Origin of the sequence: Ralstonia sp. UNC404CL21Col (genome assembly GCF_000620465.1) — a bacterium.
Classification (GTDB): domain Bacteria; phylum Pseudomonadota; class Gammaproteobacteria; order Burkholderiales; family Burkholderiaceae; genus Ralstonia; species Ralstonia flatus.
In genome coordinates this window covers 1,645,826-1,701,068 of record NZ_JIBE01000003.1, presented here as the reverse complement: position 1 = coordinate 1,701,068, position 55,243 = coordinate 1,645,826, and the positions used below count along the sequence as shown (strand labels likewise).

Below are 55,243 nucleotides of genomic sequence, written 5' to 3'. Positions count from 1 at the left end.
CGGCCAACGCAGCGTAAGGCAGGCGGGCTGCCGTGGTGGCAGCGTCGAGGGTCTCCAGCATCGGGCTCCCGCAGCGGAAGAAACGTCGGACGGACTTATGCAGCGGCGCGGCGCGGCGGTGGTGTGCGGCGCGTGAGCAATCCCGCGCTGATGAGCAGCTGCGCAGCGGCGTAGCTCCACCAGATCGCCAGCTCGTGGTCGGTGAACGGAAAGACGAACACGCTGATGCCGATCATCGCGTCGGAAGCCGCGAAGGCGAGTGCGCCCCACGCCGTCAGCGGCCCCGGCAGGCGCGCCAGCAATGCCGCGCACACCATCGCCGACAGCACGACCATGTAGGCGATCACCGGCCCCTTCAGTTCGCCCAGGCCCGGCCAGTACCACAGCAGCATGCCGATGGCCACGCCGATCATCACGCCGACACCGATCATGCGGATGGCCGACGACACGCCGCGCAGCCCCACCAGCACCCGCAGATAGCACAGATGCGCCAGCAGGAAACAGCCCAGCCCGGCCATGAACGAGAACGCGAACCCCGGCAGAGCGAGCCACAGATCCCCGAACGCGGAAAACACCATGGCGCCGATCAGCCAACGCCGCTCACGTGGAATTTCGTGCAGCGAGGCCGCGCGCGCCAGCAGCAACGCCATCAGCATTTTCCACAGCGGCTGCGCGACGATGCGACCGACCAGCGGCGTGCCCGGCGGGACTTCCACGGCCACCATGGTCAGCATGCCGCCGTAGGTGACGCCCGCCACGGCAGCAGCCACCCACCACGCGCGAACCCGTGCCGGCATGCCGTAGCCGCCTGACAGATGCGCCGACGCGTGCGCCGGATGCGTGGTGTGTCCTTCAACCATCGTGGTCTCCCGCCAAACAGAGGCGATTCATATCAGCAAAGTGATGTCGGCTTGCAGCGTGACACGCCGCGCACCCTGGCGCAAGGCGCGCATCTACCCACCAAGGTGGGATAGCGGCAACGCGCCATCCCGCTTCAAGGCCGTCAATACGATATTGGAACGGACATTGTCCACGCCCGGCACACGCATCAGCTTGCGCATGACGAATTCCGACAGCGCGGGCAGATCGGGCACCACCACGCGCAGCATGTAGTCGGCATCACCCGCCACGGAATAGCACTCCTGCACCGCGTCGAGCAGGCTGATCTCTTCGCGAAAGCGTTCGACGATGGCGTCGCCGTGGTGCGCCAGCTTGACGCTCGCGAACACCGTCACGCCCAGCCCCAGCCCGGTCGGCGAGAGCACCACGCGGTAGCCCTCGATCACGCCTTCCGATTCAAGCCGCGCCAGCCGCCGCCCGACCTGGCTGGCAGACAGGTGGACTTGCTCCGAGAGCTGCTGATGCGTCGCGCGGCCATCGCGCTGAAGGGCCGCGAGCAGGGCCAGATCGAAGGTATCAAGCGAAATCATGCACATCTCCTGCGTTCACAGGCAGCATTCTGCATGATTTCCGCAAACGAGGCGCAATGGACCACCGTTTTGCGGCCAACCCGCGTGGCCCCGCCCCTACACTGGCGGGACTCTGATTGCACGAGATCGACATTACCAATGGACATCGCAACCACCGCCCCCGACGCAGCGCAAAACGCCGCTCCGGCTGGCTTCAACGGCACACTGACCGACAAGCTGCGCGAGCAATTCGCCGAAGGCCTGGACGGCCAGACGCTGCGCGCCGACTTCACCATGCAGCAGCCGGTGCACCGCTACACCGCCGCCGACCATGCCACGTGGCGCACGCTGTACGACCGCCAGGAAGCGCTGTTACCGGGCCGCGTGTGCGATGAATTCCTGCAAGGCCTGTCGACGCTGGGCATGAGCCGCGACGCCGTGCCGTCTTTCGACGAACTCAACGAAACCCTGATGCGCGCCACCGGCTGGCAGATCGTCGCCGTGCCGGGCCTGGTGCCCGACGAAGTGTTCTTCGATCACCTCGCCAACCGCCGCTTTCCCGCAAGCTGGTGGATGCGTCGCCCCGACCAGCTCGATTACCTCCAAGAGCCGGATTGCTTCCACGACATCTTTGGCCACGTGCCGCTGCTGATTAACCCGATCTTTGCCGACTACATGGAAGCCTACGGCAAGGGGGGCCTGAAGGCCGCTCGCCTGGGCCAGCTCGACATGCTTGCGCGCCTGTACTGGTACACGGTGGAATTCGGCCTGATCCGCACGCCGGCCGGCCTGCGCATCTACGGCGCGGGCATCGTGTCGAGCAAGAGTGAATCGGTGTACGCGCTGGATTCGGCCAGCCCGAACCGCATCGGCTTCGACGTGCGCCGCATCATGCGCACGCGCTACCGCATCGACACGTTCCAGAAGACCTACTTCACGATCGACAGCTTCGAGCAGCTGTTCGACGCCACGCGTCCGGATTTCACGCCGCTGTATGAAGAACTCGCCGCGCTGCCGACCATCGGTGCGGGCGACGTGGTGGATGGCGATCTGGTATTGAACGTGGGCAACCGCGAAGGTTGGGCAGACACGGCGGACATCTGAGCGCAGAGCGTGGCGCGCTGACTATACTGCGCGCATTCAAGACAGAACTTCGCCCCCATCATGATGCCGACCCTGAACGACGACCAACGCAAGGCCCTCTTTGCCGAAGTGCCCGGCTGGACGCTGCAGAGCGACCGCGACGCCATCCAGAAAACTTTCACCTTTGCCGACTTCAACGCCGCGTTCGGCTTCATGACGCGCGTGGCGATCAAAGCCGAGCAGATGAATCACCACCCCGAGTGGTTCAACGTGTGGAATCGCGTGGACATTACGTTGTCCACACACGATGCGAATGGGCTCACGCACCGTGACGCCGATCTCGCGCGCTTTATCGAGCAGGCCGCGAAAAGCGCAGGCGCCACCGGCGCGAAGTAATCACCGCAATGCTGGCGCTCAGCCCTGTGTGGCTGCGCGCCACGCCTCATACGCCGCCCGCGCCTTGTCGCCCAATTGCTCAGGGGCGATGCGGGTGGCGCCTTGTACAATCATCAGCGCATACGGCTTGGCCAGCGCCGACGCCTCGGCACACAGCCGCAGTTCCTCGCCTTCGGCGGGCGAACGGGCACGCCAGAAGTTGATGGCGGCCTCCAGATCGGTGATGGTGAGCAGGGCATCGGTCATCCGCGCATTGTAGCGCTGCCCAATCTCGCCGATTGTCCCTTTTTGCCCCTTTCCGCCCGCACTCTGGATCGAGTCAATGCGCATCCTGCTGATTGAAGACGACCGTGCCATCGCCAGCGGCATCCATGCCGGACTCACGCAAGCCGGGCATCGCGTGCATGTTGTTCACGACGGTGTCTTCGCCACTGAACAGCTCACCCGGCAGACCCACGATCTGGTGATCCTCGATCTCGGGCTGCCCGGTATCGACGGCATGACGCTGCTGTCGCAGTTTCGGGCGCGCGATCGCGTCACGCCCGTGCTGATCCTCACTGCGCGCGACGGCCTGCTCGACAAGGTGAACGGCCTGAACGCCGGCGCCGATGATTACCTGCTCAAGCCGTTCGAGATGCTCGAACTCGTGGCGCGCGTGGGCGCACTGCTGCGCCGTCGCAATGATTCGACCGAACCCGCCGCGCGGCCTGACATCCTTGTTGGACGACTGCGCATGAGCGGCGTGGAGCGGCGCATCTTTGTCGACGCTGCCCCGCTGGAACTGTCGCCGCGCGAATTTGCCGTGCTGGAGTTGCTGATGCTCCGCCAGGGCCGCGTCGTCAGCAAGGTGCAGTTGCAGGATCACCTTGCAAGCTTCGGCCACGCCATCGGTGAAGCCAGCCACGACGTGGTGGGCGACACGGCCATCGAAGTCTATGTGCACCGCGTGCGCCGCAAGATCGAACATTCCGAGGCGGAGATCGTCACGGTGCGCGGCTTCGGCTATCTTTTGCAGGCACGCGCCGCGGCGTAGTTCTCGCCATGTTCAAACGCCATCGTCCCGCCTCGTCGTCGGCTTCAGCAGCACCGGCCAAGGGCGGCAACGGTGCGATCAGCCTGCGCCTGCATCTGTTGCGTGCGCTGGCGACACCGCTGTTTGGTTTGATTGTGGGAACCGGCGCGCTGTCGTACTGGCTGGCGGCGCACTACACCGCACAGGTGTTCGATCGCGCATTGGTGGGTGTGGCGAACACGCTGGCGGAGCAACTGCGCATCGCTGGTCCGCATGTGCCGGCGGCCAAGCTCTACGACATTGCCCTCACTGCCCAGACGCTCGTTCAGAACAGCGGTGAAGACCGCATTTACTGGCGCATTTCCGGGCCCACGGGCACGCTCGTCGGGCGCGACACGCCACTGGGCTACGGCTCGGGCCAGGTCCGCATTGGCGATGCGCGCGTGTTCTACAGCTGGATCGACGGCAAACAGGTGCGCGCGGTGCATTTGCTCGTGCCGGGCGTGAGTGCGGAGGTGCCCAAGCCGCGCTCGCCGCGCCAGCCCGTGCAGCCCGATCCCGAAGACGACGTCACGCGCCCCGCGCTGGCGCCCACGCAGTCGCAGACGGCACCCGCGTTCAACCCATCCAACCCACCCGATGCCATGCAGGCCGAAGGCGGCATCGTCGTGGAAGTGGCGGAGCTGCTGGACCATCGCGATACGGCCGCCAAGGAAGTGCTGCTGTCGGTGTCGATTCCGTTGATCGTGCTGCTGGCCATCGGCGGGCTGATCCTCTCGCTGGTGCTCAAGGAAGAGCTGCAGCCGTTGCAGACGCTGGCCGACACGCTCAACAAGCAGAGCGCACGTTCGGTGACGCCGCTGCCGGCGGAATCTGCGGAACGCGTGCCTGCCGAACTGCAACCGCTCATCAACGCGATGAACGCGCTGCTGGCCCGGTTGCGCGACGCACTCGAAGCCCAGCGCACCTTCATCGCAGACGCTGCACATCAGCTGCGCACGCCGCTCACGGCGTTGAAGCTGCATGCCGATCGCGCCGTCGATGCCAAGACGTTGGACGATGCCCGGCCCGCACTGCTGGAGCTGCAATCGGGTGCCAACCGCGCGGTGCGCCTTTCCAACCAGTTGCTGACGCTGGCGCGTGCCGAGCCCGGCATGACGCTCGATCAGCTGGGCCCGCCGATGCGGGTTGATCTCGTTTCGCTGGCGTTCGATACCGGTGCTGAGTGGGTACCGCGTGCGCTCGCGCGCGGGCTGGATCTCGGCTTCGAGGCATGGCCGCAGGAGGCAGCATCGCCGGGTTCGTTGCAGGCGCCGGTGCTGGCCAACGTGGTGCTGCTGCGCGAGGCCGTCAACAACCTCCTCGACAACGCCATCAAATACGTGCCGGCCGGCGGACGCGTGACCTTGCGCGCCGGCATGGAGGCCGACGCGGCATCCCGATGGTGGGGTGTGGTGAGTGTGGAAGACAACGGCCCGGGCATTCCGCCCGAGCGGCGCGGCGAAGTCTTCCAGCGCTTCTTCCGTGGGGACGCGGACCACCGCCCGGGACAGCCGCAAGGCAGCGGCCTGGGCCTGGCTATCGTGCACGACATCGTGCGCCTGCACGGCGGCACCGTCGCCATCGATGATGCGACCGCGCGCGATGGCAGCCGCGTGATGCGCTTCGTGTTGCGCCTGCCGCTGGCAAGCGAATCCGTCTAGACGACGGACCTTTGGCTTACTTTTTCTTGCCCTTCTCCGGCGGTGCCAGCATGGTGCCGCGGCACTTCTTCGCGCCGCAGCGGCACGCAAACTGTTCCTTCAATGCCTTGGTCTGACGACCTTCGATGACGAGACCGTAGTCGTAGAACAGTTCTTCGCCAGGTTCGATGTCGCGCAGCGCGTGAATGAACACGCGGCCATCCGCTTCGCGCGCCTCGCAGTTCGGCTTGCAGGCGTGGTTGATCCAGCGCGCGCGGTTGCCGCCGTACTTGGCGTCGATCACGCTGCCGTCTTCCAGGCTGAAATAGAACGTGTGATTCGGGTCCGACGGGTCGTGCGGATGGCGGCGCAGCGCCTCCTTCCACGTGATGTGCTCGCCCTTGTATTCGATGATCTTCTTGCCGCGTGCGATGGCGACCACGGCATACACGCCGCGTCCGTGCACGCCCGATTCGCGCACCTCGATGCGATCGCGGCGGCGCAGTTTGGCCGGCGCTTCCGTCGCGGGCGAGGACCCAGCCAGAGCCGGCGTGGCATCAGGGGACGTGCGTGTCATGGGAAATGGCGCAGTAAAGCGAAACAAAAAACGTCGATCAACGAAGCCGTGAGCCTACACCAAAAGCATGGCATCTCGACACGTGCCGCAACCCCATGCCGCCCGGTCAATGTGGATAACCTGGCCTGCAGCTGTGGATAACTACCGGCAAAGGCTGTTGGCTGTCTGTGGCTGCCCTGTCGACGGTGTGGGCACAAGTGACGGGGTTGCCCGCCGGGCGATCGGAAAGAACAGCAAGCTATCCACCTGAGGGCACACGCGGTACCCCCTGTTTTGCTTGCGACAAGTGCTTGAACATAAAGCGGTTTTTGTACTTATCCACAGAAACTATCCACCGTTATCTACTACTACTATCTGTATACATAAGAAAAAAGGTAAACCCGTCAATCGACTTGCGTCGAACCGATCAGAGAACCAACAAGCCAACCGCAAACCAGAACACCACGCGTCAATATCGATGTGATGGGATCGCCTCGCAACGTAGGCCCCATGCGGGTTTACGGAACCCACATGCCACGCGCCGTTACAAAGCTCACGTGCCGACGCTGTTCGCATGCCGGTATCATGTCGCCCTTGGAGCCATCCCCGGACGCTCTGTTGTGTGTTTTATCTACTCTTGAAGGGAGTCAAGCAATGACGAAAACCGAACTGATCGACGCCATCGCCAGCGGCGTAGACGGTCTGACCAAGGCCAAAGCCGAGCAGGCACTGAACGTGACGCTGCAAGCCATCATGGAATCCGTTGGCAAGGGCGATGCGGTCAGCCTCATCGGCTTTGGTACCTTCAGCCAAGGTGAGCGTGCCGAGCGTATGGCCCGCAATCCGCGCACCGGCGAAGAAATCAAGGTCGAAGCAGCCAAGACGGTCAAGTTCAAGGCCGGCCAGAAGTTCAAGGACGCTGTCAACGCCTGATGCAATGACAGCCCTCGGCGCAGCCAGCCCGTCTGGTGAGCGCCAACGACGTGGCATGCCATTGCATGCGTGAATCGACCGCAGCATTGGCGTACCACGTCGGAAGGCCTGTCTCCCCGTCAGGCCATCCGTTTCCCCCTCTTCCATGTCCCGCCCTCTTCTGCGCAATTCGCTCGTTCTGCGTATTGCCCTGCCGATCGTCCTGATCGCACCGGTCCTTTGGTTTGCCGGTTGCGCGACGCCGCCTGCGCGCCCGCAAGCCGAACCGCTGCCCGACAACGAAGTCGTGCAGACGCGCCCAGGCGCGACACCGCGCGAAAAGATGATCGAGATTGCCCTGACCGAATGGGACCGATGGGGGCGCCAGGTGGTGCGTGTGGGGCGTGACGATACGTATTGCGTGGCCGGCGGTGGTTTTCCTGACCAGCCGCAAGGCCGCTGGCTGACACCCGACGACCCGACGCCCGCCCCCTCTGATGAAGAAAGCGGTACCGACATGCCGCTGCCCAAAGCGATTGCCACGCCTGCTGTACCAGCCTCGGCACCTTGCCTGCGCTATCCGGACGGTACGGGGGGTGAAGCCACTGCGCGCGGCTGCATGCTGGCCAAGCGCTATTGGGGCATCGTCGGCAAGACACCGACCTGCCAGCAGTTGACCACCGGCGGCTGGGCGTGGTCTGCGGTGTTCATCTCGTGGATCATGCGCAAGGCCGGCTTGCAGAACGATCAATTCCTGACGGGCGCCACGCATGCGGAATACGTCACCGACGCGCGCGATCATCTGCTCAAGCACCCCGCCTTCGTGCTCGAACGCACGCCGGCCGTGCCGCGCCCGGGCGACCTCATCTGTACCGCACGCGGCGCCGATCGCTTCATGACGGATCCGGCCGAGATCCAGGCCGGCAGAACGCCCATGCACTGCGACCTCGTCGTCGAGGTGGACCCGGTGCGCCATGAAGTGAAATCGATCGGCGGCAACGTGCAACAATCCGCGTCGATGAGCATCACCGAGTTGAACGACGCCAACCAGCTTGATCCGTACACGAACTCGGTCATGCAGTGGTTGGTAGTCCTGCGCAACCAATTGCCCTAGCAAACGGCAGATGTAACGTTGTTTGACGCCCGGCGCAAATTCATTAACATGTGAATCACTTAAGCGCCGGCAACCCGACCGGCGCATGGCCCCTGCGATCAGGAGACAGGTCATGACGGTGCTTTCGCTTTCACCCGACGCCGGATCGAGCATCCAGGCCCATCGCCCGGATTGGTGCGGCCCACATGAATGGGCAGCGCGCGTGAAGCTGGCGGCGTGCTATCGCATCTTTGCGCATCTGGGCTGGACGGAACTCATCTACAACCACATCACGTTGCGCCTGCCACCTGAAGATGGCGCGCAACAGGATGGCGGCCCGCATTTCCTCATCAACCCGTTTGGTCTCACCTATACGGAAGTCTGCGCGTCAAACCTCGTAAAGATCGACCTGCAGGGCGCGGTGCAGCGTGCGCAGGGTCAGCCGGACTGGCCCGTCAATCCGGCTGGCTTCACCGTGCATGCTGCCATTCATGCGGGCATCCCGGGGGCGCACTGCGTGATGCACACGCACACGACCGCCGGCATGGCGGTGGCGTGTGCGCGCGATGGCTTGTCGATCAGCAATTTCTACGCGGCGCAACTGCACGGCAAGGTCGCGTATCACGACTTCGAGGGCATTACCGTGCATGCCGACGAAGGACCGCGCCTGGTGAAGAACATCGGCGACAAGCCGGCCGTCATCCTGCGCAACCACGGGCTGCTGGCGTGGGGTGATTCGATTGCGCGGGCGTTTGCGGTGCTGTGGCTGCTGAACCGCGCATGCGAGATCCAGCTGGCATCGACGTCGATGGGCCCGGTGCTGGAAATTCCCGATGCAGTGGCGCGCAACTGCACGCGCGATTCGCTGCAGTTCAATCCGAATTTCGGTGCGGGTGAGGACGTGTTCGCGGCGCTCACGCGCACCATCGACCGCATCGACTCTTCCTACCGTTCCTGATTCTCTTTTCGACGATATGACACGCATCTGCATCGTGGGCGCCGGCGCGGTCGGCGGCTATCTTGGCGCGAAGCTCGCACTGGCAGATCAACCGGTCAACGTGCTGGCACGTGGGGCCACGCTTCAGGCGTTGCGCGCAGAAGGCCTGCGCCTGAGCGAAGAGGATGCAACGCATGTAGCCCAGGTGAACGCAAGCAACGACGCGCATGCGCTGGGTGTGCAGGATGTCGTGATCGTCGCCGTGAAAGCCCCCGCCATGGAAAGCGTGGCGCAAAGCATCGCCCCGCTCATCGGCCCTCAGACCTGCGTGGTGGTGGCAATGAATGGCGTGCCCTGGTGGTTCTTTGATCGGCCGGGCCCGCTGCAGGGATTGCGCTTGCAGTCGGTTGACCCGCACGGCCAGATTGCCGAGGCCATTCCGACTCGCAACGTGCTCGGCTGCGTGGTGCATCTGACGTGTTCGACGTCTGCGCCAGGGCACGTGCGCCATGGTTTCGGCAAGCGATTGATTCTCGGCGAACCGGCTGGCGGCACGTCGCCTCGCCTGGATGCCGTTGGAGCGCTCCTTGAACGCGCCGGTCTGCAGATCGAGCGCAGTGAAGCCATCCAGCGCGACATCTGGTTCAAGCTGTGGGGCAACATGACCATGAACCCGGTGTCGGTGCTGACGGGTGCAACGTGCGACCGCATCCTCGATGACCCGCAGGTCAGTGCGTTCTGTCTGGCCATCATGGAAGAAGCGAAGGCCATCGGCGCGCGCATCGGCTGCCCGATCGCGCAGAGCGGTGAAGAGCGCAGCGCGGTGACGCGCCAGCTCGGTGCGTTCAAGACATCGATGCTGCAGGACGCCGAGGCCGGGCGTGGTCCGCTGGAGATCGACGCGCTGGTGGCGTCTGTGCGGGAGATCGGTCAGCACGTCGGTGTGCCGACGCCGTATATCGATGCCCTGCTGGGTCTGGTGCGATTGCACGCGCAGACCCGCGGCCTGTACTGAGCAGGCGAGGTGCGTTTGTGTTCGCCCCTTGCGTCTATTGGTAGGTCACCGTGAATGTAGCGGCGGCGTTTGCCACGCCAGGGGTCACGCTCGCATCGGTCTGCAGGTAGCGTGCCTTCAGCGGGATGGCGTAGTTGCCGTCGGCGCTGGTGGTCTGCCATTTGACGCGAGAGCTCAGCACGAGGGGTTGATCGTCGTAGAGCACCTGCAACGCCACGCCCCGTGCGGCAGACGCGTCTGCGGACAGGTTCAGCAGGCCGCGCGTTGCGTCCTTCGCGTTGCCGTCAATCTGAAAGTTGACTGAAACCCCGCTCGGGCACTGCAGCGGAATGCTGAAGGCGCGAGTGTAGCTGTCAGCGGGCGATGTACCGGGCCCGCCGAATGCCCGCATGTTGATATCGCCCATGTTCACGGAGATGGACTTGCTGCCGAGCGTGCACGACACCGTGTTGACCGCGAACGAACCAATGTTGATGCGCGATTCGGGCGAGAACCACGTGGTCTTTTCGTTCTTCAGAATGAACGAGCCCACGTTGAGCGACATCACCTGGCCGGTTCCTGTCACCTCGGCCGTCTTGTAGAAGGTGACGAAGAACTTGGCATACATGGGCTGAGCCGACCAAATCCCGTTGATGGAGCACATCCGCTCATTGTTCGGGTTCTCAGTGTCGTTTCCCGTGACCCAATAGATTTTTGGGGCGCATGTCGGGAACTGGCCCGCCACCGCATAGCCGATGCCTGCGATATTCGTGCTGTAGATGCGCCGGCCGTCGAACGTTCCGACATATGTGCCATAGCCTTTAAGCCCGAAGTCCTGCCATGTAAGCCGGGGGCTGGTGTTCACACACCGATAGGCAGGCACGAGGTCTGTGGCGATGGCCGTACCAATTTCTGATCCGACGGGCAGATCGCGCTGCACGACCAGGTTGGGAGGCTGGATGGTGCTGAGGCTTGTAACGACCTGACACTGGTAGGCGAATGCGCCCTTCGCGCCGGCGAATACCAGGCCGATGGCCACCCTCATCAAAACTGTGCGCATCTTGTTCTCCGCTGAAAAAGTGCACGGAGCAGACCCGCGTATTGGCAAGGCACATCGACTTCCCGAAAAAAAAGAACAGGGTCACGCCGCCGAATCGGCGCTGCGTGATGTGGATGCAGGGAGGTCGATGAACGGGCCGGAGCGCTGTCCGTGGCCTACGTTGCATAGGCCCGGCGATTCTTCCATGTGCATGCGGCGCTGCGGAATAGGAACACTCCTATATTCCCGGCCCAGCAGAATTGGCCGCCATGACGTTTTTGTGCGTCAAGGCGGCCAGGGAGAAAGGTGGCAGGCGCGATACGCCCGATTATTGATAGCTGATGGTGAACGTGGCGGCGGCGTTCGCCACGCCAGGGGTCACGCTTGCATCGGTCTGCACGTAGCGCGCCTTAAACGGAATTGCGTAGTTGCCGTCAGAACCGATGGTGTGCCACACGACTCGAGAACCGAGCTTGACCGGTTGGTTGTCGTAGAGCACCTGCAACGCTATACCTTTTGCTGCAGCGGCGTCTGCAGACAGGTTCAGCAGGCCACGCGCCGCGTCCTTCACGCTGCCATCGATCTGAAAGCTGACAGTGAGCCAAGCGGCGCACCGCAGCGAAACGCTGAAGGCCTTGGTGTTGCTGTCAGTCGGCCAACGGCCGGGTCCGCCGAACGCCTGTCTGCTGATGTCACCCATGTTGACGTTGATCACCTTGTTGCCCAGCGTGCAGGATGGCCCATTGACCTTGAACGCATTGACGCTGAGGTAAGAGACGGGGGATGCCCAATAGACCCCGTTGTTTCTCAGAAGGAACCCAGCCATGTCGCGTGCCAATACCACCCCCGGCTCGGTTTTCTGGGCTGTCTTGAAAAACTGGATATAGACGTACCCAAGCATGGAGCCGAACATCCCCCGGACGTAACACATCAGTTCACGGTCCGGGTTCTCAGTGTTTTTTCCCGTGACCCAATAGACATTGTTGGAAGGACATCCCGAGAACGTGGCCCCCACGGCATAGCCGATCCCTTTCACGTTCGTGTTGTAGATGCGCCGGCCGTTGAAGGTTGCGACATGCGTGCCATAACCCTGGACCCACATTTCCTGCTTGTCGAGTTTGGGATCGCTGTTCAGACACTTATAGGGTGGCAAGTAGTTAACGACGGCCTGGCCGATCTCCGAACCGACAGGCAGATCGTCCGGGACAGTTATGGGTGGAACGTTGGTGATCAAATGGGCTAAGTTGGTCTGACAGCTGTAAGCGAATGCAGCTTTCGCGCCGGCGAATATCAGGCCGATGGCCCCTCTCATCAAAACTGCGCGCATCTATATCTCCGCTGAAAAAGTGCACGGAGCAGACGTGTCTGATGGCGGGACAACCGATCCTCGCAAAGACCGCCTCCCTGCGGCCAAGCCGGCATGGAACGGTGTGGATGCCAGGGAGTGTGATGTTGTCCGGAGCGCTGTCCGTGGCCTACGTTGCATAGGCCACGCAATTGTTTCAGCGGCACACCGCCGAACGAATAGGACGGCTCTTACTTTTTTTCTGGAGTGATGCGGCCAGCGCGGCGCCCCAGGCGTGAGTGCGGCGCGTGCGTGAGGACGGCCGGAGCGGACCGGCCGTCAGGCGTTCAAGGTGCCAGCGCCGGGTGCTTCAACGCATGCGCCGTTTCGATCCACTGCTGGTGATACGCCGCATCGTCGCGCTTGAGACCCAGCTCGCCGTTCTGATATGCCATCGCCAAGGCTTGCACGGCCTCTGGCAATTCGTGCTCGGCGGCGTCCTGGTACAACGCCAGCGCGCGGGCCTCATCGCGCGGCACACCATCGCCTTCACGGTACGCGTTGGCCAGCATGAACATCGCTGCCGGAATCTCGTGACGGGCAGCACGATCAAACCAGTGTGCCGCCTGTACGGTGTCGATGGCCGTGCCGTAGCCGCTGCGATACATCACGCCCAGGTAATACGCGGCCGCCGCGTCGCCCTTGTCAGCGGATTGACGCAGCAGACGCAGCGCGCGCGGATAGTCGCGCTCCACCCCGCCGGTGCCGAGCAGCAGCGCCTTTCCCAGCGACAACTGCGCACGCGCATCGCTCGATGCAGCGGTTTCGAGCCAGCGCATCCCTTCGTTTCGCAAGGTACCGTCGTGCGCACTGAGCAAGGCTTCGCCCAACGCGGATTGCGCCGGCACCAAACCACTGCGTGCGCGCTGACGCAGTTGCTGCAGCGCCTCGGGCTCCATCGCTTGCACAACCATCGCGCGCCACGATTCCAGTTGCGTGGCATCCACGGCGGGTGCCTGGCGCGCATGCGACAGCCAACCGCCGGCCGCCACGATGATCGCCAGGGCCGCGGCCACGGTCAGCATCGGCACCGACTGGCGCGGAGATTCCAAGGCTGGCGCGCCAACCCATGCGGAACGAAGAGAAGGCATGGCGTGTTCCTCTTACTGCGTCAGATCGATCTGGTACAGCGACAGCCCCTTGTTGGTGCCGTCATCGGCCTGATACAGCGTGACGTTGTTGATGCCCGCGGCCCCGGCCGCCGTCAGCTTGCCCGCCGCCGACGGGAACACCACCGTGGCTACCGACGTCGCCAGCTTCGTAAAGCGCCAGCTGCGCTGCGAACCGTTGGTCGCACGCTTCACGCTGCCGATCTTCTTGATGTAGCTGATCAGCACATCGCGGTTGGCATCGGGCGACGCATAGATCGTCTTGCTGCCATCCAGGCCCGGGAAGTTGCCGCCGCCGCTTGCACGGTAGTTGTTGGTCGCCACGATGAACTGCGCCGCCGGGTCGATCGCCGCGCCCTTGTATTGCAGGTTCTTGATGCGGCTGCCCACCGGCTGCGTCACGTCAATCTCATACGTGAGGTCCGGCGTGGTGAACATGTCGAAGTTATAGCCCGGGAACGTGCTTACCAGCTTCTGCACCGTCGCTTGCGTCGGGTCGATGGTGTTGAAGCGCTTGGCCGCCGTCTCCAGCCAGTTCTTGATGTCGGAACCCGCCACCTTCACGGCATAGACCGTGTTCGGATACAGGTACAGGTCGGCCGCGTTGTTGATCGCCAGCGGGCCAGCCGCCACATCGGTGAAATCCGTACCGCCGCCAAAGCCGCTCTTGAACGGCGCGCTCACCGACAGCACCGGCAGCGACGCGTACTGCGGCAGGTTCGCCTGGATATACGCCGACACGTAATCGGCCTGCGCCTGGTTCACGATCTCGATCGCGCCCGGGTCGCCCACGTCGGCAAAGTACGTGCTCATGTTGAAGTCGGTGTTGCCCACCGGCGTCTTCACGTAGTTGATCGTCGCCTGGTGTTCGGTGGCGATGGCGGCCGAGACCGTCGGATCAGCAGCGACGTAGGTCTTGTCTGCGTTCTGGATCGAGCGCGCTTCCACCGTGGTCTGCGTCTTGTCCACAGCCCAGTTCGTGCCGTTGAACGTCAAGCCGAGCTTGATCACACCGAGGTGCTTGCCCCAGTAGTTCGCCATCACGGTCGGCACGCCGTTCACGGTGCCCTTGACCTTGTCCACACCCGGCAGGTTGAACTGATACACCGTGCTGTTCGCATCCGGGAAAAGCTGGTGCGAGTGGCCGATCAACATGGCATCAATGCCCGGCACGGTGGACAGCCACCAGCTGCCGTTCTCCATCGTCGGCGAATACGTCGAGTTATCCAGCCCGCCGTGGGAAATCGCCACCACCAGGTCGGCGCCCTTCGCGCGCATTTCCGGGATGTACTTGGCCGCCGTTTCCTTGATGCCGACGGTGTAGACCTTGCCGTCGAGCCAGCGCTTGTCCCAGCTCGTGATGGTGGGCGGGGTAAAGCTGATGATGCCGACCTTGACCGGCGCGCTGATCGTGCTGCCGTCCGGCGCCGTGGCCGTCACCGTCTTGGTGATGATCGTGTATGGCTGGAACAGCGGCGCGTTGGTCTTCGCGCTCATCACGTTGGCCAGCACCTGCGGGAAGGCCGGGCCCGCGCATTTCTTCTGCGTGGCCGGATCGGGCAGGCCATCGACGTTGAACGTATTGCCCGTGACCTGCGACAGGTACGGCAGGCCGTAGTTGAACTCGTGGTTGCCGATGCCGCCGCCGTCGTACTTGGCCGCGTTCATCACCTTGTAGATCGCCAGCGTCTGGTCGCACGTGACCGGGCTCACCATGGCCTGGTAGTCCGACAGCGCGGTGCCCTGGATGGTGTCGCCGTTATCCAGCAGCAGCGTGTTCGGGAATTGCGCACGCGCCTGGTTGATGAGCGTCGCTACGCGCTCGAAGCCGAGCGAGTTGTCGGCTGCGAGCTTGAAGTAGTCGTACGACAGCACGTTCGTGTGCAGGTCGGTCGTCTCCAGCACGGCGAGCGTGGCTTTGGTGCCGGCCGGGGCGGCGCTGGCAGCAGGCGTGGTGCTGCCGTTCGACGGGGTGTCGTCGCTGCCGCCGCACGCAGCCAGCGTCATCGACAGGAAAACAGCAAGCGGCAACGCCGCCGAACACAATGGTCGGACTCGCATGAACTTCTCCCTGAAGTCTATTTTTTGGTATGCGAACTACGAACTGCTGAATGCAAACTGCGAATGGCAGATGAAGCGAATGACATGCAGACGCGCACGCAGGATCGGAGGAACCGTTTGCGCAACGCGAGAGGACAACAGACTGGACCGGGGGGCTCAGAAGCGGAGAAGTATCGAAAGCGCGCATGACGATGCCGTGACCGTCGGATGACATTTGCGCGTGGCGCCCGCCATGTGGAGAACAGCGCCGGTTGCGCGTCTTAGCCGAATGGGGGATCGGCGGGGCCAAAAAATTCAAGGCGTTTCGTCAACAACGTTAGAATGAGCCCATTTTTCCGCGTAGCCGTTCTATGTCCCAGAAGAAAGCGCCGCTGTTCGAGATTCGCAGCGGCACCGTCGATGCCCTGCTGCTGTCGCCGCGCACCGCCGACATGGACGCCCTGGCCGCCGAACTCACGCGACGCTTTGCCGACACGCCGGAGTTTTTCTCCAACGACGTGATCGCCATCGACGTGCGCCGCCTGGGCGAAGACGAGCGCCTGCCCATCGACCGTTTGGTTGAGACCCTGACCGCGCTGCGTGCCCGCGCGATCGGCGTGGTCGCCAGCCCGGAGCAGGGCGAATGGGCTCAGGCTTTCGGCCTGCCGCTGCTCGACAGCCACGGCCGCCGCCCGCGCGGCGGGAATGACGCCAAAGATGCAGACGGCAAGGACGCGCAGGATGCGCCCGAGCACGCCCAGGCCGCTGAAGCCCCCGCCTCCACCCCTGCCGTTCCCCCTGTCGATGCCGTGGCCATGCAGCCCGGCACGATGATCGTCGACCGCCCCCTGCGTTCCGGCCAGCGCATCTATGCGCGCGGCGACCTCGTCGTGCTCGACCTGGTGAGTGACGGCGCCGAGGTGATCGCCGAGGGCAACATCTACGTGTATGCCTCGCTGCGCGGCCGCGCGTTGGCAGGCGTGAAGGGCAACCTGGACGCGCGCATCTTCTGCACGTGCCTGGAGCCTCAACTGATTTCCATCGCCGGCATCTACCGCACCGGCGAAACCCCGTGGCCCGACGCCTACGCCAGCAAGCCTGCGCAGGTCCGGCTCGCGGACAACACGCTGGTTTTCGAACCGTTGCGGATGAAGTGACGCACCCCGTGCGCCGAGCGATTTAACTTACAGAGTTACGAGCCATGACCAAGATCATCGTAGTCACCTCCGGCAAGGGCGGCGTCGGCAAGACGACCACCAGTGCGGCGTTTTCTGCCGGCCTTGCGCTGCGCGGCCACAAGACCGCCGTCATCGACTTCGACGTCGGCCTGCGCAACCTCGACCTCATCATGGGCTGCGAGCGCCGCGTGGTGTATGACCTGATCAACGTGATCCACGGTGAGGCCAACCTGAACCAGGCCCTCATCAAGGACAAGAAGTGCGAAAACCTCTTCATCCTCCCCGCCTCGCAAACGCGCGACAAGGATGCGCTCACGCGTGAAGGCGTCGAGAAGGTGATCGAAGGCCTGAAGGAAATGGGCTTTGAATACATCGTCTGCGATTCGCCCGCCGGCATCGAGTCGGGCGCGCTGATGGCGATGTACTTTGCCGATGAGGCCATCGTCGTGACGAACCCGGAAGTTTCTTCGGTACGCGATTCGGATCGCATCCTGGGCATCCTGTCGTCCAAGTCGCGCCGCGCGGTGGAAGGCAAGGAGCCGATCAAGGAACACCTGCTGCTCACACGCTACAACCCGAAGCGCGTGTCCGAAGGCGAGATGCTGTCGCTGACCGACATCCAGGAAATCCTGCGCATCAAGCTGATCGGCGTGATTCCGGAATCCGAAGCCGTGCTGCAGGCATCCAACCAGGGCCTGCCCGCCATCCACCTGGAAGGCTCGGACGTGGCCAACGCGTACCACGATGTGATCGACCGCTTCCTCGGCAAGGAGAAGGAACTGCGCTACGTCGAATACAACAAGCCGGGCTTCCTGCAGCGCCTGTTCGGCGGCGGAAAATAAGGAGACGCACATCCATGTCGATTCTGTCTTTCCTGCTCGGCGAGAAGAAGAAGACTGCAAGCGTTGCCAAAGAGCGCCTGCAGATCATCCTCGCCCATGAACGTACCGCCAGCGGTGCGCCCGCCGACTACCTGCCCGCGCTGCAACGCGAGTTGGTAGCCGTGATCTCGAAGTACGTGAAGATCGGCAACGACGACATCAAGGTCAACCTCGAGCGCCAGGACAACCTGGAAGTGCTTGAGGTGAAGATCGAGATTCCGCAGGCCTGACCTCGGCCTGCGTCGTTACCTGACGCGAATGATGCGGCCCGCCGGTGCCTCCGGCGCGGCCGGCATCGGCCCCACATAGGCGGCTCTCGGGCGGATCAACTGCCCCGCCGCGCGCTGCTCCAGCGCGTGTGCAATCCAACCCACCGTTCGCCCCGCGGCAAACAGGCCAAAGCCTGAACCTTCCCGTAGCCCCAGTACGCGGCGGATGGCCACCAGCGCGAAATCCACCGATGGCCCATCGCCGGTCAATCCGGCCACGGCGTCCATCACTGTCTGCAGCCGCTTGCGCACCGCGCCCGTCTTCGGCAACTGCGCCAGGATCGCTTCCGCCCGCGGGTCGGCCTGGCGATACAGCGGGTGGCCAAAGCCCGGCAGCGCATCGCCGCGATCCAGCCGGCGGCGCAGTGCCGTTGCCACGGAGCGCTCCCCTTCCAGCTCGTCCAGTAACGCCTCCACGCGCGCCGTGGTGCCTCCATGCCGGCCACCGGAGAGCGCAGCCAATCCGGCGTTGACCACGGCGCCCAGGCTGGCGCCGGTCGATGCCACCACGCGCGCTGCAAAGCTCGAGGCATTGAGTTCGTGATCGGCGCACAGCACCAATGCGACGCGGATGGCTTCGGCGGCGTGCGCGTCAACATTCCATGCCTGCTGGCATTGCAGGTGCACGGGTGTGGCTTCCGGCTGGCTGCCGAGCATGGCGGCAAATACGACGCGCAGCAGCGCACCGGCATCGCGCGCCGTGCGTGCAGCGTCCTGCCGCCACGCGGCTTCGTCCAGCGCGGGCAAGGCAAGCGCGCACAGCGCCATACAGCGTTGGCGGATGTCCGCGTCTGCCAACGACGTGAGCGCTGCGTACCAACTTTTCGGCAACACCGGCGCGGGCGCGTTGAAGGCCGCTGCTTCTTCGCATTGCCACAGGTGCGCCGCAACGGTTTCCAGCGTGGCGTGTTCGGCCAGTTCCAGAGCCGGCATGCCGCGGTAGAACAACTGCCCGTGATCGATGAGCGTGATGGCCGATTCCATGACGGGCAGTCCCCAGTCCAGCGCATGGCGCACCACCTGGCGCGGGCGCCGTCCGCCGGAACGCTGATCGGCCAGCCGCGACACATCGGCTTCGCGGTAGCGGCTGCCGCGTCCGTCGGGCGACGGGTACGCCGCGAGCAGCCCGCGGCTCACATAGGCGTACAGCGTGGGGCGCGAGATGCGCAGGCGCTCGGCGGCTTCGGCGGCATTGAGGTAGGCGGTCATCGGGCCGGATGAAGTGGACGGCAATCGAGGTTGATCAGTCTAGTCAATGTTGACGCTGTCGGCCGCGCGGGACTGTAATGGGCGCACCTTGCTTGCGGAGCCCCGCCATGCCGTCACCCGTTGCTGATGTGGTTGATCCTTCCATGCAGACTGTCAGCCCCACAAGCGCACTCAGCCACTTGTGGACCGTGCTCGGCCAGCCGGCCAATGTGCTGTCGCGTGCCGCACTGACCGGCGCCGAGCCGGCGTTGCCGTCGTCGTTTGCCGTGGGCACGCTGGCGCAGAGCACCATTGCCGCTGCCGCCCTCGCTGCCGCGCAGGTCGACACATTGCGCAGCGGGCGGCAGCAAACCGTATCGGTCGACATGCACCACGCCGCGCTGGAATTCCGCTCCGAGCGCTACTTCCGCGTCGACGGCCAGTTGCCGCCGGAACCGTGGGACAAGATCGCGGGGCTCTACCGTTGCGGCGATGGCCGCTGGGTGCGCCTGCACACCAACTTTGCGCATCACCGTGACGGCGTGCTGAAGCTGCTCGGCTGCGCGTATGACCGGGCCGCCGTGGCCGCCGCGCTGAACCAATGGAACGCCGAGGCTTTTGAGGAGGCGGCCGCGCAAGCGGGCATGGTCGTCACCGCCGCGCGCACGTTTGAAGAGTGGGACGCGCACCCGCAAGGCATCGCCGTTGCAAGCCAGCCGCTGATGACGATCGAACGCATTGGCGATGCGCCACCGCAGCCGCTGGCGGCGCACGCTGATGGCCGGCCGCTCTCGGGCGTGCGCGTGCTTGATCTCACGCGCGTGATTGCCGGGCCCGTCTGCGGGCGGACGCTCGCCGCGCATGGAGCCGATGTGCTGCTCGTCACGGGGCCGCATCTGCCCGCCATCCCTCCGCTGGTGATCGACACCGGGCGCGGCAAGCGCTCCGCGCAACTCGACTTGCGCGATGCAGCCGCTGCCCAGCAACTCCGCACGCTGCTGCGCGACGCCGATATCTTCGTGCAGGGTTACCGGCCCGGGGGCTTGGCGGCGCTGCAGTTTGGTCCGGAGCAGGTTGCCGCGTTGCGCCCCGGCATCGTCTACGTCAGCCTGTGCGCATACGGCTATGACGGACCGTGGGCCAATCGCCGAGGCTTCGACTCGCTCGTGCAGACCGCCAGCGGTTTCAACTGGGCCGAAGCGCAAGCCGCCGGTGAGGCCAAGCCGCGTCCGCTGCCCGCACAGGCGCTGGACCACGGCGCCGGCTATCTGATGGCGGCTGGCGCGATGACGGCGCTGGCACGGCGCATGACGGAGGGCGGCAGCTGGCACGTGCGTGTGTCGCTCGCGCAGACGGCGCATTGGCTGCGCAGCTTCGGACGCATGGCCAACGGGTTCGATGCGGCCGACCCGCGCTATGAAGAGATCGGTGCGTATCTGGAAACGTCGCCGTCTGGTTTTGGCGCGCTCACGGCGCTGCGCCACGCGGGGCAGCTTTCCGACACGCCGCCGCACTGGGCGCTGCCCAGCGTGCCGCTGGGGACGCATCCCGCGCGGTGGTAGGATTCGCGCCTACCGTTTTCTCTGCCCGCGTCTGATACTCCGGGCGCACATGGCCCGCCGATGCTCAGTTACCGTCACGCCTTCCACGCCGGCAATCACGCCGATGTCCTCAAGCACGCCGTGCTTGTGCAGATGCTCGATTACCTCACGCAGAAGGACAAGCCGTTCTGGTACATCGACACGCACGCCGGTGCCGGCCTCTACGCGCTGGACCACGAATGGGCGCAGAAGAAGGCCGAGTTCGACACGGGCATCGGCCCCTTGTGGCGCGCGGCCGAAGGCGGTGAAACGCTGCCGCCGTTGCTCGATGCGTACCTCGACCAGGTGCGCGAACTGAACCCGAACGGCGAACTCCGGCACTACCCCGGATCGCCGTGGCTGGCGTGGCAGATGCTGCGCGACGCCGATCGCCTGCGCCTGTTCGAGCTGCACAGCTCCGAAATCAAGGTGCTGTCCAACAACTTCCGCGGTGCCGGCCGCAAGGTCATGCTGTACGACGGCGACGGCTTTGCCGGCATCAAGGCGATCCTGCCGCCGCCGCCGCGCCGTGCGCTGGTGCTGATCGATCCGTCCTTCGAAGACAAGCAGGACTACGCCCGCACCGTGCAGGCCCTGCAAGACAGCCTGCAGCGCTTTGCCACCGGCATGTATGCGATCTGGTATCCGCTCGTGCAGCGGCGTGAAGCCGCGCAGTTTCCCTCCCGCCTGAAGCAGTTGCGACCGGCGGACTGGCTGCACGTCACGCTCACGGTCAAGCATCCGGTCGAGGGTGGCCTGGGCCTGCACGGCAGCGGCATGTTCATCGTCAACCCGCCGTGGACGCTCAAGGCGCAGCTGCAGGAAGCCATGCCCACGCTGGTGCGCCTGCTCGGCCAGGACGACGGCGCCAAGTTCATGCTGGAAGGCGAATCCAGTTGAGCCTTCGGGCGGCGTGACGCCCACATGTCACTCCCCTGCCACATGCCCGTGCTACCTAGTCGGGCTTAGACTTGCACTGCGCTGTCCGTGCGCAGCGCCCCTCTCGGCACTCTCGGCAAGATCGGCAGGAGCAACACACCATGAGCGAACGCGACGCAGCGCGGCAGGCGCGCCTGCAGGAAGACCTCCTCGACACGCTGGACGAGGAGCTGGAGATGGAAATCGACGACCACCTGCTCGGCGGCGGCGAGGGCATCAGCGAGGAAGCGCGCGAAACGCGGCGCATGTACTTCCGCGAGCTGTTCCGCCTGCAAGGCGAACTCGTCAAGCTGCAGGACTGGGTGATCGAGACTGGCCACCGGCTGGTGGTGATCTTCGAAGGGCGCGATGCCGCCGGCAAGGGCGGCGCCATCAAGCGCATCACGCAGCGGCTGAACCCGCGCGTGTGCCGCGTGGCCGCGCTGCCGGCGCCCACCAACCGCGAACGCACGCAGTGGTATTTCCAGCGCTACGTAGCGCATCTGCCCGCCGCCGGCGAGATCGTCCTGTTCGATCGCAGCTGGTACAACCGCGCCGGCGTCGAACGCGTGATGGGCTTTTGCACCGACGAGGAATACGAAGAGTTCTTCCGCTCCGTGCCCGAGTTCGAAAAGATGCTCGTGCGCTCGGGCATCCAGATCGTCAAGTACTGGTTCTCGGTTACGGACGAAGAGCAGGAGGTGCGGTTCCAGAGCCGCATCGACGATCCGCTCAAGCAGTGGAAGCTGAGCCCGATGGACCTGGAGAGCCGCCGCCGCTGGGAAGCCTATACGCAGGCCAAGGAGGCGATGCTCGAGCGCTCGCACATTCCCGAATCGCCGTGGTGGGTGGTGCTGGCCGACGACAAGAAGCGCGCGCGCCTGAACTGCATCCACCATCTGCTGGGGCAGGTGCCTTACCACCCGGTGCCGCATCCGCCGGTGCTGCTGCCCGAGCGCGTGCACCACGCGGAGTACATCCGCCATCCGGTGCCCGAAGACATGATCGTGCCGAACGTGTACTGAACCGGCGGCAACGCCATCGGAGAAACAAAAAAAGGGCGGCCTGCGCGGCCGCCCTTTTTCGTTCAATGCGCGCGTTCAGATATTCAGAAGATCGCGCGGAACAGCCAGTACAAGCCGCCCGCCAGCACGATCGATGCGGGCAGCGTCAGCACCCAGGCCAGCAGCAGGCTGCGCACGGTATTCCACTGCAGCCCCGAGCCGTTGGCCGCCATCGTGCCCGCCACGCCGGACGACAGCACATGCGTGGTCGATACCGGCAGGCCATATGCATCGGCCGCGCCGATCGTCACCATCGCCACCAGTTCGGCCGACGCGCCCTGCCCGTACGTCAGGTGCTGCTTGCCGATCTTCTCGCCCACAGTGATGACGATGCGCTTCCAGCCCACCATCGTGCCCAGGCCCAGCGCAATCGCCACGGCCACCTTCACCCACGTGGGGATGAACTTCGTGGAGTGGTCGAGCTGCTGCTTGTAGTTGTCGATGATGGCCTGGTCGTCCTTGGCAATGGCGGGCTGGCCGCTCTTCTTGAGCAGGCGGATGGCCTCGGACGCCAGGTACATGTTGTTGCGCACGTTATCCACTTCGTTCTGCGGCACGGCGGCAATCGAGCCCGTCTCGCCGACCTGCGCGGCGATGCTGTTCGTCAACGCCTGCACGGCCGGCAGCGTAGCCGGCGTCAGCACGCGCTTCTGCACATAGGCCTCCACATCGGCGCGCGGATTGGCCGACGGCGCCACCCCGTTGGTGTACTTGCCGAAGGTGGCGGCAGTCTGATGCGACACCGCCAGGAAGGTCTGCGTCTCGGCCGGGGTGACGGCGCGGTTGAGCGCGTAGACGGTGGGCACCGTGCCGATCAGGATCAGCATGATCAGGCCCATGCCCTTCTGCCCGTCGTTGGAGCCGTGCGCGAACGACACGCCCGTGCACGTGAGGATGAGCAGCGCGCGGATCCAGAACGGCGGCGGCTGGTTGCCCTCAGGCTCGGCATAGAGGGCGGGCACGCGCACCGCGGCCTTCAGCACCCACAGCAGCAGCCCTGCCAGCAGAAAGCCGATGATGGGCGAAAACAGCAGCGACTTGCCCACGCCCAGCGCCTGGCTCCAGTCCACGCCACTGGTGCCGTTCGCGCCGTGCAGGAGCTGGTTCATCAGGCCCACGCCGATGATCGAACCGATGAGCGTGTGCGAGCTGGAAGACGGCAGCCCCAGATACCACGTCGCCAGGTTCCAGATGATGGCCGCGATCAGCAGCGCAAACACCATCGCAAAGCCCGAGTGGCTGCCCACCTGCAGGATCAGCTCCACCGGCAGCAGTTGCAGGATGCCGAAGGCTACGGCCCCGCTGGACACCATCACGCCTGCAAAATTCCACACGCCCGACCACACCACCGCCAGGTGCGGCGACAGCGAATGCGTGTAGATGACCGTGGCCACCGCATTCGCCGTGTCATGAAACCCGTTGACGAACTCGAAGCCGAGCGCGATCAGCAGCGCAATGCCTAGCAGCACGAACGGCAACGCCGAGCGGGTGGACACGCCCTCCAGATCGGTCACCAGATGGCTCACCACGTAGGCGGCGCCACCCGCCAGCATCAGCAGGAAGGCTGCAATACCAACGTTGCGGAAGCGCCCGGGCACGGCCCCGGGCTGGACGGAGAGGGGATGCGACATGACGGGTCACCAGGAAGGGGGCTGGGTGACCGATTCTAGGAGTCGAGCTTGTGCACTAGGTGACGGTTTCGTGTCGAATCCGTGTCCGTTGATTGCCGGACATTACACGGTGGGGCGGATCTCGAAGCCGGGCCCCGGCGCCTCATGGTCGCCCGTGGCGACGTCCAGCTGCGTCACGTGCGCGCTGTCCGGCCCTTCCCACATCCATTCGCGCATGCTGAGCACGTTGGCCTCGGGGCCGGCCAGGAACGCTTCGACCGCCCCATCGCGGCGGTTGCGTACCCAGCCGCGCAGGCCGAGCAGGCGGGCGTGGTCGGCACACGCGGCGCGGTAGCCGACACCCTGCACGCGGCCCTGTACGGTAACGATCACTTGCGCAATGGCGGACATGGCGGGCCTCCGAAGCAAACGGCAGGTGATGTGTTGGGTAAAACATGACAAGCCGGCGCTGTCGCATCTCTGTCACATTTCTGGAATGTGACGTCGTCAGACTGACAACCGCGCGGCGGGCTCTGACGTTACGCAAGGTAAACTAGGCGGCTTGCCGCCGGGTGCCAAGCAACGCTTGCGCAAAGCACTGCGCCCAGCCCCGTAGTACGCCATGCCATGTATTGCGCCTCGGCCCCAGGCCTTGAGGCGCCCGAATTTCGTCCGCGGTTTCCGTCCCGGTTATCCAAGATGCAGCAGAACGACAACGAAACCACCATCCGGGGCCGCTTGGGTACCACCTTCGGTACCAACCTTGGCGTCAACTTCGGCAATCTGCTGACGGCGCCGCCCAACCGGTTTGACCTGGCCCTGCTGCCGATCATCCTGGCCGCCATCGTGCTCGTGGCCTACGCCGCCAAGCAGATGAACGTGCCCTACACGCCGGGCGAACATCTGGACGTCAGCCTCGACGTCATTGAACTGCCCTATTACCTGTTGCGGACCAGCATCCGCATGCTGCTGGCGCTGGGCGCGTCGCTGGCGTTCTCGTTTGCGTTTGCCGCCATTGCGTCCAAGAACCGCACGGCCGAAAAGGTGATGGTGCCGGCGCTCGACATCCTGCAATCGATTCCGGTGCTGGGTTTCCTGTCGATCACGGTTACGGGCTTCATCGCGCTGTTCCCGGGCAACCTCGTCGGCGTGGAATGCGCGGCCATCTTCGCCATCTTCACGTCACAGGCGTGGAACATGGCGTTCTCGTTGTACCAATCGTTCCGCACCATCCCGACCGACCTGGAAGAGGCGGCCACGGTGTTCCGCCTGTCGAAGTGGCAGCGCTTCTGGCGCCTGGAAGTGCCGTTCGCCATGCCGGGCCTGCTGTGGAACATGATGATGTCGATGTCGGGCGGCTGGTTCTTCGTGGTGGCGTCGGAGGCCATCTCGGTATCAGGCCACGACATCAAGCTGCCGGGCATCGGCTCGTACATTTCCCTGGCGATCCAGCAGCAAAACCTGCCCGCCATCGGCTGGGCCATCCTGGCCATGCTGATCGGCATCATCCTGTACGACCAACTGCTGTTCCGCCCGCTGATTGCCTGGGCAGACCGCTTCCGCTTCGACTCGATGTCGTCGGAGCGCGAGCCGCAATCGTGGCTGCTGGACTTGCTGCGCCGCTCCGAGTGGGTCAAGGCGCTGCTGGAGCGCACCGCCGCCCTGGCCGAACGCACGCTGTCCTGGGGGGCCGAGCGTACGCGGCCCACCGCCGCCCCCGGCAACGGATTCCTGCCGCGCTTCCCGTGGTCGCACCGCATCGCCGATGTCGTCATCATCCTGGCCGCGCTGATGGCGGTGGCGCACGTGCTGCAATTCGTACGCTCCGAGGTGGGCTGGGCCGAGGTCGGCCACGTCTTCTGGCTCGGCTTCCTGACCATGGTGCGCGTGATCCTGCTGATTGCGCTGGCGGCCCTCGTGTGGGTGCCGATCGGCATCCGCATCGGCCTGAACCCGAACGTGGCGCGCATCGCGCAGCCAGTGGCGCAGTTCCTCGCGGCGTTCCCGGCCAACCTGATGTTCCCGCTGGCGGTGATGCTCATCGCGCGCTTCGCGCTCAACCCTGAAATCTGGTTGAGCCCGCTGATGATTTTCGGCACGCAGTGGTACATCCTCTTCAACGTGATTGCCGGCGCGTCGGCCATCCCGACCGAACTCAAACTGGCCGCCCGCAACTTCGGCCTGCGCGGCTGGCTGCTGTGGAAGCGCTTCCTCATCCCCGCCGTGTTCCCCAACTTGCTGACCGGCCTGGTGACGGCCGCCGGCGGCTCGTGGAACGCCAGCATCGTGTCCGAATATGTGTCCTGGGGCGACCGCACGCTCGTGGCGACGGGCCTGGGCAGCTACATCGCCGAGATGACGGCCAAGGGCGACTTCCCGCGCATTGCACTCGGGATTGCCGTGATGAGCCTGTTCGTGGTCGGCTTCAACCGGCTGCTGTGGAACCGCCTCTACGACATAGCGCAAGAGCGCACCCGCCTGTAAGAACATGCTCATGATCCTACTGCGCACCCCGATCTTGACCCTGCGATGCTCGCCGTACTCATGTACGGCTGCGCGTCTCGGGCCAACCTCGGGGCGCTCGCTACGGATCTTGAGCATGTTCTAAGACGACTTATTTAGCTGAGAACACACATGGTTACCACCAGCACCCATAGCCAGAACGCTGAAAGCGTCATGGAGCTGCGCGGCGTCTCGAAGATCTTCCGCACCGCAGACCACACCGACCGTGCCGTGCTCGAAGGCGTGGACCTCAACCTGCGCCAGGGCGAGATCGTCGCCATGCTGGGCAAATCAGGCTCGGGCAAATCGACGTTGCTGCGCATCATGGCGGGCCTCGTGCGGGCCGATCGCGGCCAGGTGCTGTTTCGCGGCCGCGAGTACACCGGCCCCGTGCAGGGCATTGCGATGGTGTTCCAGTCGTTCGCGCTGTTTCCGTGGCTGACGGTGCAGCAGAACGTGGAGCTGGGCCTGGAAGCGCAAGGCGTGCCCAAGGCCGAGCGCGAAGAGCGCGCCGAACAGGCCATCGACCTGATCGGCCTGTCGGGCTTCAACAGCGCCCTGCCGCGCGAACTGTCGGGCGGCATGCGCCAGCGCGTGGGCATTGCGCGCGCGCTCGTCACCGAGCCTGACCTCCTGCTGATGGACGAAGCGTTCTCCGCGCTCGACGTGCTGACCGGCGAGAACCTGCGCGACGAAATGCTCGACCTGTGGGAAGACCGCCGCACCAACATCAAGAGCATCCTCATCGTTTCGCACAACATCGAAGAGGCGGTGATGATGGCGGACCGCATCGTGATCCTGTCGAGCGATCCGGGGCGCATCCGCGCCGAGGTGCGCGTGCCGTTCCCGCGCCCGCGCAACCGCGATTCCGCCGCCGTGCGCAACCTCATCGACGAGGTCTATGGGTTGATGACCTCGCCGCAGCGCGTGGGCGTGCATCTGGGCGTGGAGCCCGCCGCCGAGCAGCTTGCCTACCGCCTGCCCGACGCCGAGATCGGCCAGATGGAGGCCATTCTGGACTTGCTGGTCGAAGCGCCGTTCAACGGCCGCGCCGACCTGCCGCACCTGGCAGAAGAAGCCGGCGTGACCGACGACGACCTGCTGCCCGCGTGCGAAGCGCTGTCCCTGCTGCAACTGGCCACCATCGAGCGCGGTGACATCATCGTCACGCCGTTCGGCAAGACCTACATGGAAACCGAACCGCCCGAGCGCAAGGTGCTGTTCGGCCAGAAGCTGCTGGAGCGCGTGGCCCTGGCCGCGCACATCCGCGCCGAGCTGGAAGCCAACGAAGACGGCGAGATCCGCGAAGAGCACGTACTGCGCGAGCTGGAGGCGTACCTGAAGCCCGAAGAAGCCGAGCGCGTGCTCAAAATCGGCATCGAATGGGGCCGCTACGGTGAGGTGTATGAGTACGTCTACAACACCGGCATGCTGACCCTGCCCCGTGAAGAGCGCGAGGAACGCGAAGAGCGTGAGGCGCAGGAAGGTGGGGATCACGCGGCGTAAGCGCGCGAGGTCGATCATGAAAAAAGAGCCGCATGAAGCGGCTCTTTTTCTTTCACGCGCAGAAACAGCGATGTTCCATCACCATCCCCAACGCACCCCCGCCTTGCCATTCACCCCATGCAGGCGACGGTCCGCGCTGACCTGATAGCCAACGCTGGCATAGAACACGCCGTTCTTCGCCACCTGCGCCGTCAGGCCACCCGTCAACTCCAGCGTGGTGCTCGGCAGTTGCGCGGTGAACGGCACGAAGCCGCCGTCCGGCGACGACATCTGCGTGCCCGTCTGGCCGCGGAACTCGTGCCACACGTTGGCGCGCACCCACGCGGTGTGCTGACACTCCGGCGATTCGCCCCAGCGCTTGCTCACACGCACGCCCAGACGGCCGAGCATCGAGTTGACCGAGTTGAAGCGCACATCGGCGGCACCGTCGTTGGCATCGGCAAACGCGGCACGCTGATACACAAGCTGCGCCTGCGGCTCGACACGCCATTGCGGCGACAGTGCGATCGGGTAGCCCGCCTCCAGCGATGCGGCGTAACCGAGCGCGTGCGTCTTCAGACCGTTCACGCCATGCGGGGACGCATCAGCGTCGTAGCGCGTGCCCTGCACCACGCCATCCAGATACCAGCCCGACGGGCCGAAGTGCGTCCAGTACAGGCCGACCGTGTTGGCGTTGACGGTGTCTCGGCCGGCATCTGCGCCATCGGCGTGCGTGACATCTGCCGCGATGCGGCCAGTGGCGAAGTAGCCGCCGGCGTGGTCGTGGCTGCCGTCTTCGCGCTGGCGCTGGTAGACGTCGGCGCCGAACTGCACGCCGCCAAAGTCATAGCTGAACGCAGGGCCCTGGTTGCCGTAGACACCGTTGCCATCGGACATGCGGCTGCCCTTCTGGGCGATCACGCGTGCCCAGCCGGTGCGCAGCACGGGTGAGGTGCCTGCCGGTGCGGCGGCCTGGTTACTCTCCTCCCCCACGCGTTCGTGCAGCGTATCGAGCAGCGCGCGGCCGTAGAGCAGCGTCAGTTGCGGAATGGCGGTGTAGAGCGACACCTCCGGACGCAGCGCCGGCTGCGTAGTGCCTGTGCCCGTACCCGTGCCGGTTGTGCCGCCGCCGGTGCCCTGGGTTGAGGTTTGCAGGGTGCGCAGATACCAGCTGTCGGCGCTGGCGGAGCCACCGCGTTGCAGCGTGTACTCATACGGGCCGGCCACGACGCGGTTGGCGAGCGCAAAGGCATTGGCCTGCGTGGTTGCGCCGTTGATGGCGCTGACGACTTCAATGCCATCGCCCGTGGTTCGCGCGCCCGCGCCGCCGGCGTTGGTCACGCGCACCGCCGTATTGCCGCTGGCCGTGCCGCCCGAGATGACGAGCTTGTCGGTCGGCGAGTTGTCGGCGCCCAGCTTGGTGTTGATGGCCAGCACGCCACCGTTGCTGACATAGTTGCCGTTGACCACCAGCTTGTTGCCGACGCCCGCGCCACCGATCTGCACCGTACCGGCGTTGCTCAGCGCACCGTTGATCGTCAGGCTGCCGCTGCCCGTGTTGGCAAACGCGGCCAGCGCATCGGCCACGGCCACCGTGCCGTTGTTGGTGACAGCGCCGTTCACGGTGCCGTAGCCGCCCAGCGTGGCGTTGGCGGCAATCTGCACCGTGCTGCCGCCGGCCGCCATCGTGCGCAGGCTCTGCGGCCCGGTGGAGCCCGATACGCCGAGCGTTGCGCCGGCATGCGCCGCGTCGCCGATGGCGAGCGCCCCGCTGGCAACCACGGTATTGCCCTGGATGGCGTTGTTGGCGGTCAGCACGGTCGTGCCTGTACCGGCCTGCGTGATGCCGCCCGTGCCAGCGACGGTGCCGCCAAACGTGAACACGTCGGAACGGTTGAACACCAGCGTGCCGTTGTCCACGACATTGCCCGTGATCGAACCCGACGTGCCGCCGTTGCCGAGTTGCAGCGAGCCGGCCGAGATGGTCGTGCCGCCCGAATAGGTGTGATCGTTCGTCAAGACCGTTGTGCCGGTGCCGCTCTGGTTGACCGCGCCCGTGCCGGAGATCTGTCCGTCATACGTGTACGTATCGGAGCGATTGAAGGCGAGCGTGCCGTTATTCACGACATCGCCCGCGACGCTGCCCGACGCGCCACCATTGCCCAGCTGCAACGTGCCGGCGGCGATGGTGGTGCCGCCCTGGTACGTGTTGTCGCCCGCCAGCACCAGCGTGCCGCTGCCGGCCTTGGTCAGCGCGCCGGCACCTGAAATGCCCTGACTCACGGTCGACGTGAAGCCCTGCGTATCGATCGTGCCGTTGGCGTTGGTGATGCTGACCGCGCGCGTGCCGGCCACGTCCACGTTGCCGGTCAGTTGCAGCGTGCCGCCATTGAGCGTGAGTGCGCCCGCGGCGCCGCCCAATGCACTGTCCGCACCGATGGCGAGCGTGCCTTGCGTGATGGTCGTGCCCCCGCTGTACGTATTGCCGGCCGCCAGCGTGAGCGTGCCCGTGCCGGTTTTTTCCAGCGCACCTGCGCCGACGATCTGGCCCGCATAGCTGCCATCTACATCCTGCTGGAAGCGCACCAGGCCATTGTTCGTCACGGCCTTCGTCACGCTCAGTGCATCGCCTTGCAGCGTGCCGCCGGCGTCTACTTGCATCGTCCCGGTGTAGGCGCTGTTGTTGCCTTGCACGATCAGCGTGCCCTGCTGCACTTGCGCGTTGGTTACGCCCATGCTGGCGAGCGTTTTGGACAGCGTCCACGTGCCGCTGTCCTGCTTGCGCAGGGTCTGGAAGTTCGTGATGGTGCCCAGCGTTGCGCTGTCCGTGCCGTTCAGTGTGATGACGTTCGCGCCACCGCCGCCGCTGATGCTGCCGCTCACCGACGAGCCGGTGTACAGGTGCAGCGCATCGTTGCCGCCTGCAAAGATCAGATTGCCGACCACCTTGCCGCGGTTGGTGAAATCCACCGACCCGTTGCCCGATGCGCCCATCACGTTGCCGTTGGCCACGTCGGTCTGGATCGTGCCCGTGGCGTTGTTGACGACCGTGTTGCCGCCGGTGGTGTTCTGGAACCAGATGGCGGCCCCGTGCGCCGATTTGATCAGGCCGTTGTTGACGATGGTGTTGCCCGTGCCTTCCGGGTTGACGGCTTCCCCGCTGAGCTGTGTGCCGTTGGCCAGCACCTGGCCGCCCTGCTGCACCGTCAGCGTGCTGTTGTTGCGGAAGTCGATTGCGTTGCCGCCCGTGCCATAAAAGCCGGACGTCGACACCGCGTTTGCGCTGACGGTGGCGCCCGATTGCACCGTGATGTTGGCGTTGTCGCGCACGGCAATCGCACTGGTGTCGCCCACTGCGACCGTGCTGCCGGTCTGCACCGTCACCACGCGGTTGTCTTCCGCCGCCACGTTGCCGGCGCCGATGGTGGATGTAGTTGGATTGGGTGCCGCGCTATCGCAGACGGTGGTCTGCCCGGTGGTGGTGCAGTCTGCATGCGCGAGCGCCCCGAACAGGGCGAATGGCGAAGCAACAAGCGCAATGGAGACAAACTGAAGCCGCCCGCGGCGGCGCTGGAACAATGGCGTAGACATACGTTTGCGTCCGCGCGCACGCGTAAAGAAGCCGCTACGTCTGTCCCCCCGGACAGACGTAGCGCGATTTGCGCGGACTTCCCCTTCTTATCGTTGATGGTTTGTTGAAGTCCTACTTCCCCGGTGGGCCGATCGTCTCGCAGAGGTTGTCTCCGACCTTGCCACGTCTTTCTTGGTGGACATGCCAGACCAACTCATGACGGCGAGCATCAGCCCTGTCCGCACAACTTGACCCCACTGCATTGTTTTTGAAGTGTTGCGGACGGCGTGATTCTAGGAATGCGCATCCATAGCGATGTACAACGAATGTAAAAATCAACGGGATTTGAGGATGTGTTTGTTTTCAGCATCGCTAAGGCGCGGGTTTTTGTTTTCGTTCCTTAAAGAAGCCGGCGAAAACCCGCCACCCATCAGGGTTTACGACGAGTGGTCTTTCTCCACACCGGCAAAGCGAATTGAGAAACCGCCTTTATTGATGCCGCACCCAAACGCCAATCCCGCCGGTAAAGCTTTGCACTTCACGGGCGCCTGGTTTCTGCCTGCCCATCCTCCTAAGCCCCGCGCCCACCGACATGTGGTATGAGGCTTGCATAACACTTCGCAAACAACATCCGGGGCAAAAGGGGGCCGTGGTATGCAGGCGCGTTACGCGTGGTCGATGGGGGCACTGTGGGGCCTGTGCTGGACGTGGGGCCATTCAGGCATCGCTCATGCAGGCGGTCTTCAGCAGCCTGAATTTCAGCTTGAGGCCGTCACGGCCAGTGGTTCTGCAGGCGCCGCGTCCGCCACGGGCGAGGCCGCCAACCAAGGCTATGTGCCGCGCGCCCAGTTGGAGAATCGCCCCCTGCTGCGGCCGGGCGAATTGCTGGAGAGCGTGCCCGGCCTGATCGTCACGCAGCACCGCGGCGACGGCAAGGCCAACCAATACTTCCTGCGCGGCTTCAACCTCGACCACGGAACGGATCTCGCCACCACGGTGGCCGGCATGCCGGTCAATATGCGTACGCACGCGCACGGCCAGGGCTACACCGATCTGAACTTCGTCATCCCCGAACTGGTAGACGGCATTGCCTACAAGAAAGGCACCAGCTTTGCGGAAGAAGGCGACTTCTCCGCCGCCGGTGCGGTCCGCATGGACTACGTGAGCCATCTGCCGCAGGGCATCGCGCAGCTGGAGCTGGGAGAGCACAACTACCGGCGCGCCCTGCTGGCCAACTCCAGCACGGTCGGCCCCGGCACGCTGCTCTATGGCTTCGAATGGCTGGGCCAGAACGGCCCGTGGACCGTGCCTGAAGGCGTGCACAAGCTCAATGGCGTGCTGCGCTACACCGTGCCGTTGGGCGGCGGCGAGCGCGTCAGCGTGACGGGCATGGCCTACAAGAACGCGTGGCAATCCACCGACCAGGTGCCGTTGCGCGCCATCAACGAAGGGCTGATCCCGCGCTTTGGCGCAATCGACCCGAGCGATGGCGGCACGGCGTCCCGCTACAGCCTCTCGGCCGACTGGCTGCGGCCGCTTGCCGATGGCGTGTTCAAGGCCAACGCCTACGTCATCAAGAGCCGGCTGCAGCTGTTCTCCAACTTTACGTACGCGCTCAACAACCCCGAGCAAGGCGACCAGTTCGAGCAGTTCGAGAACCGCGTCACCACCGGCGTGAATGCATCGCGCACGTGGCTGGGCAGCGTTGCCGGGCGTGAGAGCGAAACGGAAGTCGGATCGCAGACGCGCTTTGACCGGCTGGACCCGATCCGCCTGACCAACACGCAGGCGCGGCAACCGTACGCGCTGGTACGCAGCGACACCGTGAACGAAACCAGCACCGCGCTCTACGTGCGCAACAGCACGCAGTGGCTGCCGTGGCTGCGCACCATCGCCGGTGTGCGGGCCGATCAGTTTTGGTACAGCGTTGCCAGCAGCAACCCGCTCAACTCGGGCAATGGATCGGACCACATCGTGAGCCCCAAGCTCAGCGTCGTGCTGTCGCCCACGGCGCGTACCGATGTGTTCATGAACTGGGGCCGGGGCTATCACAGCAATGACGTGCGCGGCGCGACCACCACCGTTGATCCGGTGAGCGCAGACCCGGTGCAGAAGGTGTCGGTGCTCGTCCCCGCCACCGGCTACGAGGTCGGCGTGCGCACGCGGGCGCTTGCCCCCAACCTGCAGCTTTCCGCATCGTTGTGGCGATTGGACATCGGCTCTGAACTTGTCTTCTCGGGCGACACCGGCACCACCGAGCCCAGCCGCCCGAGCCGCCGCACGGGCGTGGAACTCGCGGCCTACTACACGCCGCTGCCCGAACTGATTCTGGATGCGGATGCGGCCTTCTCGCGCGCGCGCTTTCGCGACAGCAACCCGGCAGGCGACACCATCCCCGAGGCCATCCAGACCACCGCATCGGCCGGCGTGTCGTGGGTGCACGACCGCTGGATGCTTGGCGCACGGCTGCGCTACTTCGGCCCGCGCCCACTCGTTGAAGACAACAGCGTGCGATCGGCATCGTCGTTCCTGGTCAACCTCAAGCTGGGCTACCGGCTGCAGAAGAACGTGCGCGTGTTCGTCGAGGTGCTCAATGTGCTCAACAAGCAAGTGAACGACATCGACTACTACTACGCATCCCTGCTCAAGGGCGAGGCGTCACCGCTGGATGCCAATGGCGTGGCAACGGGCATCAATGACCGCCACATTCATCCCGCCGAGCCACGCACCGTGCGCGCCGGTGTGGTGTGGAATTTCTAGATCGACAAAGATGGCTGCGCCTGCCGTCTCCCCGCGGCACAATCAGCGCTTCAACTTCACCGCCAGGAATCCTCATGAGAAGGCGTTCGACCGTCGGCTTGTTGCGTCACCTGTTCCTTGTTGCTACCGCCGTTGCCGCCGTGGCGCTGGCACTGCCTGCATCGGCGCAGCAAATCTTCAGCGATCTCTCGGCACAACCGAGCGGCCGCATTCACTTCAACAGCGCCACGCCCAAGAGCAAATGGGAGCTGGTGCATCGCAAGTTCGACAAGACGCCCACGCCCATCTGGGGCACGCTGTATCTGCCCGAGAACCTGCAGGGCCGGGTGCCGGCGATGGTGATTTCGCATGGCTCCGCGGGGCCGCAGCAGAAAGACGTCGACCGGTGGGTGCGGCTCTTCAACCAGATGGGCATGGCCGCGTTCGTGGTGGATTCGTATGGCCCGCGCGGCATTGCCAACACGATGGACAACCAATCGCAGCTCAACCCCGCCGCCAACGACGCCGATGCGCTGTTCGCGCTCAAGCTGCTGAGCACCGACCCGCGCATCGACCCGAAGCGCATCGGGCAGATCGGTTTTTCGCGGGGCGGCGGTGTGGCACTGGACATGACGCTCGACGCGTTCCGCAAAGGCGTCATCGATGACGACACGCGGTTTGCTGCACTCATCGGCTTCTACCCCGGGTGCTCGGCGCTCTGGTGGGAGATCCCGCCGCCGCCGCTGTCCGGCGCCCCGCTGATGCTCGCGCTGGGCGAGAAGGACGACTACACGCCCGCGCAGCTCTGCCGCAACGCGGCGGAGGTCATGCAGCGTGACGGCCAGACCGTCGACGTGCATGTCTACCCCGGCGCGTATCACGACTTCGACAGCACGCGTGCGTACTTCAAGTACTTTCCGGGTGCCACCACGGCGCGCGATTGCCCGCAGACCATGATCGACGTGCAGCACGATGCGTACTACCGGCTGCAGAGCGGCGAGAAATACCCCAACCTGCAGGCCATGGAGGCCGACTACAAGCGCTGCACCGTGCGGGGCGTTTCTACGGGCGCCAACCTGCAGCAAGCTGAGCGCGCCGAGGCGGACGTCAGAGCGTTCCTGACGAAAGCCATGAACCTCCCGCCGCGCTGATGTAGGAACCTCTACAAGATTGCAGCGGTTATGACGTGCGCCTATGCTGCCGTCATGACCGCCTCCCCCGATTCCTGGCTGCTGCTGATCGTCAGCCTGCCCACCGCCCGCGCCACCGCGCGCATGCGCATCTGGCGCGCCATCAAGGCGATCGGCTGTGCGGCGCTGCGCGATGGCGTCTACCTGCTGCCTGCGCGCGCCGAGCATGCCGCCCAGCTCAACGACCTGGCTGACGAGACATTGCAGGAAGACGGCCAGGCCTGGGTGCTGCGCGTGCAGGCCGGCGACGCGGCGGAAGACGCGGCCTACCGCGCCCTGTTCGATCGGTCACCCGACTACGCCGAGTGGCTGGCCGAGCTGTCCGAAGCGCGCAAGACGCTGCCCGACCTGCCCGCCGCCGAGCGCAACCGGCTGCTGCGCCGCCATGCCCGCGCCTACGAGGCCATCCGCAAGATCGACTTCTTCTCCAATGAAGCGACCGTGCGTGCCGATGCGCAATGGCGCGACTTTGCCGCGGCGGTCGAAGCCACACACTCGCCGGGCGAACCGCGCGCCGCCGCGGGCAGCATCCCCCGCCGTGACCGCACCCAATACCAGGGCCGCCTGTGGGCCACCCGCCGGCACCTGTGGGTGGACCGTGTTGCCAGCGCCTGGCTCATCCACCGCTTCATCGATCCGCACGCCCGCTTCCTGTGGCTCGACAGCCCGGCCGATTGCCCCGCCGATGCGCTTGGCTTCGACTTTGACGGTGCCGCCTTCACGCATGTTGGCGAACGGGTTTCGTTCGAGGTGCTCGTCGCCAGCTTTGGGCTCGACGACGATGCCGGCCTCGCGCGCCTGGGCGCCATGGTGCATGCGCTCGATGTGGGCGGCGCGGCCACGCCGGAGGCCGGCGGGTTCGAAGCCATCCTGGCAGGCGCCCGCAAGCGCGTGGCGGACGACGATGCCCTGCTCGCAGAGATCGGCAGCGTCCTCGATTCGTTGTATGTGCATTTTTCCGGCAGCCGCAAGCCGTGACGGCTGTCACCCCACCGCAGGTAACCCCATGAACATTGCCCTTGAACGCCCCACCTACACGCTCCGGCAACTGCTCCTGTATTTCCTCCGGCTCGGCGCACTCGGATTTGGTGGCCCCGTGGCGCTGGCCGGCTACATGCGCCGCGACCTGGTCGATGCCCGCCAGTGGATTACCGAAGCCGACTACAAGGAAGGCCTCGCGCTGGCCCAGCTCGCACCGGGGCCGCTGGCCGCGCAACTGGCCATCTACCTCGGCTACGTGCACTACCGCATCGTCGGGGCCACGCTCGTCGGCATTGCATTCGTGCTGCCGTCGTTCCTGATGGTGGTGGCGCTGGGGTGGGCCTATACGCGCTTTGGCGGCCTGACGTGGATGCAGTCGGTGTTCTACGGCGTGGGCGCGGCGGTCATCGGCATCATCGCCATCAGCGCGCACAAGCTCACCACCAAGAGCGTCGGCAAAGACAAGCTGTTGTGGGCCATCTACCTGCTGCTGGCCGCCGTGACGGTCATCACCGAATCGGAGGTCGCGTGGCTGTTCCTGGCGGCGGGCGTGCTGGTGTGGTTCTGGCGCGCACCGCCCCGGTGGCTGCGCCAGGGCCGCACGAACGCCATCGCGGCTGCCCCGGTCGCGGCCGCCAGCGGCATGCTGGGCACGCTCGACTGGCCGCTGCTTTCGCAGCTTGGTGCGTTTTTCGCCAAGGCCGGCGCATTCGTCTTCGGCTCGGGCCTGGCCATCGTGCCGTTCCTCTACGGCGGCGTGGTCACGGAGCACCACTGGCTCAATGAAAAACAGTTCGTCGACGCGGTGGCCGTGGCAATGATCACGCCCGGCCCGGTGGTCATCACCGTCGGTTTTATCGGCTACCTGGTGGCTGGCCTGCCCGGTGCGTGCGTGGCCGCGCTCGGCACGTTCCTGCCGTGCTACCTCTTCACCATCCTGCCGGCGCCGTACTTCAAGAAATACGGCAAGCTGCCCTCCATCCTCGCGTTTGTGGACGGCGTGACGGCGGCCGCCGTGGGCGCCATCACCGGCGCGGTCATCGTGCTGGCCAAGCGCTCCATCGTCGATGTCCCGACGGCGCTGCTGGCCGTGGCGACGGTGCTGCTGCTCGTGAAGTTCAAGAAGCTGCCCGAACCGGTGATCGTGGCGGGGGCCGCGTTGCTTGGTCTGGTGCTGTATCCGTTGCTGCATCGGTAACACCGCACGAACAGGCGCGACCCTTTGCGCCTGTCAGACATTGGGCACACCCGCAAACGTTGTACCCAGCGCGAGACTGCCGCGCGAGCCGCGGCCCGCGTTACGATTGGTTGCCAGATGCCTGCCTTGATGGCGCGGCGGTCCATGTTTAACCAAGGAGATGGGGCGAAGCCCGCCCCTCACAACACAATGAAGAACATCATCCTCATCCTGTCTTTGGGTGCATCGCTGCTGGGCGGTTGCGTCTACGTGCCGGTCGATGGCCCCGTCGCGCATCCGCAAGGCGGCCCGGGCAACGGCTTCTGCCCGCCGGGGCAGGCGAAGAAGGGCAATTGCTGAGCCGTTGACCTCAGCGCTCGCGCAACAAAAAAGCCGGTCTCCGTGACCGGCTTTTTCTTTGCTGCTGAGCAGCGCTTACTTGCCCTTGCCCGCGTGCTTGTGCTGCGTGGATTTGCCATGCTGATGCGCACGGTCTGCCGCGCGGGCCTTGCCCTTATCGCGGTCGAGACTGTCGTGCCCGTTGGTGTTGGCCATGCCCTGGCTGCTCATATGCGCAGCAGAACCGCCGCCCGCATTGCTCTTGGCTTGCGCAGTCAGCGAGATGGCGCACAGCGCAGCCATCGCAGCCGCCATCATCCATTGTGCTCGGGTCATTTACGTCTTCCTCCTGGTTTTTGGTTCTACGGATTCTAGGCAGACGCAGATGAGAATGTGCGTTTCAGTGCAACCAATCGTAACCACGACCACAGGGCACAAAACGACGGAAGAAGCCGGCCAGACGAAACCTCAGTTCCACTTGGCACCAATCTCCGCCAACCCCGCCTTCTGCAGATCTTCCGCGCTCATGACGATGCGGAACTCGCAGTCTGCGTTGAACTGCAGGAACCACGGCTCGGCCAACGCTGGAATGTGCGAGGCCGATTCCACATTCACGATGAGCACCGCGCCGCGATGGCCGCTCTGCTCGGTGAAGTAGACCGCCTCCGGCTTGCTTTCGGCCAGCACGCGCGGGATCCGCTCGGCGATGGAGCCGTCGCGCACATAGGTGTTGAAGGGTTCGTGCGGAATCCGCACGTTGACGAGCATGCGCATGATCTGCCTCCTGGGTGATGGCCAGGGCAAGCGCCGCGACAACACCAGCACGGCCACTACGGCCGCCACGCCCACGCATGGCCGAACACCACAGGTATAGGACGGCCGCCGTGTTTGCGTTATCAGCCGTCGGTTAGGCGAGATGGCGTAGAGGCGAGGATGAGGGCGTCGCGCGCCCGGCCGCGCCTGCCGCTCACTCCAGCGGGGCCAGCGCCTTCGGCACGACGTATTGCTTGCCGTCGTAGGCAAGGCGGTAGGTGGTGCGCTGCGGCTTGGCGTCGCGCGTTTGGCATTCGCCGGCCTTGTCGACCCTGTTGGTGGATGCGGACTTGGTTTCCGTCACCGCGATGTCGGCGTAGCCGTCGTGCGTGTCCGATGTCATGGTCAGCGTGCGCTTGGTCTGCTCGAGCGCCCCGGCGCAATTGGTATCCCATTCACCGCCGCTGGCTTCCACGACAACGCCGTTCAACACCGGTTTCAGCTGATTGCCCTGCACGGTGTAGAGCCACAGACCGGTCTCGCTGAACGGATTGGGCCGCGAGCTGCCCTCCTTGGCGATGCGTACGCCAAACGCTATCTGCCCGGGCGCGACCACATAGCGCGCGGTGTCGAAGGTGACAGACCGAATGCGCACCGCATCGTCCGACATGCGCGCGGGCAGGCGCAGACGTTGCCGGATGCTGCCGTTGGCCGTGTCGAGCACGAACAGTTCAAGGTCACCTTCGTTACCTGCGTCAGCATCCTCCTGTTGCATCAACGGCACCGCCATGAGCGTCAGTTCCGGATGCGCGGGCCACGTACGGCACACGACCGCATGCGGGTTGAACGCCTCCGACAACTGGATGCGGGCACCGTCGACCTTGTAGCCGCTGCCCGTGCGTTTCGCAGCGGGGTACGCCCGCTTGATCGCGCCTTCCACCTGCGCGGCGCAGGCATCTTCAGCAGCGTGGACGGTGTGTGTGCCGAGCAGCAGGCCGGCAATGCACAGCAGATGAGGTAGGCGAGCGTGTTTCATGTCGATGGCGGATATCAGCGTGTGCGGGATTGTGCTCGGGAACGCCGCGGCGTGGTGAGCTTTATCCGCACATGGCCGCGTTGCATCCACGCCCCATGCGGCACGGGAAGTCTTTTCCTACCATGGCAACCACCCCCGCCGTAAAAACGATGAGGTACGCAATGGCCCTTCCTACGCTCAACGCCCCGACCCACCTAGCATCCGATCTCGCCACCCGGCGTATGCGCGGCGTCGTCCGTACGCTATCCGTCGCGGCCGCGCTGCTCCTGCCGCTGGCCGCATGGGCTGCAGACCCCATCGACGACGCGCTGGAGCAATGCCTGAAAACCCCGCGCGGCGAGACCACGGCCGGCATGACCGAATGCACACACACCGCGTATCAGGCCTACGACCGGCAAATGAACACGCTGTACCAGGCCGTGATGAGCAAAACCGACCCCGTATCGCGCGAGGCCATCCGCAACGCACAACGTGCGTGGCTGGCCTATCGAAACGCCCAGAAGGCGGCGGACAACTCGCCGTGGCGGGCGGACGCCGGCTCGGTGGCGAGCCCCGATATCGAAGGGCTGAACGTGGAGGCAATCCGCGCGCGCATTGCAGAGCTGGAGTACTACCCGCACTAGCCGGGTGGGAGAGATGCCACTGTGGATAACCTCCCCTCCCCCTGTGAATAACTCCATGGACAAGCGTGTTGGTTCTCCGGGGTCAGCGTGCAGACAGCACGGGAATAACTTCCCGGCGGGGCGACCGGGCCAGATGCGATCCCCCGCAGTCATCCACGCAACGGCACACGCTGTCCGATGGGTTGTCCGTTCTGCAAGTGGTTGATGTCAAAGCGGTTTTGTTGCTTATCCACAGGACTTATCCACCGTTATCTACTACTACTATCTGTATACATAAAGAAGTAAACCTATAAACCCTCTGTGGGGCATCGAGGCCGTGGCGGGGTTGTGGGCAAAGCGGCAACACAGCCTGCGGATTGACACGCGGCTGTCATTCAATAGTTTCAATATGTTGGAACTATGGAAGAGACTGACGCCATCCGATCCCTCGCCGCGCTGGCTCACGGCATTCGCCTGCAGGTGTTTCGCATGCTGGTCGTGGCCGGCCCAACCGGCCTCACGCCGGGTGCGATTGCCGAACAGCTTGAGGTGCCGGGCGCGACGTTGTCGTTCCACCTCAAGGAACTGACGGCAGCGCGGCTGATAACGCAAGAGCGCGACGGCCGCAACCTAATCTACCGCGCGGCGTATGACCACATGGATGCCCTGCTGGGCTTCCTGACCGACAACTGCTGCCAGGGCAACGCCTGCCTGAGCGCCCGCACCGACTGCCAATGCTGACCACCCCGCGCCCCACCCGCCCCACCAACGTCCTGATCCTCTGCACCCACAACTCCGCACGCAGCGTGCTGAGCGAAGGGATGCTCAACCATTGGGCCAAACAACTCGGTAAAGACGTGCGCGCCTACAGCGCCGGCAGCGCACCCAGTGGCCGCCTCAACCCGTTCGCCCTGGAAGCCCTCACCAACGCAGGCATCGATACCACCGGCTACCGCAGTAAGAGCTGGGACGAGTTCGTGGGCGACGGCGCCCCGCAGATGCGCATCGTCATCACCGTATGCGACAGCGCCGCAGCGGAAACCTGCCCCTACTGGCCCGGCAGTCCGGTCAAAGTGCATTGGGGCTACGCCGACCCGTCCAACGCGCCAGGCGGTGACGAGGGCAAGCGGCACGCCTTTGAACTGACACGCCAGGCCATCGGCTACCGCATGCTGCAGTTGCTGGCCCTGCCGCTCGACACCCTCAGCAACGCCGAGCTGCAGGCCGCGCTGGAACGCATTGCACAGGCTTGAACACCATGGTCGAACTGCGCAGCCGGCTCACCGCCGAAGCACTGGGTACGGCGCTACTGCTGGCCATCGTCATCGGCTCCGGGATCATGGCCGAGCGCCTGTCTGGCGGAAACGCCGCGATCGCGTTGCTCGCCAACACGGCCGCCACGGTGGGCGGGCTCTACGTCCTGATCGAAATCTTGGGGCCCATCAGCGGCGCGCACTTCAATCCGGTGGTGAGCGCAGTAATGGCGGCCCGTGGCGAGCTGCCCGGCGCCGCGCTGCTGCCGTACATCGTTGCGCAAATGCTGGGCGCGGTGCTGGGCGCATGGCTGACGCACGCCATGTTCGACATGACCCTCTTGCAGTTTTCCACCAAGGTGCGCAGCGGCACGGGTCAGTGGATTGCCGAAGCGGTGGCCACCGCCGGCCTGCTGCTCGTCATCCTGCGGGCGCCCAACGGACGGGCTGCGTCGATGGTGGCGGCGTACATCGGCGCGGCGTACTGGTTCACGGCGTCCACATCGTTCGCCAACCCGGCAGCCGCGTTCGGGCGCATGTTCAGCAACAGCTTTGCCGGCATCGCGCCCGGCAGCGTGCCGGGGTTTGTGCTGGCCGAATGCGCAGGCGCCGTGCTGGGCGTGCTGCTGCACAACCTGCTTGAGCCGCGCTTTGCTGCGAGCGGCCATCCCAACGTCATCGAATCGTCGGGCGAGCACCCGCCGCAGGCGTAGCCCCAAGGCGCCGGCGGGCGCCTCCCCTCTCCTTCACGCTTGCGCCCCGCGTGGCGCGTACTACTCTTGACGAGGCCCTGCGTCGCGCGTGTCCTACGGTGTACGGCCCGATCTGCAGGCTGCTTCCCCCCAGGCCCGGCCAGCCCCCGCTCCCCCAAAGAGAACAGCCATGCGAAAACTGTTTGCAGCCGTCGCGCTCATGCTCGCCATGACGCCCCTTGTGCAGGCGCAGGTGAAGCCGTATCCGCCGGGCTTTCGGCACCAGAACATCCAGACCGACGGCGCGACGCTGTTTGTGCGCGTGGGCGGCAGCGGCCCGGCGGTGGTGTTGCTGCACGGCTTTGGCGATACGGGTGACATGTGGGCACCGCTCGCCGCCGAGCTGGCCCGCACGCATACCGTGGTGGTGCCGGATCTGCGCGGCATGGGTTTGTCGTCGCACCCCGAACGCGGCTACGACAAGCGCACGCAGGCCGGTGACATCCGCGCTGTGCTGACGAAGCTGAACATCGACCAGGCCGATGTGGTCGGCCACGACATCGGCACCATGGTGGCGTTTGCCTATGCAGCGCGCTATCCGGACAAGACCACGCGGCTGGTCGTAATGGACGCGCCCGTGCCGGGCGTGCCGCCGTGGGAGCAGATCGTCCGCTCGCCCAAGCTCTGGCACTTCTCGTTCGGCGGCCCCGATGCCGAGCGGCTCGTCAGAGGCCGCGAGCGCATCTACCTCGACCGCTTCTGGAATGAGTTTGCCGGCGACCCTTCCAAAATCGACGAAGCCACGCGCGCTCACTACGCCCGCCTCTACGCCAAGCCGGGCGCCATGCATTCAGCGTTTGCGCAGTTCCTGTCGATCCCGCAAGACGCGGAGGACAACCAGAAAGCCATTGCCACCAAGCTGCCCATGCCGGTGCTCGCCATTGGGGGCGCCAAGTCGTTTGGCGAGAACGAGGCCATCGTCATGCGCAACGCCGCCACCAACGTGCAGGAACTGGTGATTCCCGATGCGGGGCATTGGTTGATGGAGGAGCAGACGCGGGCTACGGTGGGTGCGGTGGTTCAGTTTTTGGCGCAGTAGCGGTGTACGCAAATGGACGTCGTTGAGTTAGCTCTCGATGTTTCGGTCGTCGCCCTCTCTGTAGGCGCGACGGCTGTCACATGCGTACCGCGGTTTGCTCGCAGCGTGCGGGTACTAGCAGGGACAGCGCTTTTCATGACGGCTTTCACCCCCGTCCTGGCCCCTGCAACCATCATGCTTGTTCCAGTTCCGTTCGGCATCGTCCTAGCGATTTCTCTCCTCAGCGGTTCAATGCAAGAGGTGCCTGGTCTGTTTGCACTGGCGCCCGGGTGGAATGCCGTTTCGGCAGCATGCACATTCGCAATCGCGGCGCCGGCAATGTGGTGGTTTCTGAGCAAGGCGTCCCATAACAAACATGAAGTGGATCTGTGAATGTCCTGGAGAGTAGAAACGCTCACCAAATTGCTCGATGAAGCGGCGGCGCTATTGCGCGCCTACGAACAGACGGGGTGGGCTGAGTGGCTGGCCAAGGACGCGATGCGTATTCGTTCCCGTGATGGCTACGGTATCGAGCATCTGCTCTCGGCGTATGGGGGCATGGGCAGCTTGAACGATGTGGTTCTGCAGCGAAGTAACGGTGTTGAAGTAACGATGGACTTCAACGACAACGAACGCTTTAGCAAGCTACGAAGCGAAATCTACGAATTGGCGATGACATGTAGACCAACGGATCGCTGAGAGTAGAGACGTCAATTGTTCAACGCATCTCAATGCGAGGAGTTTCCAATGCAGCCAGTCGTCCGAGTCTCGATTCTTCGGTGTCCGCCAGACAAGTTCGCCGAGATGCGCCAGATGATGAACGACCTCGAAGCCGTGCTTCGGCCGGGCATCGAAGCCATGCGCGGTCTGGTCGCGTTTTATGTGGGCGAGGACGAGGCGACATCGTCGCTGTCGAACGTGAGCCTGTGGACTGACCTGGACGCGGCCAAGCAACTGGATACGTTTCGGCCGATGCTGGATTCGGCCAAGCCCTTTCTCGACAAGGGCGGCACGTTTGAGCGGCCGATCATGAATTACCTGCCGATGTGGGAGTTGAAGCCGGTGGGGAAGGTTTGAGGTACATGAACATCACGTCGAAGTTTGCTGGCTGCTTCGTCCTCCTGACCGCGTGTTCGCACGCAAGCGCGCTTACGCCGCCGCGCCCGCCATCGGAAGTGACAACGTTCATTGAGGAACGGAAGACCTGCGACTACATCCGTCGGCAAGTGATTGAGGAAGACAGTCCGGAGCAAGTTGCGCGTCGAGAAAGGCTGCTCGACAGCTTCGACATCTACTGCGCTGGTACTGACAAGCGTCTTGCCGCATTGAAGCGGCGGTACAAAGACAATCCCGCTGTCATGAGGCGGCTCAGTGAGTTTGAGGAGCGGGTTGAGTGATAGCGCGCGGCGGCTTGCCTACTGTCCGGAGACGCGCCGAGTGTTCGCCGCTTAACGAGGGAGGCGGGCCTGACGATGGGGTTAGCGATCCGGCTCTCCGAGAAAACCGGTAGACCCGAAGGTCTCCCTATCCGGCCCGCCATAGAAAGCGTGCGGGTGTACTGAGGCCTGCTGCATCGTTGGTACACGGGTGGCGGGCCTGACGGCGGGGGTAGCAAACCGGCCCTTAGAGAACGACCGGCAGACCCGAAGATCTCCCCGCCCGGCCCGCCATGAAAAACACAAGCGAACGAAGGTGGACTCTCGCTGGCGCGGCAGCTGTCTAGAGACTGCTGTGCGGGTGGCTACGCGCCTGCCGTTGATGCCGCGGCGGGGGATTATAGCGATGAGGTACAGGCCCTAGCGTCTGATTTGCAGTCAACTAAGCACCCAGGTCCCGTTCGACACTTCAGGCATGGCATTCCCGCCCGTCACGGGAATGCGTCAATCAGTTGTTATTGGCTGTAGCCACGCCGCTCTATGGCGGCTAGCACGTCCCACGTCTGCGGATCGACATCGCGGCCCCCGAGCGACATCGATACGTACGCATCAATTGCATCCATAAAGCCTTTGATAAAAGCCGGCGGAAACGCGTGTGCGGAGAAGTGCTGAAGCTCCTCACGCAGCATGCCCGGGCGGCATTGGCCGTGGGTGCGCATGGCGGCGCGTGTGCGCCTGAGATACGCCTGCGCTGCGATTGCGCCGTTCAGGTAGGTACGGTTTTTTGTAAGCGTGCCTGCGTCGGATGACGTGGTGGGTGGTGCAGTTGGTGGAGATGGATAAGACGCGGGGCGGTGCCCGCTTGCGACTCCGGTCATGGAACCTCCTGTGAGACAAGAGAGGCCCTGCCATTCGCTGCTACACGAGGGTGGCGGGCCCGACGACAGGGGTAGCAGACCGGCCTCACAGGAAACCGGCAGACCCGAAGGTCTCCCTGCCCGGCCCGCCGTAAAAACAATAGGCGTGCACAAGCTCCGGATGAAAAAAGCCGCGTGGCAGCGGCTATCCGGCCTGTGAGAAAGAGACGGGCTGCTACACCCGGCTGCCGTTGGCGCGGCAGCGGGGGAATTATAGCGATGGGGGTCGGCTCCAGCGTCCGATTTGCAGCCAATGGAGTCCCCAACCGCAACGGTGCGGTTCGCAACTGCAACCTTCAGGTTCGGAACCGCAATCGTGAGGTTCCGGACCTCATGCATGGCGTTCTGAACTCGGAAGGTGGAGTTCAGAACGCGACCCTATGAAGTTCTGAACCTCTCGGTTGAGGTTCGGCACCTCACGCATGGGGTTCTGAACCCCAACGATGAGGTTCAGAACCTCACACTTGGCGTTCCGAACCCGGGGCCATGGCGTTCCAAACCGCATCGATGGAGTTCAGAACCCCATCGACGCAGGCAATTTGTGAAATGGCGTGGCGGACCATTGCTGTTGGGTGGAGCAGCGTCCAATCTGCGGCGGTCATGCCCCCCGGCATGACGTTGCCAACCCCTAGAAAAGGAATGCAATGTCGCAGAACCTGATTTCGCTTCAACTCAGCACAGCAGATTTGGCCGCCGTGGATGGCGCTCTCAAGACGATCGAAGACAAGCTCATTGGCTTGATTGACCTGTCGATCGAGCAGCGCCGGTTTCTGAACAAAATGGGCGACAAGTCCGAAGCGTTCGCCCGCACGGCGGTGGAGGTACTGGGTAACAACCCCAACGTGCTGCCTGCCAACTTCAACCTTGCAGAAGTCCGCCGCGACTTGGCGGCGTTCGATTTGCTCCGCAGCCGCTTGGTGCGTGTGAATCGCATCCAAGAACGGATGGCCGACTCGCAGCTCGCACTAGGCAGCGATGTCATGAATGCTGTGCTGGAGGGGTATGCCTTCCTCAAGGTGGCCGGCAAGGGCGAAGGGTTGGATGCGGCGCGTAAGGCGTTGTCGGCGCGGTTTGCTAAGTCGCCGCGGAGGAAGGAGGACGAATTGACTAGCGAGCGAGTGGACTAGCTGCAGTAGCTTGGGAGGGAAAAAGCCACCTTAGGGTGGCTTTTTCTCTTTTTTACCCTATACCCACGCCAATCAGTTAGCGGTTCATCGAACTCTGCGGCGGGAGCTACGCTTTTGAGGTAAGCCCTTTTTGCTGGCCTTGGTCAGAGCTAGCTCGGCCTCTGCTATGCCGGCTGGAGTGAGGGTGGCGGTTTCCCCAGTTACATACTCTATGAGTCGGTCCGCGTGCAGCCGCTTAAGGATTCTTCTGAAGTTACTTAGATTCTTGTATTCAGTTGAAATTTTTAGCGCACTCTCCTTTTGTGGACTCTTGTCATAGAGAAGTACAAGTAGTTGCTCTCTTGTCGTGAGATCGGTCTTCAAGACTCTTGTTATGTCGCCATGCTTCCAGATCAAGCTCAAGCGACGTTCGACAATTGAGTCAATTGTTTTTTGGGCGGAGGCTGGGTCTGTGCCAGAAGCAAGGCGAACTAGCTCGGCTAGAACCCATTTGGCGGTATAAAGGATGTAGGTGGCGTCCATCTCGTTGGGGGAGATGGCGCCCACGTGACCGACGCCACGCTTGTTCCGGATGTTGAAGACTGCTTTCAGGGCACGGGGAATCAAGATCCGAAACGACTCATCGCCGGTTGCTTGCTCATATTTCTTGAGTTCACCGTCGTGGAACTTTGGCATATCGACGCCGATCGGGGTGAACGATCCAAACAGCTCAGACTCCAGGGCACGACGAACACCTTCCACAAAGTGGCCAGCATCAAGCTCGCTCGCTTTCCACTTCCCCAAAATGTAGTTGCCTTCGATTTCTCGGTAGGCGTCGATGATTACTCTTACTACGTCGTTCGGGTATCTCGATTTCAGGATGGCGTCTACATTCATGATCTGAGGGAGTTCGCAAGATCAGATGCTTTTCGTTTCCCCGGAGCCGTAAGTGTCACGCTTTGGCTTCCGGAAGAGCCAGAAATGAGGAACAGTTCTTTTTGGTCCTTAAGTGACTTGGAGAAATTCGTGCTATCTAGGCATGCGTGTGCCGCACACAAATCTCGGATGGTTGAATAACCGACGGAATTAATACCCTGTAGCTGATTGGCGAAACCAAGTAGCAACGCTACATTTACCGTCTTGCTCGATTTGTTGCCGCCTGGGATATCTTTAAGGATTTGAATCTTTCCATCAGCCAAGGCAAATAGGTTTTCGTAATCAGAAAGCCCGCCATTAATGTCGTTCTGCGCATTTTTTGGTGTCGTATCGCGGCCGTTTGGTTTCTGATTGTTAGGTGCCGGCTGGCTTAGATATTTTTCGAGAATAGGTTCGAGTTTTTGCAGTTGGGCTGCAACGAAACCCTCGGAACCTTCCACTTCCAAGAGTCCTTCCGAAAAAGAGAACTTGACCCGAGCAGACCCGCTTGTCATAACCCCTCCCGATATGGATGTGTGCGCCAGCTTGGCAGAGGGATATTAGCTCTAACACCTAAGAAATAGAAAATCATCCAAAAGCTATAGTCCGCGACTCGAATCGCAGCCTGTGAAATTGGGGTGCTAGCGAGGGTCTCAGCGAGACGATGGATTTTTACACCCCGTTTACACCCCTCCCCCCAACCTTTACCCCGTTTTTACCCCCCTTTCCCTACTGTTGCACTGCACGCAGGCCCTGTGACGGGAGCCTGCCTGCACGCCGCATCCGGCCCCAGTTGACGCGCACCTGCGACGGGCCGGGCGGCACCTAAAACAACAAGGGAAAGGTCCATGCAAGCCAAGGTTTCTTTGCACGCCACCGTCATGGGTGGCGTTGTCTTCTGTGCCGCAGCACTGTCGAGCGCGGCCGCTTTTGCGCAGTCCACTGACGCTGCGCCGGCCCCCGCCGCTGCCCCTGCCAGCCCGTTGACGGCCAACGTCACGCTGGCCAGCCAATATCGCTATCGCGGTCTCATGCAGACCAACAACAAACCGGCCATCCAGGGCGGTGTGGATTACGCGCTGCCCAACGGCTTCTACGTGGGCAACTGGAACTCGTCGATCAGTTGGCTGGGGGATTCCAACCCCAACGTCTCCGCGCCCATCGAGATGGATTTCTACGGCGGCTACAAGACCGAGCTGATGAAGGACGTGCCCATTGATGTGGGCGTGCTGCAGTACTACTACCCGGGCAGCTACCCCGACGGCTACACCCGCCCGCACACCACCGAAGGTTATGCACAGATCGGCTACGGGCCGGTCTCGTTCAAGTACTCGCACGCGTTTTCCAACCTGTTCGGTTTTGCGGATAGCCACCACAGCCAGTACTTCGATCTGTCGGGCAACTTCGACACCGGTTTCTGGGGCCTTACGCTGAACCTGCACGTGGGCTACCAGCAGGTGCCGCATCAGGTGGTGCGCACGTCGTATGCCGACTGGAAGGTGGGCGTGACGAAGGACTTCGGCAGCGGTTGGACGGCATCGCTTGCGTACATCGACACCAACGCTGCGCGCGCCGCGTACACCAACACGCGCGGCAACTACATGGGCAAGGCCACCGCGCTGCTGGCGGTGACCAAGACGTTCTGACCAACACGACCTGAAGGAAAGGGGAGCGCATATGGACCTCGTTTATCTCGCCGGCCTTGCGGTGCTGGCCCTGGCAGTGGGCGGCTTGCTCGCCCTCTCCGGCCGGCTTGCCACCAAAGACCAACCGACCACGCACGCGATGGAGAAACAGCAATGACCTGGCTCTATGTGCTGTCCGGGGCCATCACGGTGGCCTTGCTGGTTTATCTGTTTGTGGCCCTCTTGTGGCCCGAACGCTTCTAACAACACTGCGAGGCACACCATGAATGCGTTCCTCCTCCAGCTGGCGATCTACCTGGTTGTGCTGCTGGTTCTGGCCAAACCGCTGGGCGCGTATATGACCGGCGTGTTTGGTGACAAGCCTTCGCGCGCGCACTGGCTCGGCCCCGTCGAGCGGCTGTTCTATCGCGTGGCCGGCGTCAACCCGCAGGCCGAGATGGGCTGGAAGCGCTATGCGCTGGCTGTCATCGTCGTCAACGTGCTGGGCGCGCTGGCGGTCTATGCGCTGCAGCGCGTGCAGCAGTGGCTGCCGCTCAACCCGCAGGGCTTTGGTGCCATCACGCCGGATTCGTCCTTCAACACGGCCATCAGCTTTGTGAGCAACACCAACTGGCAAGGCTATTCGGGCGAAAGCACGATGAGCTATCTCACGCAGATGCTCGGCCTGGCGGTGCAGAACTTCCTGTCTGCGGCGACCGGCATTGCGGTGGTGATTGCGCTCATCCGCGGCTTTGCGCGCCACTCGGCCAACACCATCGGCAACTTCTGGGTCGACTTCACGCGCGCCACGGTCTACGTGCTGCTGCCGCTGTCGATTCTGGTGTCGGTGTTCTTCGTGAGCCAGGGCGTGATCCAGAACTTCGATGGCTACAAGGAGGTGACCACCGTCACCGCCACCACGTACGACAACCCGAAGATGGACGCCAGCGGCCAGCCGCTCAAGGACGCACAAGGCAACCCCGTCACCGAGAAAGCCACCACGCAAACGCAGACCCTGCCGATGGGCCCGGTCGCGTCGCAAGAGGCGATCAAGATGCTCGGCACGAACGGTGGCGGTTTCTTCAACGCCAACTCCGCACACCCGTACGAGAACCCCAACGCGCTGACCAACTTCGTGCAGATGCTGGCGATCTTCATCATCCCGGCGGCGCTGTGCTTTACGTTTGGCGGCATGGTGGGCGATGGCCGGCAAGGCTGGGCCGTGCTTGCGGCGATGACGGTGCTGTTTGCCGTGCTCGCCGTCTTCCTGGCATGGGCTGAGCTGCATGCCAACCCGATGCTTGCGAACCTCGGCATCGACCAGGCCATGGGCAACATGGAAGGCAAGGAAACGCGCTTCGGCATCGTGGCCTCGTCGCTGTTTGCCACCATCACCACGGCGGCGTCGTGCGGGGCGGTGAATGCCATGCATGACTCGCTGACCGCGCTGGGCGGCTTCGTGCCGATGTTCCTGATGCAGCTGGGCGAAGTGGTGTTTGGCGGTGTGGGCTCGGGCCTGTACGGCATGCTGGTGTACGCCATCCTGGCCGTGTTCATTGCGGGCCTGATGATCGGCCGTACGCCGGAATACCTCGGCAAGAAGATCGAGGTGTTCGAGATGAAGATGACGTCAATCGCCATCCTCGTCACGCCGCTGCTGGTGCTGGTGGGCACGGCCATCGCCGTGGTCGTCACGCAGGGCAAGGCCGGCATCTTCAACCCGGGCACGCACGGCTTCTCTGAAGTGCTGTACGCCTTCTCATCGGCGGCCAACAACAACGGCAGCGCGTTTGCGGGCCTGTCTGCCAACACGCCGTTCTACAACATCGCGCTGGGCATTGCGATGTGGCTGGGCCGCTTCTGGATCATCGTGCCGGTGCTGGCGATGGCAGGCACGTTTGCCGCCAAGAAGCGCCTGCCCGTGACGGCCGGCACGCTGCCCACGCATGGGCCGCTGTTTGTGGTGCTGCTGATCGGCTCGGTGCTGCTGGTGGGCGCGCTCACGTACATCCCGGCGCTCGCACTGGGCCCGATTGCAGAACACCTCGCCCGCTAAGAACCTGCCCATGTTCCTACTGCGCGTCCCGATCTTGGCCCTGCGATGCTCGCCGTACACCTGTACGGCTGCGCTTCTCGCGCCAACCTCGGGCCGCTCGCTACGGACCATGAGCAGGTTCCACGGCGCGTAGTCCACTCAATATCAACAGGTGCCTTATGGCTATCCGTTATCCCGAATCCGAACCGGTTGTGCGTACGGTCAAGCACAAGCTTGAGCCGAGCGCCGGTACTGGTACTGCTGCAGCGGCCGAGCCGCAGGCACGCAGCACGCATACGACGCACACCACGCTGTCCGCCAAGGATGTGCGCAAGCTGTCGATGTTCTCGTCGGCGCTGGTCAAGCCCGCCATTGTCGATAGCTTCCGCAAGCTGTCGCCGCGCGCGCAGGCCAAGAACCCGGTGATGTTTGTCGTCTACGTCGGCAGCATCCTCACCACGATCCTGTGGGGGATGGCGCTGCGCGGCCAGGCCGAAGCGCCGGCGGGCTTCATCCTCGCCGTGTCGGTGTGGCTGTGGTTCACGGTGTTGTTCGCCAACTTTGCCGAAGCGCTGGCCGAGGGCCGCAGCAAGCAGCAGGCCGCATCGCTGCGCGGCATCAAGACCACGGTGCAGGCCAAGGTGCTGGCAGATGCAGGCCGCCGTGACCGTGTGGAAGCACGCGCCGCCACCGCGCTGCGCCGTGGCGACATCGTGCTCATCGAAGCCGGCGACATGGTGCCCGGCGACGGCGAGGTCATCGAAGGCGTGGCCTCGGTGGACGAAAGCGCCATCACGGGCGAATCGGCACCGGTCATCCGCGAATCGGGCGGGGATTTCTCGTCCGTGACGGGCGGCACGCGCGTGCTGTCGGACTGGATCATCGTGCGCATCACCGCCAACCCCGGCGAGAGCTTCCTCGATCGGATGATCTCGATGGTGGAAGGCGCCAAGCGCCAGAAGACGCCGAACGAGCTGGCGCTGACGATTCTGCTGGTGAGCCTGACCATCATCCTGATGCTGGCGACCGTCACGCTGCTGCCGTACTCGATCTTCTCGGTGGACGCGATGAAGGCCGGTTCGCCGATCACGATTACCGTCCTCGTCGCGCTGCTGGTGTGTCTGATCCCGACCACCATCGGCGGGCTGCTCTCCGCCATTGGCGTGGCGGGCATGAGCCGCATGATGCAGGCGAACGTGATCGCCACCTCCGGCCGCGCCGTGGAGGCGGCTGGTGATGTGGATGTGCTGCTGCTCGACAAGACCGGCACGATCACGCACGGCAACCGTCAGGCTTCGCGCTTCATTCCTGCGCCGGGCGTGACGGCCAAGCAGTTGGCCGAGGCGGCATGGCTGTCGTCGCTGGCTGACGAAACGCCGGAAGGCCGCAGCATCGTCACGCTGGCACGCAACCTGGGCGAGGCGTCCATCGATGAAGCCGCGTTGGCGAAGACCCAGCCCGTGTACGTTGCCTTCTCTGCGCAAACACGCATGAGCGGCATCAACGTCTCGTATGCAGGCGACGCCCGTCAGATCCGCAAGGGCGCGGCCGATGCGATTCGCACGCATGTGACGCTGCTGGCCGGCAAGTTTCCCGATGCCGTGTCGACGGCTGTGGATGACGTGGCACGCGCGGGCGGTACGCCGCTGGTGGTGTCCGACAACGACCGCGTGCTCGGCGTGGTGGAGCTGAAGGACATTGTGAAGGCCGGCATCCGCGAGCGCTTTGCCGAGCTGCGCCAGATGGGCATCAAGACGGTGATGATCACCGGCGACAACCGCCTGACCGCCGCGTCCATCGCCGCTGAAGCCGGCGTCGACGACTTCATTGCCGAAGCCACGCCCGAGACCAAGCTGGCGCTGATCCGCGAACAGCAGGCGCAGGGCCGCCTCGTTGCCATGACCGGTGACGGCACCAACGATGCGCCCGCCCTGGCACAGGCCGACGTGGCCGTCGCCATGAACAGCGGCACGCAGGCCGCCAAGGAGGCCGGCAACATGGTCGACCTGGATTCCAGCCCGACCAAGTTGATCCAGATTGTCGAGATCGGCAAGCAGATGCTGATGACGCGCGGCTCGCTCACCACGTTCTCGATCGCCAACGATGTGGCGAAGTACTTCGCCATCATCCCGGCCGCGTTCGCGACGACGTATCCGCAGCTCGCCGCGCTGAACGTGATGCACCTGGCAACGCCGGCATCAGCCGTGATGAGCGCCGTGATCTTCAACGCGCTGATCATCGTGTTCCTGATCCCGCTGGCGCTCAAGGGCGTGAAGTACCGCGCGCTGGGAGCCGCCGCGCTGCTGCGCCGCAATCTCTTGATCTACGGCCTGGGCGGCCTGCTGCTGCCCTTCCCGGGCATCAAGATCATCGACATGTTCCTGGCCGCAATGGGCTGGGTTTAAGGAAGGAGTGCATTCATGGCAACCACAACTCAAGCGCGTCAACCTGTTCAGGCCGATGTGCCGCAACAAGGTGGGCTGCTGCGTGCGGCGCTGGTGGTATTCGTCGGGCTGTCGCTCATTACCGGGGTGCTGTATCCGGTGGTGGTGACGGGCGTCGGCAAGGCGCTGTTTCCGGCGCAGGCCGGGGGCTCGATCATCGAGCGTGGCGGCAAGGCTGTCGGGTCTTCGTTGATCGGGCAGAACTTTGACACCCCGGAGTATTTCTGGGGGCGGATCTCGGCGACTGCGCCCAATCCGTATAACGCGCAGGCTTCGGGTGGCTCCAACCTTGGGCCTAGCAACCCGGCGTTGACGGAAGCGGCCAAGGCCCGCATTGCGGCGCTCAAGGAAGCGGACCCGACGAACAGTGCGCCGATTCCTGCTGATCTTGTGACGGCCTCTGCGAGTGGGCTGGACCCGGAGATTAGTCCTGCTGCTGCGGCGTATCAGGTGGAGCGTGTTGCGCGTGCGCGGCATCTCTCGGCTGACCTGGTGAAGAAGGCTGTGGCTGAGAACACCAAGGGGCCGGTGCTTGGGGTGTTTGGCGAGCCTACGGTGAATGTGTTGGAACTGAATTTGGCGTTGGATGGGTTGAAGTGAGGGGTTGGGGTTTTGTGGACTGCTGGTTTTTGATGTTGGTGGTCCACCCTCCTTTCGTTCCCTGCCGGGACCGACTCACTTTTCTTTGTCTTGCCAAAGAAAAGTAAGCAAAAGAAAGGCGCGCCCGAGATGGCGACCCCCTCCTTGAATTTCTGTAACCGTGCGGGGAAGGAGGCAAACTCGCTTCGCTCAGACAGGCCTCCTTCCTTTATCCGCCCGCTTACAGAAATTCAAGGCGCCATCAAGGGCAGGAACGTCAAAGGCCAAACCAGTGGTGTGCGGGCCCTGTCGGCATTTCGTTTGTTGCGGTGTGCTGCTTCGCTTCACTCGCGGTCTCCACCCGGTCTTACTGCTTTGCCTTGCCCCTTGCTGCGCATCCACCACTGCGCCTGTGCTCCGATGGTGTGGCCGTACCCTGCCCTAGATGGCGCCTTGAATTTCTGTTGCAGGGAGGAAAAAGGAAGGGAAACTGTCTGAGCGAAGCGAGTTTTTCCCTTCCCCTCCCTGCGACATAAATTCAAGGAATCTTTCG

At 64.0% G+C, this 55,243-nt stretch carries 55 protein-coding genes (1 of these 55 only partly in view); 36 read left to right on the top strand and 19 right to left on the bottom strand.

Features of this window, described 5'->3' with window-relative positions; translation table 11 throughout:
* The 3 genes from N511_RS0108015 to N511_RS0108005 form a co-directional block, all read right to left on the bottom strand.
* On the bottom strand, positions 1–61 hold the start of the coding sequence (locus N511_RS0108015) for a delta(1)-pyrroline-2-carboxylate reductase family protein (protein ID WP_027678819.1). It extends 941 nt beyond the left edge of the window; only the first 61 of its 1,002 coding nucleotides appear in the window; its start codon is at positions 59–61; its stop codon lies beyond the left edge, outside the window.
* Positions 62–95: 34 nt separating this feature from the next.
* Positions 96–860 carry a lysoplasmalogenase gene (locus N511_RS0108010; RefSeq protein WP_027678818.1) on the bottom strand — a complete coding sequence of 255 codons (765 nt, stop codon included), beginning with the start codon at positions 858–860 and terminating at the stop codon, positions 96–98.
* A 93-nt stretch (positions 861–953) separates the two neighbouring features.
* Complete coding sequence (locus N511_RS0108005; RefSeq protein ID WP_027678817.1) at positions 954–1,430, bottom strand: Lrp/AsnC family transcriptional regulator; 477 nt, start codon at positions 1,428–1,430, stop codon at positions 954–956.
* 138 nt (positions 1,431–1,568) lie between these two features.
* On the opposite strand from N511_RS0108005, the gene phhA reads away from it, so the two are divergent.
* Positions 1,569–2,513: a phenylalanine 4-monooxygenase gene (gene phhA / locus N511_RS0108000; RefSeq protein ID WP_027678816.1), complete on the top strand. Its 945-nt coding sequence runs from the start codon at positions 1,569–1,571 to the stop codon at positions 2,511–2,513.
* A gap of 60 nt (positions 2,514–2,573) precedes the next feature.
* The gene (locus N511_RS0107995) at positions 2,574–2,888 is read left to right on the top strand and encodes a 4a-hydroxytetrahydrobiopterin dehydratase (RefSeq protein ID WP_027678815.1); all 315 of its coding nucleotides are present in this window, start codon (positions 2,574–2,576) and stop codon (positions 2,886–2,888) included.
* Between the two features lie 18 nt (positions 2,889–2,906).
* Here the strand turns inward: N511_RS0107995 and N511_RS0107990 are convergent, their stop codons facing one another.
* On the bottom strand, positions 2,907–3,134 hold the full coding sequence (locus N511_RS0107990; protein WP_024973951.1) for a DUF3717 domain-containing protein: 228 nt from the start codon (positions 3,132–3,134) through the stop codon (positions 2,907–2,909).
* A gap of 76 nt (positions 3,135–3,210) precedes the next feature.
* Here N511_RS0107990 and N511_RS0107985 point away from each other — a divergent pair, with 76 nt between their 5' ends.
* A complete protein-coding gene (locus tag N511_RS0107985; protein ID WP_027678814.1) occupies positions 3,211–3,921 on the top strand; it encodes a response regulator transcription factor in 711 nt (236 codons plus the stop codon).
* Between the two features lie 8 nt (positions 3,922–3,929).
* Positions 3,930–5,603, top strand: a complete 1,674-nt coding sequence (locus N511_RS0107980) for a sensor histidine kinase (protein ID WP_027678813.1) — start codon at positions 3,930–3,932, stop codon at positions 5,601–5,603.
* Between the two features lie 16 nt (positions 5,604–5,619).
* Here N511_RS0107980 and N511_RS0107975 read toward each other — a convergent pair whose 3' ends face one another.
* The gene (locus N511_RS0107975; RefSeq protein WP_027678812.1) at positions 5,620–6,159 is read right to left on the bottom strand and encodes an SET domain-containing protein; all 540 of its coding nucleotides are present in this window, start codon (positions 6,157–6,159) and stop codon (positions 5,620–5,622) included.
* Between the two features lie 633 nt (positions 6,160–6,792).
* On the opposite strand from N511_RS0107975, the gene N511_RS0107970 reads away from it, so the two are divergent.
* The 4 genes from N511_RS0107970 to N511_RS0107955 all read left to right on the top strand — a co-directional run bounded on the left by N511_RS0107970 (position 6,793) and on the right by N511_RS0107955 (position 10,095).
* Positions 6,793–7,071, top strand: coding sequence for an HU family DNA-binding protein (locus N511_RS0107970; RefSeq protein ID WP_004628548.1), 279 nt, complete (start codon positions 6,793–6,795; stop codon positions 7,069–7,071).
* A gap of 145 nt (positions 7,072–7,216) precedes the next feature.
* Complete coding sequence (locus N511_RS0107965; protein WP_027678811.1) at positions 7,217–8,164, top strand: DUF2272 domain-containing protein; 948 nt, start codon at positions 7,217–7,219, stop codon at positions 8,162–8,164.
* A 112-nt stretch (positions 8,165–8,276) separates the two neighbouring features.
* Positions 8,277–9,101 carry a class II aldolase/adducin family protein gene (locus N511_RS0107960; protein ID WP_027678810.1) on the top strand — a complete coding sequence of 275 codons (825 nt, stop codon included), beginning with the start codon at positions 8,277–8,279 and terminating at the stop codon, positions 9,099–9,101.
* A gap of 16 nt (positions 9,102–9,117) precedes the next feature.
* On the top strand, positions 9,118–10,095 hold the full coding sequence (locus N511_RS0107955) for a 2-dehydropantoate 2-reductase (protein ID WP_027678809.1): 978 nt from the start codon (positions 9,118–9,120) through the stop codon (positions 10,093–10,095).
* 34 nt (positions 10,096–10,129) lie between these two features.
* On the opposite strand, the gene N511_RS0107950 is transcribed toward N511_RS0107955, so the two are convergent.
* The 4 genes from N511_RS0107950 to N511_RS0107935 all read right to left on the bottom strand — a co-directional run bounded on the left by N511_RS0107950 (position 10,130) and on the right by N511_RS0107935 (position 15,628).
* Complete coding sequence (locus tag N511_RS0107950) at positions 10,130–11,134, bottom strand: fimbrial protein (RefSeq protein WP_027678808.1); 1,005 nt, start codon at positions 11,132–11,134, stop codon at positions 10,130–10,132.
* A gap of 307 nt (positions 11,135–11,441) precedes the next feature.
* The gene (locus N511_RS23835; RefSeq protein WP_051530842.1) at positions 11,442–12,440 is read right to left on the bottom strand and encodes a fimbrial protein; all 999 of its coding nucleotides are present in this window, start codon (positions 12,438–12,440) and stop codon (positions 11,442–11,444) included.
* 305 nt (positions 12,441–12,745) lie between these two features.
* Positions 12,746–13,549, bottom strand: coding sequence for a tetratricopeptide repeat protein (locus tag N511_RS0107940; RefSeq protein ID WP_027678807.1), 804 nt, complete (start codon positions 13,547–13,549; stop codon positions 12,746–12,748).
* Between the two features lie 12 nt (positions 13,550–13,561).
* Positions 13,562–15,628 carry a bifunctional 2',3'-cyclic-nucleotide 2'-phosphodiesterase/3'-nucleotidase gene (locus N511_RS0107935; RefSeq protein ID WP_027678806.1) on the bottom strand — a complete coding sequence of 689 codons (2,067 nt, stop codon included), beginning with the start codon at positions 15,626–15,628 and terminating at the stop codon, positions 13,562–13,564.
* A gap of 350 nt (positions 15,629–15,978) precedes the next feature.
* Between N511_RS0107935 and minC the strand changes: the two genes are divergently transcribed.
* From minC to minE, 3 genes are read left to right on the top strand one after another with little or no spacing between them, the layout of a single operon-like run.
* Positions 15,979–16,764: a septum site-determining protein MinC gene (gene minC / locus N511_RS0107930; protein ID WP_027678805.1), complete on the top strand. Its 786-nt coding sequence runs from the start codon at positions 15,979–15,981 to the stop codon at positions 16,762–16,764.
* Between the two features lie 44 nt (positions 16,765–16,808).
* Positions 16,809–17,627, top strand: a complete 819-nt coding sequence (minD, locus tag N511_RS0107925; protein ID WP_009239512.1) for a septum site-determining protein MinD — start codon at positions 16,809–16,811, stop codon at positions 17,625–17,627.
* A 14-nt stretch (positions 17,628–17,641) separates the two neighbouring features.
* The gene (gene minE, locus N511_RS0107920) at positions 17,642–17,896 is read left to right on the top strand and encodes a cell division topological specificity factor MinE (protein WP_004628536.1); all 255 of its coding nucleotides are present in this window, start codon (positions 17,642–17,644) and stop codon (positions 17,894–17,896) included.
* Positions 17,897–17,911: 15 nt separating this feature from the next.
* Here minE and N511_RS0107915 read toward each other — a convergent pair whose 3' ends face one another.
* Entirely contained in the window at positions 17,912–19,144 is a 1,233-nt protein-coding gene (locus N511_RS0107915) for a citrate synthase family protein (protein ID WP_027678804.1), read from the bottom strand.
* A 107-nt stretch (positions 19,145–19,251) separates the two neighbouring features.
* Here N511_RS0107915 and N511_RS0107910 point away from each other — a divergent pair, with 107 nt between their 5' ends.
* From N511_RS0107910 to ppk2, 3 genes are all read left to right on the top strand, one after another.
* Positions 19,252–20,685 carry a CoA transferase gene (locus N511_RS0107910; protein ID WP_037026367.1) on the top strand — a complete coding sequence of 478 codons (1,434 nt, stop codon included), beginning with the start codon at positions 19,252–19,254 and terminating at the stop codon, positions 20,683–20,685.
* A 60-nt stretch (positions 20,686–20,745) separates the two neighbouring features.
* Complete coding sequence (locus tag N511_RS0107905; RefSeq protein ID WP_027678802.1) at positions 20,746–21,603, top strand: 23S rRNA (adenine(2030)-N(6))-methyltransferase RlmJ; 858 nt, start codon at positions 20,746–20,748, stop codon at positions 21,601–21,603.
* Positions 21,604–21,743: 140 nt separating this feature from the next.
* Positions 21,744–22,646: a polyphosphate kinase 2 gene (gene ppk2, locus N511_RS0107900; protein ID WP_027678801.1), complete on the top strand. Its 903-nt coding sequence runs from the start codon at positions 21,744–21,746 to the stop codon at positions 22,644–22,646.
* An 83-nt stretch (positions 22,647–22,729) separates the two neighbouring features.
* On the opposite strand, the gene N511_RS0107895 is transcribed toward ppk2, so the two are convergent.
* Both N511_RS0107895 and N511_RS0107890 read right to left on the bottom strand, forming a co-directional pair.
* Positions 22,730–24,316, bottom strand: coding sequence for an inorganic phosphate transporter (locus tag N511_RS0107895; RefSeq protein ID WP_027678800.1), 1,587 nt, complete (start codon positions 24,314–24,316; stop codon positions 22,730–22,732).
* Positions 24,317–24,418: 102 nt separating this feature from the next.
* The gene (locus N511_RS0107890) at positions 24,419–24,706 is read right to left on the bottom strand and encodes an acylphosphatase (RefSeq protein WP_027678799.1); all 288 of its coding nucleotides are present in this window, start codon (positions 24,704–24,706) and stop codon (positions 24,419–24,421) included.
* 288 nt (positions 24,707–24,994) lie between these two features.
* Here N511_RS0107890 and N511_RS0107885 point away from each other — a divergent pair, with 288 nt between their 5' ends.
* On the top strand, positions 24,995–26,779 hold the full coding sequence (locus N511_RS0107885) for an ABC transporter permease (RefSeq protein ID WP_027678798.1): 1,785 nt from the start codon (positions 24,995–24,997) through the stop codon (positions 26,777–26,779).
* Positions 26,780–26,929: 150 nt separating this feature from the next.
* The gene (locus N511_RS0107880; RefSeq protein ID WP_027678797.1) at positions 26,930–28,303 is read left to right on the top strand and encodes an ABC transporter ATP-binding protein; all 1,374 of its coding nucleotides are present in this window, start codon (positions 26,930–26,932) and stop codon (positions 28,301–28,303) included.
* A 78-nt stretch (positions 28,304–28,381) separates the two neighbouring features.
* Here N511_RS0107880 and N511_RS23830 read toward each other — a convergent pair whose 3' ends face one another.
* A complete protein-coding gene (locus N511_RS23830) occupies positions 28,382–31,873 on the bottom strand; it encodes an autotransporter outer membrane beta-barrel domain-containing protein (protein ID WP_051530841.1) in 3,492 nt (1,163 codons plus the stop codon).
* 658 nt (positions 31,874–32,531) lie between these two features.
* Between N511_RS23830 and N511_RS0107870 the strand changes: the two genes are divergently transcribed.
* The 5 genes from N511_RS0107870 to N511_RS25370 all read left to right on the top strand — a co-directional run bounded on the left by N511_RS0107870 (position 32,532) and on the right by N511_RS25370 (position 38,300).
* Positions 32,532–34,613, top strand: a complete 2,082-nt coding sequence (locus N511_RS0107870; RefSeq protein ID WP_231479595.1) for a TonB-dependent receptor — start codon at positions 32,532–32,534, stop codon at positions 34,611–34,613.
* A 74-nt stretch (positions 34,614–34,687) separates the two neighbouring features.
* Positions 34,688–35,743 (top strand): dienelactone hydrolase family protein, encoded by a 1,056-nt coding sequence (locus N511_RS0107865; RefSeq protein ID WP_027678795.1) that lies wholly within the window; start codon positions 34,688–34,690, stop codon positions 35,741–35,743.
* 54 nt (positions 35,744–35,797) lie between these two features.
* The gene (locus N511_RS0107860; protein WP_027678794.1) at positions 35,798–36,760 is read left to right on the top strand and encodes a chromate resistance protein ChrB domain-containing protein; all 963 of its coding nucleotides are present in this window, start codon (positions 35,798–35,800) and stop codon (positions 36,758–36,760) included.
* A gap of 28 nt (positions 36,761–36,788) precedes the next feature.
* Positions 36,789–37,961, top strand: coding sequence for a chromate transporter (locus tag N511_RS0107855; protein WP_027678793.1), 1,173 nt, complete (start codon positions 36,789–36,791; stop codon positions 37,959–37,961).
* 189 nt (positions 37,962–38,150) lie between these two features.
* Positions 38,151–38,300 carry a hypothetical protein gene (locus N511_RS25370; RefSeq protein WP_037026366.1) on the top strand — a complete coding sequence of 50 codons (150 nt, stop codon included), beginning with the start codon at positions 38,151–38,153 and terminating at the stop codon, positions 38,298–38,300.
* 75 nt (positions 38,301–38,375) lie between these two features.
* Here N511_RS25370 and N511_RS0107845 read toward each other — a convergent pair whose 3' ends face one another.
* The 3 genes from N511_RS0107845 to N511_RS0107835 form a co-directional block, all read right to left on the bottom strand.
* Positions 38,376–38,615, bottom strand: a complete 240-nt coding sequence (locus tag N511_RS0107845; protein WP_027678792.1) for a hypothetical protein — start codon at positions 38,613–38,615, stop codon at positions 38,376–38,378.
* Positions 38,616–38,747: 132 nt separating this feature from the next.
* On the bottom strand, positions 38,748–39,053 hold the full coding sequence (locus N511_RS0107840) for a hypothetical protein (RefSeq protein ID WP_027678791.1): 306 nt from the start codon (positions 39,051–39,053) through the stop codon (positions 38,748–38,750).
* Positions 39,054–39,246: 193 nt separating this feature from the next.
* Positions 39,247–40,068, bottom strand: a complete 822-nt coding sequence (locus N511_RS0107835) for a hypothetical protein (RefSeq protein ID WP_037026365.1) — start codon at positions 40,066–40,068, stop codon at positions 39,247–39,249.
* 161 nt (positions 40,069–40,229) lie between these two features.
* Here N511_RS0107835 and N511_RS0107830 point away from each other — a divergent pair, with 161 nt between their 5' ends.
* The 8 genes from N511_RS0107830 to N511_RS23820 all read left to right on the top strand — a co-directional run bounded on the left by N511_RS0107830 (position 40,230) and on the right by N511_RS23820 (position 45,090).
* Positions 40,230–40,691, top strand: coding sequence for a lysozyme inhibitor LprI family protein (locus N511_RS0107830; RefSeq protein WP_027678789.1), 462 nt, complete (start codon positions 40,230–40,232; stop codon positions 40,689–40,691).
* A 399-nt stretch (positions 40,692–41,090) separates the two neighbouring features.
* Positions 41,091–41,411 (top strand): ArsR/SmtB family transcription factor, encoded by a 321-nt coding sequence (locus N511_RS0107825; RefSeq protein ID WP_027678788.1) that lies wholly within the window; start codon positions 41,091–41,093, stop codon positions 41,409–41,411.
* Positions 41,405–41,923, top strand: coding sequence for an arsenate reductase ArsC (locus N511_RS0107820; protein ID WP_027678787.1), 519 nt, complete (start codon positions 41,405–41,407; stop codon positions 41,921–41,923). The genes N511_RS0107825 and N511_RS0107820 overlap by 7 nt, the downstream gene beginning before the upstream one ends.
* A gap of 5 nt (positions 41,924–41,928) precedes the next feature.
* The gene (locus N511_RS0107815) at positions 41,929–42,636 is read left to right on the top strand and encodes an aquaporin (protein WP_027678786.1); all 708 of its coding nucleotides are present in this window, start codon (positions 41,929–41,931) and stop codon (positions 42,634–42,636) included.
* A 169-nt stretch (positions 42,637–42,805) separates the two neighbouring features.
* Positions 42,806–43,714: an alpha/beta fold hydrolase gene (locus tag N511_RS0107810; protein ID WP_027678785.1), complete on the top strand. Its 909-nt coding sequence runs from the start codon at positions 42,806–42,808 to the stop codon at positions 43,712–43,714.
* A 372-nt stretch (positions 43,715–44,086) separates the two neighbouring features.
* A complete protein-coding gene (locus N511_RS0107800) occupies positions 44,087–44,392 on the top strand; it encodes a DUF6966 domain-containing protein (RefSeq protein WP_027678783.1) in 306 nt (101 codons plus the stop codon).
* Between the two features lie 48 nt (positions 44,393–44,440).
* Entirely contained in the window at positions 44,441–44,770 is a 330-nt protein-coding gene (locus N511_RS0107795) for a hypothetical protein (RefSeq protein ID WP_027678782.1), read from the top strand.
* 5 nt (positions 44,771–44,775) lie between these two features.
* A complete protein-coding gene (locus N511_RS23820; protein ID WP_027678781.1) occupies positions 44,776–45,090 on the top strand; it encodes a hypothetical protein in 315 nt (104 codons plus the stop codon).
* A gap of 494 nt (positions 45,091–45,584) precedes the next feature.
* Here the strand turns inward: N511_RS23820 and N511_RS25470 are convergent, their stop codons facing one another.
* The gene (locus N511_RS25470; RefSeq protein ID WP_027678780.1) at positions 45,585–45,947 is read right to left on the bottom strand and encodes a hypothetical protein; all 363 of its coding nucleotides are present in this window, start codon (positions 45,945–45,947) and stop codon (positions 45,585–45,587) included.
* A 683-nt stretch (positions 45,948–46,630) separates the two neighbouring features.
* On the opposite strand from N511_RS25470, the gene N511_RS0107780 reads away from it, so the two are divergent.
* Positions 46,631–47,113 carry a hypothetical protein gene (locus N511_RS0107780; RefSeq protein WP_027678779.1) on the top strand — a complete coding sequence of 161 codons (483 nt, stop codon included), beginning with the start codon at positions 46,631–46,633 and terminating at the stop codon, positions 47,111–47,113.
* 84 nt (positions 47,114–47,197) lie between these two features.
* Here N511_RS0107780 and N511_RS24545 read toward each other — a convergent pair whose 3' ends face one another.
* Together N511_RS24545 and N511_RS25205 are read right to left on the bottom strand one after the other, a co-directional pair.
* Positions 47,198–47,989: a hypothetical protein gene (locus tag N511_RS24545; protein ID WP_051530839.1), complete on the bottom strand. Its 792-nt coding sequence runs from the start codon at positions 47,987–47,989 to the stop codon at positions 47,198–47,200.
* Positions 47,986–48,474, bottom strand: coding sequence for a hypothetical protein (locus tag N511_RS25205; RefSeq protein ID WP_155954024.1), 489 nt, complete (start codon positions 48,472–48,474; stop codon positions 47,986–47,988). Before N511_RS25205 ends, N511_RS24545 begins: the two co-directional genes overlap by 4 nt.
* A gap of 381 nt (positions 48,475–48,855) precedes the next feature.
* Here N511_RS25205 and N511_RS0107770 point away from each other — a divergent pair, with 381 nt between their 5' ends.
* From N511_RS0107770 to kdpC, 6 genes are all read left to right on the top strand, one after another.
* Entirely contained in the window at positions 48,856–49,653 is a 798-nt protein-coding gene (locus tag N511_RS0107770; protein ID WP_027678778.1) for a TorF family putative porin, read from the top strand.
* A 31-nt stretch (positions 49,654–49,684) separates the two neighbouring features.
* Complete coding sequence (locus N511_RS25570; RefSeq protein ID WP_004628489.1) at positions 49,685–49,810, top strand: hypothetical protein; 126 nt, start codon at positions 49,685–49,687, stop codon at positions 49,808–49,810.
* Positions 49,807–49,896, top strand: coding sequence for a K(+)-transporting ATPase subunit F (gene kdpF / locus N511_RS23810; protein ID WP_037026363.1), 90 nt, complete (start codon positions 49,807–49,809; stop codon positions 49,894–49,896). Before N511_RS25570 ends, kdpF begins: the two co-directional genes overlap by 4 nt.
* Before the next feature lie 19 nt (positions 49,897–49,915).
* A complete protein-coding gene (gene kdpA, locus N511_RS0107755; RefSeq protein ID WP_027678777.1) occupies positions 49,916–51,688 on the top strand; it encodes a potassium-transporting ATPase subunit KdpA in 1,773 nt (590 codons plus the stop codon).
* Between the two features lie 158 nt (positions 51,689–51,846).
* Positions 51,847–54,072, top strand: a complete 2,226-nt coding sequence (kdpB, locus tag N511_RS0107750) for a potassium-transporting ATPase subunit KdpB (RefSeq protein WP_027678776.1) — start codon at positions 51,847–51,849, stop codon at positions 54,070–54,072.
* A 15-nt stretch (positions 54,073–54,087) separates the two neighbouring features.
* The gene (gene kdpC / locus N511_RS0107745; RefSeq protein WP_027678775.1) at positions 54,088–54,711 is read left to right on the top strand and encodes a potassium-transporting ATPase subunit KdpC; all 624 of its coding nucleotides are present in this window, start codon (positions 54,088–54,090) and stop codon (positions 54,709–54,711) included.
* Positions 54,712–55,243 lie beyond the last annotated feature (532 nt).

Excerpts from the sequence above, each read along its gene's own strand:
- N511_RS0108010 (WP_027678818.1), bottom strand. The coding sequence starts at position 860 with ATGGTTGAAGGACACACCACGCATCCGGCGCACGCGTCGGCGCATCTG.
- N511_RS0108005 (WP_027678817.1), bottom strand. The coding sequence starts at position 1,430 with ATGATTTCGCTTGATACCTTCGATCTGGCCCTGCTCGCGGCCCTTCAG.
- phhA (WP_027678816.1), top strand. The coding sequence starts at position 1,569 with ATGGACATCGCAACCACCGCCCCCGACGCAGCGCAAAACGCCGCTCCG.
- N511_RS0107995 (WP_027678815.1), top strand. The coding sequence starts at position 2,574 with ATGATGCCGACCCTGAACGACGACCAACGCAAGGCCCTCTTTGCCGAA.
- N511_RS0107990 (WP_024973951.1), bottom strand. The coding sequence starts at position 3,134 with ATGACCGATGCCCTGCTCACCATCACCGATCTGGAGGCCGCCATCAAC.
- N511_RS0107985 (WP_027678814.1), top strand. The coding sequence starts at position 3,211 with ATGCGCATCCTGCTGATTGAAGACGACCGTGCCATCGCCAGCGGCATC.
- N511_RS0107980 (WP_027678813.1), top strand. The coding sequence starts at position 3,930 with ATGTTCAAACGCCATCGTCCCGCCTCGTCGTCGGCTTCAGCAGCACCG.
- N511_RS0107975 (WP_027678812.1), bottom strand. The coding sequence starts at position 6,159 with ATGACACGCACGTCCCCTGATGCCACGCCGGCTCTGGCTGGGTCCTCG.
- N511_RS0107970 (WP_004628548.1), top strand. The coding sequence starts at position 6,793 with ATGACGAAAACCGAACTGATCGACGCCATCGCCAGCGGCGTAGACGGT.
- N511_RS0107965 (WP_027678811.1), top strand. The coding sequence starts at position 7,217 with ATGTCCCGCCCTCTTCTGCGCAATTCGCTCGTTCTGCGTATTGCCCTG.
- N511_RS0107960 (WP_027678810.1), top strand. The coding sequence starts at position 8,277 with ATGACGGTGCTTTCGCTTTCACCCGACGCCGGATCGAGCATCCAGGCC.
- N511_RS0107955 (WP_027678809.1), top strand. The coding sequence starts at position 9,118 with ATGACACGCATCTGCATCGTGGGCGCCGGCGCGGTCGGCGGCTATCTT.
- N511_RS0107950 (WP_027678808.1), bottom strand. The coding sequence starts at position 11,134 with ATGCGCACAGTTTTGATGAGGGTGGCCATCGGCCTGGTATTCGCCGGC.
- N511_RS23835 (WP_051530842.1), bottom strand. The coding sequence starts at position 12,440 with ATGCGCGCAGTTTTGATGAGAGGGGCCATCGGCCTGATATTCGCCGGC.
- N511_RS0107940 (WP_027678807.1), bottom strand. The coding sequence starts at position 13,549 with ATGCCTTCTCTTCGTTCCGCATGGGTTGGCGCGCCAGCCTTGGAATCT.
- N511_RS0107935 (WP_027678806.1), bottom strand. The coding sequence starts at position 15,628 with ATGCGAGTCCGACCATTGTGTTCGGCGGCGTTGCCGCTTGCTGTTTTC.
- minC (WP_027678805.1), top strand. The coding sequence starts at position 15,979 with ATGTCCCAGAAGAAAGCGCCGCTGTTCGAGATTCGCAGCGGCACCGTC.
- minD (WP_009239512.1), top strand. The coding sequence starts at position 16,809 with ATGACCAAGATCATCGTAGTCACCTCCGGCAAGGGCGGCGTCGGCAAG.
- minE (WP_004628536.1), top strand. The coding sequence starts at position 17,642 with ATGTCGATTCTGTCTTTCCTGCTCGGCGAGAAGAAGAAGACTGCAAGC.
- N511_RS0107915 (WP_027678804.1), bottom strand. The coding sequence starts at position 19,144 with ATGACCGCCTACCTCAATGCCGCCGAAGCCGCCGAGCGCCTGCGCATC.
- N511_RS0107910 (WP_037026367.1), top strand. The coding sequence starts at position 19,252 with ATGCCGTCACCCGTTGCTGATGTGGTTGATCCTTCCATGCAGACTGTC.
- N511_RS0107905 (WP_027678802.1), top strand. The coding sequence starts at position 20,746 with ATGCTCAGTTACCGTCACGCCTTCCACGCCGGCAATCACGCCGATGTC.
- ppk2 (WP_027678801.1), top strand. The coding sequence starts at position 21,744 with ATGAGCGAACGCGACGCAGCGCGGCAGGCGCGCCTGCAGGAAGACCTC.
- N511_RS0107895 (WP_027678800.1), bottom strand. The coding sequence starts at position 24,316 with ATGTCGCATCCCCTCTCCGTCCAGCCCGGGGCCGTGCCCGGGCGCTTC.
- N511_RS0107890 (WP_027678799.1), bottom strand. The coding sequence starts at position 24,706 with ATGTCCGCCATTGCGCAAGTGATCGTTACCGTACAGGGCCGCGTGCAG.
- N511_RS0107885 (WP_027678798.1), top strand. The coding sequence starts at position 24,995 with ATGCAGCAGAACGACAACGAAACCACCATCCGGGGCCGCTTGGGTACC.
- N511_RS0107880 (WP_027678797.1), top strand. The coding sequence starts at position 26,930 with ATGGTTACCACCAGCACCCATAGCCAGAACGCTGAAAGCGTCATGGAG.
- N511_RS23830 (WP_051530841.1), bottom strand. The coding sequence starts at position 31,873 with ATGTCTACGCCATTGTTCCAGCGCCGCCGCGGGCGGCTTCAGTTTGTC.
- N511_RS0107870 (WP_231479595.1), top strand. The coding sequence starts at position 32,532 with ATGGGGGCACTGTGGGGCCTGTGCTGGACGTGGGGCCATTCAGGCATC.
- N511_RS0107865 (WP_027678795.1), top strand. The coding sequence starts at position 34,688 with ATGAGAAGGCGTTCGACCGTCGGCTTGTTGCGTCACCTGTTCCTTGTT.
- N511_RS0107860 (WP_027678794.1), top strand. The coding sequence starts at position 35,798 with ATGACCGCCTCCCCCGATTCCTGGCTGCTGCTGATCGTCAGCCTGCCC.
- N511_RS0107855 (WP_027678793.1), top strand. The coding sequence starts at position 36,789 with ATGAACATTGCCCTTGAACGCCCCACCTACACGCTCCGGCAACTGCTC.
- N511_RS25370 (WP_037026366.1), top strand. The coding sequence starts at position 38,151 with ATGAAGAACATCATCCTCATCCTGTCTTTGGGTGCATCGCTGCTGGGC.
- N511_RS0107845 (WP_027678792.1), bottom strand. The coding sequence starts at position 38,615 with ATGACCCGAGCACAATGGATGATGGCGGCTGCGATGGCTGCGCTGTGC.
- N511_RS0107840 (WP_027678791.1), bottom strand. The coding sequence starts at position 39,053 with ATGCGCATGCTCGTCAACGTGCGGATTCCGCACGAACCCTTCAACACC.
- N511_RS0107835 (WP_037026365.1), bottom strand. The coding sequence starts at position 40,068 with ATGAAACACGCTCGCCTACCTCATCTGCTGTGCATTGCCGGCCTGCTG.
- N511_RS0107830 (WP_027678789.1), top strand. The coding sequence starts at position 40,230 with ATGGCCCTTCCTACGCTCAACGCCCCGACCCACCTAGCATCCGATCTC.
- N511_RS0107825 (WP_027678788.1), top strand. The coding sequence starts at position 41,091 with ATGGAAGAGACTGACGCCATCCGATCCCTCGCCGCGCTGGCTCACGGC.
- N511_RS0107820 (WP_027678787.1), top strand. The coding sequence starts at position 41,405 with ATGCTGACCACCCCGCGCCCCACCCGCCCCACCAACGTCCTGATCCTC.
- N511_RS0107815 (WP_027678786.1), top strand. The coding sequence starts at position 41,929 with ATGGTCGAACTGCGCAGCCGGCTCACCGCCGAAGCACTGGGTACGGCG.
- N511_RS0107810 (WP_027678785.1), top strand. The coding sequence starts at position 42,806 with ATGCGAAAACTGTTTGCAGCCGTCGCGCTCATGCTCGCCATGACGCCC.
- N511_RS0107800 (WP_027678783.1), top strand. The coding sequence starts at position 44,087 with ATGTCCTGGAGAGTAGAAACGCTCACCAAATTGCTCGATGAAGCGGCG.
- N511_RS0107795 (WP_027678782.1), top strand. The coding sequence starts at position 44,441 with ATGCAGCCAGTCGTCCGAGTCTCGATTCTTCGGTGTCCGCCAGACAAG.
- N511_RS23820 (WP_027678781.1), top strand. The coding sequence starts at position 44,776 with ATGAACATCACGTCGAAGTTTGCTGGCTGCTTCGTCCTCCTGACCGCG.
- N511_RS25470 (WP_027678780.1), bottom strand. The coding sequence starts at position 45,947 with ATGACCGGAGTCGCAAGCGGGCACCGCCCCGCGTCTTATCCATCTCCA.
- N511_RS0107780 (WP_027678779.1), top strand. The coding sequence starts at position 46,631 with ATGTCGCAGAACCTGATTTCGCTTCAACTCAGCACAGCAGATTTGGCC.
- N511_RS24545 (WP_051530839.1), bottom strand. The coding sequence starts at position 47,989 with ATGAATGTAGACGCCATCCTGAAATCGAGATACCCGAACGACGTAGTA.
- N511_RS0107770 (WP_027678778.1), top strand. The coding sequence starts at position 48,856 with ATGCAAGCCAAGGTTTCTTTGCACGCCACCGTCATGGGTGGCGTTGTC.
- N511_RS25570 (WP_004628489.1), top strand. The coding sequence starts at position 49,685 with ATGGACCTCGTTTATCTCGCCGGCCTTGCGGTGCTGGCCCTGGCAGTG.
- kdpF (WP_037026363.1), top strand. The coding sequence starts at position 49,807 with ATGACCTGGCTCTATGTGCTGTCCGGGGCCATCACGGTGGCCTTGCTG.
- kdpA (WP_027678777.1), top strand. The coding sequence starts at position 49,916 with ATGAATGCGTTCCTCCTCCAGCTGGCGATCTACCTGGTTGTGCTGCTG.
- kdpB (WP_027678776.1), top strand. The coding sequence starts at position 51,847 with ATGGCTATCCGTTATCCCGAATCCGAACCGGTTGTGCGTACGGTCAAG.
- kdpC (WP_027678775.1), top strand. The coding sequence starts at position 54,088 with ATGGCAACCACAACTCAAGCGCGTCAACCTGTTCAGGCCGATGTGCCG.